The 41,328-nt window shown below is 63.5% G+C and carries 41 protein-coding genes and 1 pseudogene; 25 read left to right on the top strand and 17 right to left on the bottom strand.

The features are described 5' to 3' along the window. The coding region (locus ACQUSY_RS10660; protein ID WP_428903460.1) for an IS3 family transposase at positions 1–86 on the top strand (86 nt) is incomplete at its 5' end. Between the two features lie 74 nt (positions 87–160). Here the strand turns inward: ACQUSY_RS10660 and pgl are convergent. From pgl to tkt, 6 genes are read right to left on the bottom strand one after another with little or no spacing between them, the layout of a single operon-like run. Continuing rightward, a complete protein-coding gene (gene pgl, locus ACQUSY_RS10655) occupies positions 161–928 on the bottom strand; it encodes a 6-phosphogluconolactonase (RefSeq protein ID WP_428904462.1) in 768 nt (255 codons plus the stop codon). Next, positions 925–1,869, bottom strand: coding sequence for a glucose-6-phosphate dehydrogenase assembly protein OpcA (locus ACQUSY_RS10650; protein WP_428904461.1), 945 nt, complete (start codon positions 1,867–1,869; stop codon positions 925–927). Before ACQUSY_RS10650 ends, pgl begins: the two co-directional genes overlap by 4 nt. Beyond that, complete coding sequence (gene zwf, locus ACQUSY_RS10645) at positions 1,866–3,413, bottom strand: glucose-6-phosphate dehydrogenase (protein WP_428904460.1); 1,548 nt, start codon at positions 3,411–3,413, stop codon at positions 1,866–1,868. Before zwf ends, ACQUSY_RS10650 begins: the two co-directional genes overlap by 4 nt. A 28-nt stretch (positions 3,414–3,441) precedes the next feature. Then, on the bottom strand, positions 3,442–5,070 hold the full coding sequence (locus ACQUSY_RS10640) for a glucose-6-phosphate isomerase (RefSeq protein WP_428904459.1): 1,629 nt from the start codon (positions 5,068–5,070) through the stop codon (positions 3,442–3,444). Next, positions 5,067–6,176 carry a transaldolase gene (gene tal, locus ACQUSY_RS10635; protein WP_428904458.1) on the bottom strand — a complete coding sequence of 370 codons (1,110 nt, stop codon included), beginning with the start codon at positions 6,174–6,176 and terminating at the stop codon, positions 5,067–5,069. Before tal ends, ACQUSY_RS10640 begins: the two co-directional genes overlap by 4 nt. Beyond that, positions 6,173–8,269, bottom strand: coding sequence for a transketolase (gene tkt, locus ACQUSY_RS10630; protein WP_428904457.1), 2,097 nt, complete (start codon positions 8,267–8,269; stop codon positions 6,173–6,175). The genes tal and tkt overlap by 4 nt, the downstream gene beginning before the upstream one ends. Positions 8,270–8,507: 238 nt before the next feature. Between tkt and ACQUSY_RS10625 the strand changes: the two genes are divergently transcribed. Next, entirely contained in the window at positions 8,508–9,425 is a 918-nt protein-coding gene (locus ACQUSY_RS10625) for a heme o synthase (RefSeq protein ID WP_428904463.1), read from the top strand. Between the two features lie 363 nt (positions 9,426–9,788). On the opposite strand, the gene ACQUSY_RS10620 is transcribed toward ACQUSY_RS10625, so the two are convergent. After that, positions 9,789–10,916 (bottom strand): COX15/CtaA family protein, encoded by a 1,128-nt coding sequence (locus ACQUSY_RS10620; protein WP_428904456.1) that lies wholly within the window; start codon positions 10,914–10,916, stop codon positions 9,789–9,791. Between the two features lie 203 nt (positions 10,917–11,119). On the opposite strand from ACQUSY_RS10620, the gene sufB reads away from it, so the two are divergent. The 7 genes from sufB to ACQUSY_RS10585 are packed head-to-tail and all read left to right on the top strand — an operon-like array spanning position 11,120 to position 17,687. Then, the gene (sufB, locus tag ACQUSY_RS10615; RefSeq protein ID WP_428904455.1) at positions 11,120–12,538 is read left to right on the top strand and encodes a Fe-S cluster assembly protein SufB; all 1,419 of its coding nucleotides are present in this window, start codon (positions 11,120–11,122) and stop codon (positions 12,536–12,538) included. Further along, positions 12,539–13,717 (top strand): Fe-S cluster assembly protein SufD, encoded by a 1,179-nt coding sequence (gene sufD, locus ACQUSY_RS10610; RefSeq protein ID WP_428904454.1) that lies wholly within the window; start codon positions 12,539–12,541, stop codon positions 13,715–13,717. Next, positions 13,714–14,040 (top strand): non-heme iron oxygenase ferredoxin subunit, encoded by a 327-nt coding sequence (locus ACQUSY_RS10605; protein WP_428904453.1) that lies wholly within the window; start codon positions 13,714–13,716, stop codon positions 14,038–14,040. The genes sufD and ACQUSY_RS10605 overlap by 4 nt, the downstream gene beginning before the upstream one ends. Then, the gene (sufC, locus tag ACQUSY_RS10600; protein ID WP_428904452.1) at positions 14,040–14,822 is read left to right on the top strand and encodes a Fe-S cluster assembly ATPase SufC; all 783 of its coding nucleotides are present in this window, start codon (positions 14,040–14,042) and stop codon (positions 14,820–14,822) included. Before ACQUSY_RS10605 ends, sufC begins: the two co-directional genes overlap by 1 nt. Before the next feature lie 9 nt (positions 14,823–14,831). Then, a complete protein-coding gene (locus ACQUSY_RS10595; protein WP_428904451.1) occupies positions 14,832–15,158 on the top strand; it encodes a metal-sulfur cluster assembly factor in 327 nt (108 codons plus the stop codon). Between the two features lies 1 nt (position 15,159). Beyond that, complete coding sequence (locus ACQUSY_RS10590; protein WP_428904450.1) at positions 15,160–16,311, top strand: MalY/PatB family protein; 1,152 nt, start codon at positions 15,160–15,162, stop codon at positions 16,309–16,311. Continuing rightward, positions 16,308–17,687, top strand: coding sequence for an MFS transporter (locus tag ACQUSY_RS10585; protein WP_428904449.1), 1,380 nt, complete (start codon positions 16,308–16,310; stop codon positions 17,685–17,687). Before ACQUSY_RS10590 ends, ACQUSY_RS10585 begins: the two co-directional genes overlap by 4 nt. Before the next feature lie 64 nt (positions 17,688–17,751). Here ACQUSY_RS10585 and ACQUSY_RS10580 read toward each other — a convergent pair. Then, a pseudogene (locus tag ACQUSY_RS10580) lies at positions 17,752–17,970 on the bottom strand (biotin transporter BioY); the annotation flags it as partial. 165 nt (positions 17,971–18,135) lie between these two features. Here ACQUSY_RS10580 and ACQUSY_RS10575 point away from each other — a divergent pair. Then, the gene (locus tag ACQUSY_RS10575) at positions 18,136–19,734 is read left to right on the top strand and encodes an ABC-F family ATP-binding cassette domain-containing protein (RefSeq protein WP_428904448.1); all 1,599 of its coding nucleotides are present in this window, start codon (positions 18,136–18,138) and stop codon (positions 19,732–19,734) included. Positions 19,735–19,810: 76 nt separating this feature from the next. Here ACQUSY_RS10575 and ACQUSY_RS10570 read toward each other — a convergent pair whose 3' ends face one another. Next, entirely contained in the window at positions 19,811–20,629 is an 819-nt protein-coding gene (locus tag ACQUSY_RS10570; protein ID WP_428904447.1) for an SURF1 family cytochrome oxidase biogenesis protein, read from the bottom strand. Between the two features lie 213 nt (positions 20,630–20,842). Then, positions 20,843–21,217 carry a DUF3099 domain-containing protein gene (locus ACQUSY_RS10565; RefSeq protein ID WP_428904446.1) on the bottom strand — a complete coding sequence of 125 codons (375 nt, stop codon included), beginning with the start codon at positions 21,215–21,217 and terminating at the stop codon, positions 20,843–20,845. 88 nt (positions 21,218–21,305) lie between these two features. On the opposite strand from ACQUSY_RS10565, the gene ACQUSY_RS10560 reads away from it, so the two are divergent. Then, the gene (locus ACQUSY_RS10560; RefSeq protein WP_428904445.1) at positions 21,306–22,016 is read left to right on the top strand and encodes a beta-ketoacyl-ACP reductase; all 711 of its coding nucleotides are present in this window, start codon (positions 21,306–21,308) and stop codon (positions 22,014–22,016) included. A gap of 61 nt (positions 22,017–22,077) precedes the next feature. On the opposite strand, the gene serB is transcribed toward ACQUSY_RS10560, so the two are convergent. Continuing rightward, positions 22,078–22,701, bottom strand: coding sequence for a phosphoserine phosphatase SerB (serB, locus tag ACQUSY_RS10555; RefSeq protein ID WP_428904444.1), 624 nt, complete (start codon positions 22,699–22,701; stop codon positions 22,078–22,080). A 41-nt stretch (positions 22,702–22,742) separates the two neighbouring features. Continuing rightward, complete coding sequence (glgC, locus tag ACQUSY_RS10550; protein ID WP_428904443.1) at positions 22,743–23,987, bottom strand: glucose-1-phosphate adenylyltransferase; 1,245 nt, start codon at positions 23,985–23,987, stop codon at positions 22,743–22,745. Between the two features lie 46 nt (positions 23,988–24,033). Here glgC and glgA point away from each other — a divergent pair, with 46 nt between their 5' ends. From glgA to ACQUSY_RS10525, 5 genes are all read left to right on the top strand, one after another. After that, complete coding sequence (gene glgA, locus ACQUSY_RS10545) at positions 24,034–25,230, top strand: glycogen synthase (protein ID WP_428904442.1); 1,197 nt, start codon at positions 24,034–24,036, stop codon at positions 25,228–25,230. A gap of 9 nt (positions 25,231–25,239) precedes the next feature. After that, positions 25,240–26,022: an ABC transporter ATP-binding protein gene (locus tag ACQUSY_RS10540; RefSeq protein WP_428904441.1), complete on the top strand. Its 783-nt coding sequence runs from the start codon at positions 25,240–25,242 to the stop codon at positions 26,020–26,022. 84 nt (positions 26,023–26,106) lie between these two features. Further along, entirely contained in the window at positions 26,107–26,364 is a 258-nt protein-coding gene (locus ACQUSY_RS10535; RefSeq protein ID WP_428904440.1) for a type B 50S ribosomal protein L31, read from the top strand. 200 nt (positions 26,365–26,564) lie between these two features. Beyond that, positions 26,565–26,927: a MarR family transcriptional regulator gene (locus tag ACQUSY_RS10530; RefSeq protein ID WP_428904439.1), complete on the top strand. Its 363-nt coding sequence runs from the start codon at positions 26,565–26,567 to the stop codon at positions 26,925–26,927. A 235-nt stretch (positions 26,928–27,162) separates the two neighbouring features. Further along, the gene (locus tag ACQUSY_RS10525; protein ID WP_428904438.1) at positions 27,163–27,813 is read left to right on the top strand and encodes an MFS transporter; all 651 of its coding nucleotides are present in this window, start codon (positions 27,163–27,165) and stop codon (positions 27,811–27,813) included. Here the strand turns inward: ACQUSY_RS10525 and ACQUSY_RS10520 are convergent. Continuing rightward, complete coding sequence (locus ACQUSY_RS10520; RefSeq protein WP_428904437.1) at positions 27,709–28,440, bottom strand: 3'-5' exonuclease; 732 nt, start codon at positions 28,438–28,440, stop codon at positions 27,709–27,711. The two genes, ACQUSY_RS10525 and ACQUSY_RS10520, sit on opposite strands and share 105 nt — an antisense overlap. A 78-nt stretch (positions 28,441–28,518) precedes the next feature. Between ACQUSY_RS10520 and ACQUSY_RS10515 the strand changes: the two genes are divergently transcribed. After that, positions 28,519–29,394 carry an alpha/beta fold hydrolase gene (locus ACQUSY_RS10515; protein WP_428904436.1) on the top strand — a complete coding sequence of 292 codons (876 nt, stop codon included), beginning with the start codon at positions 28,519–28,521 and terminating at the stop codon, positions 29,392–29,394. Here ACQUSY_RS10515 and ACQUSY_RS10510 read toward each other — a convergent pair. Next, the gene (locus ACQUSY_RS10510; RefSeq protein ID WP_217337558.1) at positions 29,391–29,864 is read right to left on the bottom strand and encodes an Lrp/AsnC family transcriptional regulator; all 474 of its coding nucleotides are present in this window, start codon (positions 29,862–29,864) and stop codon (positions 29,391–29,393) included. The genes ACQUSY_RS10515 and ACQUSY_RS10510 overlap by 4 nt on opposite strands. A gap of 169 nt (positions 29,865–30,033) precedes the next feature. On the opposite strand from ACQUSY_RS10510, the gene pdhA reads away from it, so the two are divergent. Genes pdhA through ACQUSY_RS10495 form a run of 3 tightly spaced genes read left to right on the top strand, consistent with a single transcriptional unit; the run spans position 30,034 to position 33,505 of the window. Next, entirely contained in the window at positions 30,034–31,152 is a 1,119-nt protein-coding gene (pdhA, locus tag ACQUSY_RS10505; RefSeq protein WP_428904435.1) for a pyruvate dehydrogenase (acetyl-transferring) E1 component subunit alpha, read from the top strand. Then, positions 31,149–32,159: an alpha-ketoacid dehydrogenase subunit beta gene (locus tag ACQUSY_RS10500; RefSeq protein ID WP_428904434.1), complete on the top strand. Its 1,011-nt coding sequence runs from the start codon at positions 31,149–31,151 to the stop codon at positions 32,157–32,159. The genes pdhA and ACQUSY_RS10500 overlap by 4 nt, the downstream gene beginning before the upstream one ends. Beyond that, the gene (locus ACQUSY_RS10495; RefSeq protein WP_428904433.1) at positions 32,156–33,505 is read left to right on the top strand and encodes a dihydrolipoamide acetyltransferase family protein; all 1,350 of its coding nucleotides are present in this window, start codon (positions 32,156–32,158) and stop codon (positions 33,503–33,505) included. The genes ACQUSY_RS10500 and ACQUSY_RS10495 overlap by 4 nt, the downstream gene beginning before the upstream one ends. Before the next feature lie 3 nt (positions 33,506–33,508). On the opposite strand, the gene ACQUSY_RS10490 is transcribed toward ACQUSY_RS10495, so the two are convergent. Next, positions 33,509–34,138, bottom strand: a complete 630-nt coding sequence (locus ACQUSY_RS10490; protein WP_428904432.1) for a TetR/AcrR family transcriptional regulator — start codon at positions 34,136–34,138, stop codon at positions 33,509–33,511. A 105-nt stretch (positions 34,139–34,243) separates the two neighbouring features. Here ACQUSY_RS10490 and ACQUSY_RS10485 point away from each other — a divergent pair, with 105 nt between their 5' ends. The 5 genes from ACQUSY_RS10485 to ACQUSY_RS10465 are packed head-to-tail and all read left to right on the top strand — an operon-like array spanning position 34,244 to position 40,178. Then, the gene (locus ACQUSY_RS10485) at positions 34,244–35,848 is read left to right on the top strand and encodes a carboxyl transferase domain-containing protein (protein ID WP_428904431.1); all 1,605 of its coding nucleotides are present in this window, start codon (positions 34,244–34,246) and stop codon (positions 35,846–35,848) included. A gap of 5 nt (positions 35,849–35,853) precedes the next feature. After that, entirely contained in the window at positions 35,854–37,746 is a 1,893-nt protein-coding gene (locus ACQUSY_RS10480) for an acetyl/propionyl/methylcrotonyl-CoA carboxylase subunit alpha (RefSeq protein ID WP_428904430.1), read from the top strand. Then, the gene (locus tag ACQUSY_RS10475; protein ID WP_428904429.1) at positions 37,746–38,891 is read left to right on the top strand and encodes an acyl-CoA dehydrogenase family protein; all 1,146 of its coding nucleotides are present in this window, start codon (positions 37,746–37,748) and stop codon (positions 38,889–38,891) included. Before ACQUSY_RS10480 ends, ACQUSY_RS10475 begins: the two co-directional genes overlap by 1 nt. 4 nt (positions 38,892–38,895) lie before the next feature. Continuing rightward, the gene (locus tag ACQUSY_RS10470) at positions 38,896–39,372 is read left to right on the top strand and encodes a MaoC family dehydratase (RefSeq protein ID WP_428904428.1); all 477 of its coding nucleotides are present in this window, start codon (positions 38,896–38,898) and stop codon (positions 39,370–39,372) included. Continuing rightward, positions 39,369–40,178 carry an HpcH/HpaI aldolase/citrate lyase family protein gene (locus ACQUSY_RS10465; RefSeq protein ID WP_428904427.1) on the top strand — a complete coding sequence of 270 codons (810 nt, stop codon included), beginning with the start codon at positions 39,369–39,371 and terminating at the stop codon, positions 40,176–40,178. Before ACQUSY_RS10470 ends, ACQUSY_RS10465 begins: the two co-directional genes overlap by 4 nt. Before the next feature lie 10 nt (positions 40,179–40,188). Here the strand turns inward: ACQUSY_RS10465 and ACQUSY_RS10460 are convergent, their stop codons facing one another. Both ACQUSY_RS10460 and ACQUSY_RS10455 read right to left on the bottom strand, forming a co-directional pair. After that, positions 40,189–40,776 carry a histidine phosphatase family protein gene (locus ACQUSY_RS10460; RefSeq protein ID WP_428904426.1) on the bottom strand — a complete coding sequence of 196 codons (588 nt, stop codon included), beginning with the start codon at positions 40,774–40,776 and terminating at the stop codon, positions 40,189–40,191. After that, on the bottom strand, positions 40,773–41,213 hold the full coding sequence (locus tag ACQUSY_RS10455) for a Sir2 family NAD-dependent protein deacetylase (protein ID WP_428904425.1): 441 nt from the start codon (positions 41,211–41,213) through the stop codon (positions 40,773–40,775). The genes ACQUSY_RS10460 and ACQUSY_RS10455 overlap by 4 nt, the downstream gene beginning before the upstream one ends. Between the last annotated feature and the right edge of the window lie 115 nt (positions 41,214–41,328).

Genomic DNA, 41,328 nt, shown 5'->3' with positions numbered 1-41,328 from the left:
TCGCCTGGTACAACACCGAACGTGTCTCACTCACGCTCGAGGGCATGAGCCCAATGGAATATCGCGCTCATGCCCTCGCAGCGTAATGCTTTAATTAAGTTGTCCAACTTCCGGGGAGCAGTTCATTTAGCTCCCGCCCTTCTTTGTTGTCTCCGTGCGTTTAGAAGCTCGGGTCGATCAGTTCTGCCGGCACCTGACCGGCGGCGGCTTCGTCAACGATGATGATCGTGCGGCTCGTGCCCTTGGCACCGGCAGCCGGTACCTGCTCGTAGTTTGCGCCAGCAAGAATGAGTCCGAGGGCTCCCGCCTTCTCTTCACCCGCAACGACCATCCACACCCGACGCGACGAGTTGATGACCGGTCGGGTCAGCGAAATGCGCTCGGCTGGCGGCTTGGGGGAGTTGCGCACCGCGACGGCGGCCCGGTCGGTCACCGTGATTGCTGAACGGTCGGGGAAGAGCGACGCAATGTGACCGTCGGGGCCAACGCCAAGGAAGCAGACGTCAAACGTCGGCCACGCGTTCGCGCCGTCGGCAAAGCTCGCCAGCTCGGCCGCGTAGGCGTCGGCCGCTTCATCGAGCGTGAGCCCTTCGTCGGCCGCCGGCATTTCGTGGATGTTCGCGGCGGGCACGTCGAGCTGGTCAAGCAGCGCGTCGCGCGCCTGCAGCTCATTGCGGTCAGCATCGCCGCGAGCAACCCAACGCTCGTCACTCCACCAGAAGTGCACGGCCGACCAGTTCACCAGGTCACGCAATGGATTTTCGGCGACCGCGGCCAACACAGCGATTCCCATGGTTCCGCCGGTCAGTGACACGTGAACCGCGCGATCCTCCGACGCATCCATGGCGACCTTGCCGAGAAACCGCTTCGCGACGCTTTCGGCGAGCTCGGCGGGAGTCGGTACGACGACGACACGCTTTTCGGTCATGCTGGCTGCCCTTCCGAAGCGGGCCCGAGGCGGTCCCATCCTTCTGAGATGACTCGACCGTACAGCACGTCAGGGTCAAGGCGACGCAACTCTTCGGCCAGGCACTCGCGCAGGGTGCGGCGAGGAAGCGGGAGATCGTGATCCGGTTGCCCGGGTTGCGTCAGCAACGCGATACCTGGTTCCGGGCGCTCTAACAGGATGTCACCCGAAGCACGCGTCATGCGCACGCTCTTGATGCCTTCGCGCCAGTTCTCGTGCGATTCGTAAACCCACTTCACCGGCACATCGAGTTGCAAGCGCAACCACGCGGCGAGGAGGCCGGTGGAGGGGGATTCAGCGGAACCATGGACTTCGACCGCGGTGACTTGGTCGTACGGCGGCTGGTCAAGAACCGCGGCAAGCTGTTCACGCCAGTAGGTGAGGCGCGTCCACGCCAGGTCGGTGTCTCCCGGAGCGTAGCCCTCGCCGAGGTTCGACAAACGCTTGATCGTGTCGGGGTCGGTGGAGGCATCCGTGATGCGGCGCTGTGCGATGCGGCCCAGGGGGCTGGTGGCAGGGCGCAGGGGCGGCTGGTCGGGCCACCACACGACGACGGGCGCGTCGGGGAGGAGTAGACCAGTCACGAGGCTCTCCTCGTTAGACGCGGCAGCACCGAATGCGCGCAACACGATGACCTCGCTCGCGCCTGCGTCGCCGCCCACGCGAATCTGCGCGTCAAGGCGGGCGTCTTCCGACTTGCTCGTCATCAGCACGATGACGCGCATCGGGTGCTCACGCGAGGCGTCGTTAGCGGCGTCAATCGCCGGTTCAGCAGCCTCTTCGCGTGTCGCGATGACAAGCGTCAGAACACGGCCGAGTGCAACGGCGCCGCCCTCTTCGCGAACCTGCACGAGGCGCTTTGCCACCTGGCTAATCGTGGTGTCAGGAAGATCAACGATCATGGTCGCCTCCAGCTGCGTCCGTCGCGTGCCAGCATTTGGTCGGCACTCGCCGGACCCCACGAGCCGGGCGCGTACTGGTCAAGGGGGCCGCCGAGTGATGCCCAATACTCTTCGACCGGGTCAAGGATGCGCCACGACTCTTCGACCTCTTCGTGCCGCGGGAACAGCGGCGGGTCACCGAGCAACACGTCCAGAATGAGACGCTCGTATGCTTCGGGGCTGGCCTCGGTGAAGGCGTGACCGTAGCCGAAGTCCATCGTGACGTCACGAACGTGCGTGCCGGTTCCGGGAACCTTTGAACCAAACTTGAGCGTGACGCCCTCATCGGGCTGCACCCGGATCACGAGCGCGTTCTGGCCGAGGTCGGGCGTGCTACCGCGTGAGAATAGGTGCTCGGGCGCGCGCTTGAAGACGACGGCGATCTCGGTGACACGGCGGCCGAGGCGCTTGCCGGTGCGGAGGTAGAACGGCACACCTGCCCAACGGCGGGTGTTGATTTCGAGCTTCACGGCGGCGTACGTCTCGGTGGCGGAGTCTGGCGCCATTCCCTCTTCAGTGAGGAAGCTGCGCACTTCTTCGCCACCCTGCCAACCGCCCGCGTACTGGCCGCGTGCGGTCGCCGTGGAGAGGTCGTCGGGAAGGGTGACCGCGGCGAGAACCTTTTCTTTCTCGGCGCGGAGGTGGTCGGCGCTGAGACTGATGGGTTCTTCCATGGCGGTCAACGCCAGGAGCTGCAGAAGGTGGTTCTGGATGACGTCGCGCGCGGCACCGACACCGTCGTAGTAGCCAGCACGGCCACCGACACCGATGTCTTCTGCCATCGTGATCTGCACGTGGTCGACGTAGTTGCGGTTCCAGATCGGCTCGTACAGCTCGTTAGCGAAGCGCAGCGCCAAAATATTCTGCACCGTCTCTTTACCGAGATAGTGGTCGATGCGGAAGATGGCGTCGGGTGCGAACGTCGACTCGAGCGCTTCGTTGAGTTCGCGTGCCGACTCGAGGTTGTGCCCGAAGGGCTTCTCGATGACGACGCGGCGCCAGCGATCGGGGTCTTGCTCGCTGCTAACCAGACCAGACTCGCGGAGCTGGCGGGCCACCGTCGGGAAGTCCTTCGGCGGAATCGAGAGGTAGAACGCATGGTTGCCCATGGTTCCGCGTACGCGATCCAACTCCTCGACGGTGTCACGCAGGCTCTGGAAGCTCGCCGGGTCGTCAAACGTACCCTGCACGAAGCGAATTCCCTCGAGGAGCTGCTTCCACGTCTCTTCGCGGAATTCGGTGCGCGCGTGCGCCCGAACCGCGTCGTAGACCACCTGAGCGAAGTCTTGGTCTTCCCAATCGCGGCGCGCGAAGCCCACGAGGGCGAACCCCGGGGGCAACAGGCCGCGGTTGGCCAGGTCGTACACAGCGGGCATCAGCTTCTTGCGCGAGAGATCACCGGTGACACCAAAGATCACCAGGGCGCTGGGCCCGGCAATTCGGTTCAACCGGCGATCATCGGGGTCACGCAGCGGGTTATGCCCACGTGAGATGAATGCAGTCATCGGGGGAGTGCTCCAGTTGGGGTATTAATCAGTCGTCGACGGCCTGAAACAGGTCAAGCACATCGTCGCCGGAATCGCTCAGGGTCAGCGTCACGACCGGGCGGCCATGCTCTGCCAGTACCGCGGCGTCGCCAGCGGCCTGCGCCTGAATCAACTGACCAAACGTGAAGGGACGCTCCGGAATCTCCACGTCGACTTCGCTCGACTCCAGGATCTGCAGGAACACGCCCTGCGCCGGGCCACCCTTGTGGTACTGACCCGTCGAGTGCAGGAATCGCGGTGCCCAGCCGAAAGTGACGGGGCGACCGGTGTCGGCCGCGATCATGTCGCGGAGCCCTTCAAGCTGCGGGAACTCGAGACGGTTGACATATGCCTGAATCGAAATATAGCCGTCTGCGGGCAGCGCTGCGTAGAGCGCGTCCAGCGTTCCCTTCAGCGTGCCGCTGGCAACGAGGGCTGCGTCGCTCGCACGCACCTCAACGTCGCTCTCTACGAAAGCCGGAGCCGTTGGCTCTGGACGCGCATCCAGCAGTGAACGCGCGGCGACCTTGGCCGACTCAACGTCAGGCTGGTCAAACGGGTTGATACCGAGCAGGCGGCCGGCGATCACCGTGGCGTACTCCCACAGCACGAGCTGTGCACCCAGTGAACCAGAAACCAGAATCTCACCCTTGCGACGCTCGAAGAGGCGCAGGTGCTCAGCGTCTTCAACGAGGCGAACGATCTGCACATCGTGCGGAGTGTTGTCGACCTCGGGGGAGAGCGACGTCAGCACGACGGGCAGAATGCCGGTGCCTTCCTTGCCCGTCGACTCCGCGATGAGCTGCTCGATCCAGTCCGGCAGACCCACGATCGGGGTGCCGTCTGGAACCAGGGCGAGCTTGTCTTTGCGGGTGCCGTTGAGCGAACCGCCGATGGCGGCACCGAGGCGCAGAGCCGGGTTCTCAACCGAGTCGATCGAGACTTCGAGCAGCGCCGAGTCGGCCTCGCGAAGCAGCGTTTCGATGTCGGCGCCAGCAAGACCAGACGGAACCAGACCAAAGGCGGTGAGTGCCGAGTAGCGGCCACCGACGTTGGGATCTGCGTTGAAAACGGTGTAGCCGGCCTCTCGTGCCGAAACATCGAGCGGCGAGCCCGGGTCGGTCACGATGATGATTCGTTCGATCGGGTCGATACCGAGGTCACGGAACGCGGCCTCAAAGGCACGGCGCTGCGAATCGGTTTCGACCGTCGAGCCCGACTTCGACGAGACGACGAGAGCGGTCTGGGCGAGCGTGCCGTTTTCGTCGCCATCGAGGGCAGCGAGAATCTGGCCAGGCGCGGTCGAGTCAACGATCACGAGCGGCACACCGGCGGTACGCGTGATGACCTCAGGGGCGAGCGACGAACCGCCCATACCCGCGAGGACGATGCGCGTGACGCCAGCGGCCGTCAGCTTTGCGCGGAGAGCCTTGATCTCGGCGATGAGCGGGGTAGAGACGCTGACGGCTTCCACCCAACCCAAGCGAATCGAGGCTTCCGATACAGACTTTTCGCCCCACAGTTCTGCGTTCTGGGCCGTAATGCCCGACGCCACCATGTCGTTAACGAGAGCTGGAACCTCGGCGGCAACAACTTCAGCCGGATAGCCGGTGAGGTGAACCTCGGTGGCACTCACTTTGCTGCCTCCAGAGCGACGCGAACCGTCTCCTTCAGCTCCTGCCACGAAGCGATGAACTTCTCCACGCCCTCGTCTTCCAGCAGCTGCGTAACGTCGGTGAAATCGATGCCGACGTTCGCGAGCGACGCCATGAGGTCGTGTGCTGCGGCGTAGTTCGTTGTAATCGTGTCGCCCGCGATGACGCCGTGGTCGAACGTCGCCTCGAGCGTCTTCTCTGGCATCGTGTTGACGGTGCCAGGTGCAACGAGCTCGGTGACGTACAGGGTGTCGGGCAGAGCCGGGTCTTTCACACCGGTGGAAGCCCACAGCGGGCGCTGCGTGTTGGCGCCAGCGGCGATGAGCTCTGCAGCGTCGGCTGCGGCAAAACGCTGCTCGAAAAGCTCGTATGCGAGGCGTGCGTTAGCGAGGCCCGCCTTGCTCTTCAGCTCCAGCGCTTCCGTGGTTCCGATCGCCGCCAGGCGCTTGTCGACCTCGGTGTCAACGCGCGACACGAAGAACGATGCGACCGAGTGGATCTTCGAGAGGTCATGACCCGCTTCGCGTGCGGCCTGCAGGCCGGCAATGTAGGCCTCAATGACCTCGCTGTAACGCTCGAGGCTGAAGATCAGGGTGACGTTGACGCTGATGCCAGCTGCGATCGTTGCGGTGATGGCGGGCAGGCCGGCCTTCGTCGCGGGGATCTTGATGAGGGCGTTCTCGCGGCCCACGAGCTGCCACAGCAGACCCGCCTGTGCGATGGTTCCGTCGGTGTCGTGCGCGAGGTCAGGGGAGACCTCAATCGAGACGCGACCGTCAACGCCGTTTGTGGCCTCGTACACGCTACTGAAAATGTCAGCAGCAGCGCGCACATCGTCAGTGGTCGCGGCGATGATGGCGTCGTCGACCGACACGCCGTCAGCAGCAAGCTGGTGCAGCTGTGCGGCGTAGTCTTCGCCGCCGTTGCCGATGGCACCCGCGAAAATCGTCGGGTTCGTGGTGACGCCCGAAACGGTGCGGCTTTCGATCAACTCGGCGAGGTTGCCGGTGACAATGCGCGAGCGCGATAGGTCGTCAAGCCAAATGCTGACGCCTGCGGCTGCGAGGTCTTGGGTGGGAGTGCTCATGCGTTCTCCTTAACGGTTTCGCGTGCGGCGGAGACAACGGCTTCTGCCGTGATGCCGAACTTTTCAAAGAGGGTCTTGTAGTCAGCGCTGGCGCCGAAGTGCTCGAGCGATACCGAGCGGCCGGTGCTGCCGACGATGGCGTGCCACGGCATCGCAATGCCAGCCTCAACCGAAACGCGGGCCTTGATGGCGGCGGGGAGCACGCTTTCGCGGTACTCCGCGGACTGCTCGGCGAACCACTCCAGTGACGGAGCTGAAACGACGCGCGCGTTGATGCCTTCGCTAGCAAGAGTCTCGCGAGCGGAGACCGCGAGCTGGACCTCGGAACCAGTGGCAATGAGGATGACGTCGGGCGTGCCGTTCGGGGCTTCGGCCAGTACGTAGGCGCCGCGGGCGGCGTGTGCTGCCGAAGCGAACGTGTCGCCGCTGGCTTCGCCCTCTCCGCGCGCGAACGTCGGAACGTTCTGACGCGTCAGCGCGAGGCCCGTGGGGGCGCCGTCGCGGCTCAGCGTCTCGAGCCACACCACGGCGGTCTCGTTGGCGTCTGCTGGCCGCACGACGTTGAGGTTCGGAATCGCACGTAGCGAAGCCAACTGCTCAACCGGCTGGTGCGTCGGGCCGTCTTCACCGAGGGCGATGGAGTCGTGCGTCCACACGTAGATTGCAGCGACGTTCATGAGCGCGGCCAGGCGAACCGCCGGGCGCATGTAGTCGCTGAAGATCAGGAACGTGCCACCGAACGGGCGCGTCTTGCCGTGCAGGCGGATGCCGTTGAGGATCGAACCCATAGCGTGCTCGCGGATACCGAAGTGCATGACACGGCCGTAGGGGTTACCCGACCACTCGTGCGTCGACCACTCAGCGGGGACGAACGACTTTGCGCCCTTAATCGTGGTGAGGTTCGACTCAGCGAGGTCGGCGGAACCACCCCACAGCTCGGGGAGCTCGGCTGCCAGTGCGTTGAGCACGGTGCCGGACGCGGCACGCGTAGAGACGTCCTTGCCCGCTTCGAAGATGGGCAGTGCATCGGCGATGTTCTCGGGGAGTGCGCCTGCTTCGAGACGGTCGAGGAGCTGCTTGCGCTCCGGGTTTGCGGCAGCCCACGCGTCGAACGACTCTTGCCACGTAGCGCGGGCGGCGCTTGCGCGCTCCTGCAGCTGGCGGGTGTGCGCGATAACCTCGTCGGCAACCACGAAGGTCTGCTCGGGGTCGAAGCCCAGCACCTTCTTCGTGGCGGCGAGCTCATCGGCACCGAGCGCGGAACCGTGGATCTTGCCGGAGTTCTGCTTGCCGGGCGACGGCCAACCGATGATGGTCTTGAGGATGATGAGCGACGGCTTGTCGGTCTCACCCTTGGCTGCTTCGATGGCGGCGTTCAGCTCGGCGACGTCTTCGACGTACTGGCCGGTCTTCTTCCAGTCGACGGTGAGCACCTGCCAGCCGTACGACTCGTAGCGAGCCGCAACGTCTTCGGTGAAGGCGATGTTGGTGTCGTCTTCGATCGAAATCTGGTTCGAGTCGTAGATCGCGATGAGGTTACCGAGCTGCTGGTGGCCGGCGAGCGACGAAGCCTCGCTCGTGACACCCTCTTGCAGGTCGCCGTCGCCAGCGATGACGTAGACGAAGTGGTCGAACGGGCTGGTGCCTGCTGCCGCCTCCGGGTCAAACAGTCCACGCTCGTAGCGGGCAGCGTAGGCGAAGCCCACGGCCGAGGCGAGACCCTGGCCGAGCGGACCGGTGGTGATTTCGACGCCCTTGGTGTGACCGTACTCCGGGTGGCCCGGGGTCAGCGAGCCCCACGTGCGCAGCGCCTTGAGGTCATCGAGTTCGAGACCGAATCCGCCGAGGTAGAGCTGAACGTACTGCGTCAGCGACGAGTGGCCGACCGAAAGGATGAAACGGTCGCGGCCGAGCCAATCGGTGTCTGCCGGGTCGTGGCGCATCACGTGCTGATACAGGAGGTATGCCGCGGGGGCCAGGCTCATCGCCGTGCCAGGGTGGCCGTTACCGACCTTCTCCACAGCGTCTGCCGCCAGTACGCGAGCCGTGTCAACAGCGCGCTTATCGATCTCTTCCCAACGCAGTTCCGACACCCGGACCGCCCTCCCGAAAAGTTGTGGCACTCAGGTCAGACGTCTCCCTAATTGTGAGTCTTCAGGGGGTATTCGCCGAGCGCGTGTATGTCATTTCAGCATAGCGACTAGCGCTGGCAAGCGGCGCGGATTGTGTCTTTGTGACAAGTCCGGGCGCGTCTACGGAAGCGGTAGACTGTACGCGTGTGTGCTTTCTGCCGTGCGCACGAATCTCTACCGTCCTAAGGGGGCGATCCACCTGACTGCGACTTCTGCCGCTGAGGCGAATGCGAAGCTCAGCATCGGTAAGACGGTCCGCGCTTATGTCGAGTTGACGAAGCCGCGCGTCATGGAGCTTTTGCTGGTGACGACCGTCCCGGTGATGTTCCTCGCTCAGGGTGGTGTGCCCAACGGCTGGCTCATGATCGCAACCGTCATCGGCGGAGCCATGAGTGCTGGTTCCGCCGCGTCGTTCAATATGTACATTGACCGCGACATGGACGCGCAAATGCAGCGCACCGAAAATCGTCCGATTGTGACGGGCGAGGTTTCGCCGCGTAACGCCCTGATTTTCTCGTGGGTTCTTGCCGTGGTGTCGACGGTGTGGCTGTTGCTCACGACGAACTGGCTCGCGGCAACGCTGTCGGTCGTCGCGATCTTCTTCTACGTCGTCATTTACACGCTGATTCTGAAGCGCCGCACCGAGCAGAACATTATTTGGGGTGGCATCGCCGGTTGCTTCCCCGTGCTCATCGGCTGGACTGCCGTGACCGGTTCACTGTCGTGGACGCCGTTCATCCTCTTCATCGTTGTCTTCCTCTGGACGCCGCCGCACTACTGGCCGCTGTCGATGAAGTACAAGGAAGATTACGGCACGGTGCACGTCCCGATGCTCGGCGCAACGCGCCCGACGCACCAGGTCGGTCTGCAGATCATTCTCTACGCGTGGGCAACGATCGCCTGCTCGCTGATTCTGATCCCGGTCGCGGGCATGGGCGTTGTGTACACGGTTTCTGCGCTGGTGTTCGGCGGCTGGTTCTTGTACGAATCGCACCGCCTCTACAACCAGGCTGTGAAGGGCGGCAACGCCGCACCGATGCGTGTATTCCACGCCTCGATCACGTACCTCACGCTGCTGTTCGTCGCGATCGCCGTCGACCCGCTCCTCCCGTTCTAGCCCATTTTCAAACGGCCGCTCACTTCGGTGGGCGGCCGTTTTTCGTTACTGGGGATTCGCCGCCGCCCTGCTCGCCTCTGTATTTCCGCTCTCTCGCCGTCCGAGGTTCCGCGCCCTTGTTTCCACCGTTCTGCATCCTCCCTTCTCTGTTCTGCACGCCCGAATCCGCCTAGGCTCGCGAAACGCCGCGATTTGAGCCCCTCATCGGAAGCTCATCGTGCGTAACAGAAGGCGTTCCACAATATCTGGAGCGGGAGGACTGGCAGAGGGCTGACGGGGACAAGCCGAGCGGCGGAACCAGGGGTCGGGCAAAAAGTGTGCCGCCCGGAAAAACTCCGAGCGGCACACGAAAAAGGGTTGACGTTACGCGGGGGTGTCGGCCGCGACGGGGCGCTTGAGTTTGAGAACCATCGCAGTGTACGCGGCGGCGGCGAGGGCAGCGAGCACCATGTGGATGCCGACGAGCAGCGGCGGCAAGCCCTCACGCGCTTGCCAAACACCGACGAGAACCTGCACGCCGACGGCGATAACGAGCACGAGCGCCCAGTGGCGCACCGGGAGGCGAAGCGCCCACGCCGCGATCAACAGCACGACCAGCAACCCGGTCAGAATGTAGCCGGGCCACGAGTGCACGTGTGCCAAGACAGAGGCGTCAAAACCGTCGCGAGCCACGTTCTGGTCGCCCGAGTGTGGGCCGGAACCTGTGGTCAACACGCCGAAGAGAATCGTGACTGCGAGAGCGAGGCCCGTGACGTGCGTGACAATTGCAAACCACTTCGGCACGACGAGTTCGCGTGCTCCTGCCGGCGCATACATCCGCACCAGGTACGCCGCGGTCACGCAGGCCAACAGCAGCGACGCGACGTAGTGGAAGCCAACGATGAAGGGGTTGAGCTCGGTCAGTACCGTGATGCCGCCGACGAACGCTTGCACGATAACCCCGACGAGCACAATCCACGCCAGCACCGGAAGATCCTTGCGGCCGGGAATCGAACGAATCGACTGCACTGCACCAATGATCGCGACCAGCAGGAGGCCGGCGGAGAAGAACGGGAAGGCAGGAACACCTGCCAGCGAAGCCGCGGCGTACGCTGCAACGCCGGTCGCGATTCCGCCAAGCGCGAACCACAGCGTCTTCACAACCGAGCGGCGCCCGCCGACGATGTGGAGAGTAAACAGCAACACGACGAGTGCCAGAATGCCGACGACGCCAGTAATTGTGCGGTTACCGAACTCAATGATGCCGTGGATGCCCTGTTCCGGAGTGGGAACCAGTGATTCCGGCGTGCACAGTGGCCACTCGCTGCAGCCGAGGCCCGAGCCCGTAAGGCGAACCGCGCCACCGGTTCCGATGATGAAGACCTCGAAGACAAACGACAGCCACGCGAACACGCGCACCGGCTTACTGAAGGTGGTGGGTAGGCCGAGGAACGAGCGCTCTCGCCCTCCAGCGTGAACAGAAGCCGTCTCCGGGGTGACGATGTCAGTCATGAAGCCTCCGGTTCCGCCCAAACGGGTTAGCGGAACCTGTAGAATCGAAGGGTTGCAAGATCGCGAAAAGCGCGGCTCTTGCGTTCAAGTGTAGGCGTCTTCTTGACGCCGCAGATAAAGGCCCGACGGCAACTCCCACGTAAACGCGGGGGAGCGCGACCGGAGCGGATAACACCGCTAGGCCATGAGGAGAGTGTGACGCCATGTCTGATGTGCTCATTGACCGTCCCGAGCTCGAAGGGCTGGGGGTGTACGAGTTCGGCTGGCACGACCCTGATGCAGCTGGCGCTAGCGCGGCCCGCGGTATCAACGAGAACGTCGTACGCGACATCTCGGCGTTGAAGGCTGAGCCCGAATGGATGCTGAAGACCCGCCTCAAGGGGTACCAGCTCTTCGGCCGCAAGCCGATGCCGACGTGGGGTGCTGACCTCTCGGGTATTGACTTCGACAACATCAAGTACTTCGTGCGTTCGACGGAGAAGCAGGCCCAGTCGTGGGAAGACCTGCCCGAAGACATCCGCAACACCTACGAGCGTCTCGGTATCCCCGAGGCTGAGCGTCAGCGTCTCGTTGCCGGCGTTGCCGCACAGTACGAGTCCGAGGTGGTTTACCACCAGATCCGCGAAGACCTTGAGGCCCAGGGCGTCATCTTCATGGACACTGACACGGCACTGCGCGAGCACCCCGAGTTCTTCGAAGAGTACTTCGGAACCGTAATTCCGGCTGGCGACAACAAGTTCGCGGCTCTGAACACGGCCGTCTGGTCGGGTGGCTCGTTCGTGTACGTCCCGAAGGGCGTTCACGTGGAGATTCCGCTGCAGGCCTACTTCCGTATCAACACGGAAAACATGGGCCAGTTCGAGCGCACGCTCATCATCGCTGACGAAGACAGCTACGTGCACTACATCGAGGGTTGCACCGCGCCGATCTACAAGTCGGACTCGCTGCACTCGGCCGTCGTCGAGATTATCGTGAAGAAAAACGCTCGCGTTCGCTACACGACGATCCAGAACTGGTCGAACAACGTCTACAACCTGGTCACCAAGCGTGCAATTGCACATGAAGGCGCAACCATGGAGTGGGTCGACGGCAACATCGGCTCCAAGGTGACGATGAAGTACCCGTCGATCTTCCTCACGGGCGAGCACGCCAAGGGCGAGACTCTGTCGGTTGCCTTCGCTGGTCCCGGTCAGCACCAGGACGCTGGCGCGAAGATGATCCACATGGCTCCGTACACGCAGTCATCGATCACGTCGAAGTCGATCGCTCGTGGTGGCGGCCGTGCTGGCTACCGCGGTGAGGTTCGTATCGACGCGAACGCGCACCACTCGTCCAACTCGGTTGTGTGTGACGCATTGCTCGTCGACACGCAGTCGCGTTCTGACACGTACCCGGCGATTGACATTCGTGTCGACGACGTCATTCTCGGCCACGAGGCCACGGTCTCGAAGGTGAGTGAAGAGCAGCTCTTCTACATCATGAGCCGCGGCGTCGAAGAGACCGAAGCGATGGCCATGATCGTGCGCGGCTTTATTGAGCCCATTGCACGTGAACTGCCCATGGAGTACGCGCTGGAACTGAACAAGCTCATCGAGATGGGCATGGAAGGATCGGTCGGCTAAATGTCAACCGCAACCGAAACGCTGACATCAAACATTCTTAATCACGACGACTCTCAGGTTCCGATTCAGACCCGCTCTGAGCGCCCTACGTCGTTTGAACCCACCGACTTCCCGAACCCCACGGGTCAAGAGGTCAACTACAAGCACTCGCCGGTCAACCGCCTGCAGCCGCTGCTGAACGTCGACGCTGTGCAGTCTGACGCCGTCACCCACACCGTGGCGCCGGCATCGTTCGTGGTCGCATCGAGCGGCCACGACGCAGCAGTTCGCGGTGAGTTCTTCCGCCCGGAAGACCGCATGAGCGCACTGGCATGGCAGAAGGCAGAAAACGCGCTTCACGTTCGCATCCCCGCGAACGAGGAGGTCGCCGAGCCCATCACGATCGCTATCAACGGTGAGACCGCCGAAACCGCGGCGTTCGCACACATCGTGATCGAGGCCATGCCGAACGCACACGCAACGGTCATCCTTGACCACAAGGGTGCAGCCGCCTACGCGCAGAACGTCGAGATCATCGCTCGCGATGGTTCCGACCTCCGCGTCATCTCGGTGCAGCGCTGGGCTGAAGAGACCGTTCACGCATCGGCCCACCAGGCCCGCGTCGACAAGGACGCTACTCTCACGCACATTGTCGCGAGCCTGTCGGGCGGCGTCGTTCGCGTCAACCCGTCGGTCGAACTCGACGGTACTGGCTCTGAGGGCAAGCTTTTCGGTGTCTCGTTTGCTGACCCGGGCGAGCACCTGGAGAGCCAGGTGTACATGTTCCACAAGGGAGCCCACACCACCGGCGACGTGCTCTACAAGAGCGCGCTGCAGGGTGCGACGGCTCGCACTGTCTGGATCGGTGACGTTCTCATCGGGCCCGACGCTGTCGGAACCGACTCCTACGAAGCAAACCGCAACCTCGTGCTGACCACGGGCGCGCGCGCTGACTCGATCCCGAACCTTGAAATCAAGACGGGTGACATTCAGGGTGCCGGCCACGCATCGGCAACCGGTCGCTTCGACGACGAGCAGCTCTTCTACCTGCAGGCTCGCGGAATCTCCGAAGACGAGGCTCGTCGCCTCGTCGTCGTCGGCTTCCTCGGTGAGATCGTTCAGAAGATTGGCGTGGAGTCGCTTGAAGAAGAACTCTTCGCCGCGATCCAGGTTGAGCTCAACGACGGATTGTCGGCATGACCGCAACCCGCGCTTGTTCCTACAGCGAGCTTGAGCAAGACGCCGCCCTGCGCGTCGTCATTGACGATGTACCGATCTGTGTCGTGAAAGACGGCGAGGGCGTGGTTCACGCCATCGGCGACACCTGCACGCACGGCGAAATTTCACTTGCAGACGGCTTCGTTGAAGGTGACACGGTCGAATGCTGGGCCCATGGTTCCGCGTTCTCCCTCGTCACCGGCAAGCCCCTGAACCTCCCAGCTTTCGAGCCCGTCCCGGTTTATGTCGTCGAAATCGACGGTGACGACGTGCTCATTGACCCCTCCGTAACGAAGGAAATTTAATGTCTGTCCTCGAGATCCGCGACCTGCACGTAACGGTCGAGACCGATGAAGGAACCACGCCGATCCTGAACGGCGTTAACCTCACCATCCGTACCGGTGAGACCCACGCCATCATGGGCCCCAACGGCTCGGGCAAGTCGACGCTCGCGTACACGATCGCCGGCCACCCCAAGTACACCGTCACGGGCGGAACCATCACGTTTGATGGCGAAGACGTCCTGGAGATGTCGGTTGACGAGCGCGCACGCGCTGGTGTCTTCCTCGCCATGCAGTACCCGGTCGAGATTCCGGGTGTGACGGTCACGAACTTCCTGCGTACCGCTAAGACCGCAATCGACGGCGAAGCACCGTCGCTGCGCACCTGGACCAAGGACGTTCGCGAGTCGATGAAGGCTCTGCGCATGGATAATAAGTTCGCTGCGCGTAACGTCAACGAGGGCTTCTCGGGTGGCGAGAAGAAGCGCCACGAGATTCTCCAGCTCGAGCTGCTGAAGCCCAAGATGGCCGTTCTTGACGAGACCGACTCAGGTCTTGACGTCGACGCGCTCAAGATTGTTTCCGAGGGCGTTAACCGTGCGAAGGAAGCGACCGACCTCGGCGTTCTCCTCATCACGCACTACACGCGTATCCTTCGCTACATCAAGCCCGACTTCGTGCACGTCATGGTCAAGGGTCAGATCGTTGAAGAGGGTGGCCCGGAGCTGGCTGACCGTCTTGAGAACGAGGGCTACGAAGGCTACTTCCCGGCTGAGGCTCCTGCTGACGCTCCCGTTGAGGCGTAGGATCACAGCATGACTGCACTCGCTCCCGAGAAGTACGACGAGGTGACAGAAGCGCTCAAGGACGTTATGGACCCTGAGTTCAACGTCAACGTCGTCGACCTCGGCCTGATTTACGATCTCAGCTGGGATGACGAGAACGACGCTCTCGTCATTCACATGACGCTGACGAGCGCTGGGTGCCCGCTGACGGATGTTCTCGAAGCCCAGACAGGCGAAGCCCTGGATGGTGTCGTCGAGCAGTATCGCATCAACTGGGTGTGGATGCCGCCGTGGGGCCCGGAGCGGATCACCGACGATGGGCGCGACATGATGCGTGCCCTGGGCTTCGCGATCTGACATGGGAGTAACGCCACTGATTGCGCTACCCATCGAGCAGCTTCGCCGCCGCTCCAGCACAAAGTGGCGTTCCTACGCCGACGATGTCCTGCCGCTCTTTGTCGCGGAATCGGACTTTCCGCTAGCACCCGCCATTACGCGGGTGCTAGCGGAAGCCGTCGCCCTCGGCGACACCGGGTATACCCCGCCACGTCACGCCTACCAGGAGACCTTCGCCGCGTTCTGCGAGCGTCGCTTCGGCTGGCAGGTTGACCCAGCACAGGTGCGCACCACGGGTGACGTCGTGATGGGACTCGTCGAAATTCTTCGCGGCGTGATCGCACCGGGTGATGGCGTTGTGATTACGCCGCCGGTGTACCCGCCGTTCTACGACACGGTGACAGAGGCGGGCGGAATCGTACGCTCGGTTCCGCTGCAGGTCACCAATGTCGGGTGGTCGCTTGACCTCGACGGCATCGAACTGGCGTTCCAGCAGGGCGCGAAGGCGATGCTGCTGTGCAACCCGCATAACCCCACCGGCACCGTTCACTCACGCGAGTCGCTGACCGCGCTCGCGAGCCTGGCCGCCCAGTACGGCGCCTGGATCGTGAGCGATGAGATTCACGCTCCGCTCGTGCGCCCCAGCATTGACTTCACGCCGTTCTTGACGGCGTCCGATGAGGCCGCCGCCCGCGGTTTCACCGTCACCAGCGCGAGCAAGGCTTACAACCTCGCCGGCCTCAAGACGGCCTCGATGGTCACCGCATCTCGCGAACCCGCTCGCATCCTCGCATCGCTTCCGATGGAGGTGGAGTGGCGCACCGGCCTGTTTGGTGTGCTCGCCGGCATCGCCGCGTACGCGGAAGAGTCAGATGCCTGGCTCGACTCGTTGCTCGTGACGCTGGAGCAGAACCGTCAGATCGTTGCAGACGGTGTCGCCGCACTTCCCGGCGCCGAACACCGTGTGCCCGATGCGGGCTATCTCGCCTGGATCAACATGCAGCGCTCCACGATCGAGGGAGACCCCTCGAAGTACCTGTTACACCATGCGAAGGTCGCACTGAACTCGGGCCCGACGTTTGGCCCCGAGGGTGAGCGCCACGTGCGCATGAACTTTGCCACATCACCGGAGATTCTGCACGAAGCATTTGCTCGCATCGCAGCCGCGCTGTGAGCGCGGCGCGCAGCCTGTGGAGTGAAAACTACCGCTGGGTATCGCTTGGTGCTGTCGCACTCGTCTTTCTCGCGGCAATTCAGTCTCTGGCTGTAACAACGGTCATGCCCGTCGTGAGCGCCGACCTCGACGGCGAAGCGCTCTACGCGGTCGCGTTTGCCGGCACTCTCGCGACAAGCGTGATCGGTATGGTCGTGACGGGCTTCTGGAGCGACCGCTCCGGCCCGACCGCTCCGCTCTACGCGGCAGTCGCGCTGTTCGCGACCGGCCTGTTGATCGCAGGCTTCGCCGACACCATGGAAGTCCTGGTGCTCGGCCGCCTCATTCAGGGCCTCGGCATTGGCGGGCAGACGGTCGCGTTGTACGTCGTCGTCGCCCGCGTTTATCCGCCAGAGCTGCACGGCCGCGTCTTTGCCCTGTTCTCCGCCGCCTGGGTGGTGCCGAGCCTCATCGGCCCCTTCCTTGCGGGCGCAGTCGCTGAGTATCTGCACTGGCGCTGGGTTTTCCTTGGCGTCGCGGTGCTCACGGTGATCGCGTTCATCCTGGTGGCAACGCGACTGCGTGGTGTCGATCTCTCGCCGTCGGAGCAGAGCGGAACCAGTGGTTCCGTTGCACGCAGACTGGGGCTCGCGATCGTGGTGGCGGCTCTTGCCGTGGCGTTGAGTCTTACCGGCCGCATTACGGCCGACTACGGCGCCGTCATCGGTTGGGTCATTGCTGGGGCCACGCTCGTGATTTTGGCCATCGCGGTGCGCCCGTTGCTGCCACAGCGTACGCTGCTCGCCGGGCGGGGTCTTCCTGCCGTCATCGTGATGCGCGGCCTTGTCGCCGGCACGCTGTTCGGCGCCGAGGTTTACGTGCCACTACTGCTCACGACACAGTACGGCTTTGGCCCGACGATGGCCGGGCTCGCACTCACCGTCGCCGCGATTGCGTGGGCCGTTGCCGCTGAAGTGCAGGGCCGTTTCGGCGACCGCCTCGGCAACGAGCGCATTACCGTGACCGGGCTCACGCTGTTGTCGTTCGCGACGATCATGGGTGCCGTGACGGCACTCCTGCACCTGCCGGCGTGGGTGCTGATTGCATCGTGGATGTTTGCCGGCGGGGGAGTCGGACTCATCTACCCGCGCCTCACCGTGCTGACGCTCGCGTACTCGACGACTGAGAACCAGGGCTTCAACTCGGCGGCACTCTCGATCTCCGACTCGCTCGGCTCGTCGGCAGCCATCGCACTGATGGGACTCATCTTTATCTCGCTCGGTTCGGCCGGTCTCGCTTTCGGCATGGTCTTTATTGCCGCCACCCTCCTTGCGGCGCTGGCCCTGGTTCCGGGGCTGCGTATGACGCGAAGCGGAACCATGGCTGACGGCGCGTAGCACGTCGCACGAAACGAAAATGGCCGCTCCCGGTGAAACGGGGCGGCCATTCGCGTGTGAGTCGTTAGTCACGACGACGCTCGAGGGCAGAAACGCCGCGCCATGCCAGCGGGATCAGTGCTGCGGCAACGGCGGCCTTGATGACACCGCCGACGATAAACGGCGTGACGCCTGCGGCCATGATCTGCTCAAACGACAGGTCGGCACCCATAACGACGTTCAGGATGTCGGCCATGTAGGGCACGCCGACGAGGAACGGCACGATGCTTGCGGCGACGAACGCGGTGAAGTGCCTGGGCGAGAGGCCCTCGGGTTGAAACGGTGAGTGTGCTCACAGATATTCTCCTGTCACAGGTTTTGGTCAGAGGGGGAGTCACCGCGAACTAGACTAGGGGGCTGGGCTCCATCGCCCAGTTATCCCCTTCGTCAAAAGAATCGAGAATTCGCTGTGCTTGCCGTACAAGGTCTGGAGATTCGCGTCGGCGCCCGACTCCTCATGGAGGGCGTCACCTTTCGCGTCGGCCCTGGCGACAAGATCGGTCTGGTTGGCCGCAACGGTGCCGGTAAGACGACACTGACGAAGGTTCTCGCTGGTGACCTGATTCCTGCTGATGGTTCCGTGACCCGTTCTGGCGAACTCGGCTATCTGCCGCAGGACCCGCGTACCGGTGACCCGGAGATGCTCGCACGTACGCGCATTCTCGACGCTCGTGGCCTCGGATCGCTGCAGGTCAGCATGGCCGAGCACAGCGCGAAGATGGCATCGGACGACCCAGCGATCGCGGAGCGCGCGATGCGTAAGTATGCGAACGTCATGGAGCGCTTTGAGGCCCTCGGCGGTTATGCCGCCGAGGCGGAGGCCGCGTCGATCGCGCACAACCTTTCGCTGCCCGACCGCATTCTTGACCAGCCGCTGAAGACCCTGTCTGGTGGTCAGCGCCGCCGCATCGAGCTCGCGCGCATTCTGTTCAGCGACGCCGAGACGATGATTCTTGACGAGCCGACGAACCACCTCGACGCCGACTCCGTTGTGTGGCTGCGCGAATTCTTGAAGACCTACCGCGGTGGCCTCATCGTGATCAGTCACGATGTTGAGCTCGTAGGGGAGACGGTGAACCGTGTCTTCTACCTCGACGCAAACCGTCAGACCATCGACCTCTACAACATGAACTGGAAGAACTACCTTCGCCAGCGTGTTGCCGACGAAGATCGTCGCAAGAAGGAGCGCGCGAACGCCGAGAAGAAGGCGACCCAACTGCAGATGCAGGCTGCGCGCTTCGGTGCGAAGGCATCAAAGGCTGCCGCTGCTCACCAGATGGTCGCGCGCGCCGAGAAGCTGCTGCAGGGCCTTGACGAGGTTCGTCAGGTTGACCGCGTCGCGAAGCTGCGCTTCCCGAAGCCCTCGCCATGCGGCAAGACTCCGCTGATGGCGCAGGGCCTGTCCAAGTCGTACGGTTCGCTCGAGATCTTCACGGACGTTGATCTGGCGATTGACCGCGGCTCGCGCGTCGTCATCCTCGGCCTCAACGGTGCCGGTAAGACCACGATGCTGCGCATTCTTGCGGGCGTCGACAAGCCCGACACCGGAACTTTGGAACCAGGTCACGGCTTGAAGATCGGCTACTACGCGCAGGAGCACGAGAACCTCGACGTGAACCGCTCGGTGCTCGAAAACATGATGTCGGCGGCGCCCGACATTAACGAAACTGAGGCCCGTAAGGTGCTGGGTTCGTTCCTGTTCACCGGCGATGACGTGTTGAAGCCTGCCGGTGTGCTTTCGGGTGGTGAGAAGACGCGTCTGTCGCTCGCGACGCTCGTTGTCTCCAGCGCCAATATGCTGCTGCTTGACGAGCCCACAAACAACCTCGACCCGGCTTCGCGCGAAGAGATCCTCGGCGCGCTCGCACACTACGAGGGCGCGGTTGTGCTGGTCTCGCACGATGAGGGCGCTGTCGCCGCCCTCAACCCCGAGCGCGTGCTCATCCTGCCCGACGGTGTCGAAGACATCTGGAGCAAGGATTACCAAGACCTCATCGCCCTCGCGTAAGTTACGCGAGACGCAAAAGAGGCGGTTCCCCAGACTACCCGGGAACCGCCTCTTTCGTTGTGGCTGGGGGAACGCCCTAGGCGTCGAGGAGGGCGTCTTCCTGCTCCGCGTCTTTGTCGCGGCGGCGCTTGACCTTGACGGGTGCTTCGCCGGCGTCTTCGCGGCGCTGTGCGCGCTCGGTGCGAATGATGTAGATGATGAAGATCATGCCCATGATCGCGAACAGGATCCATTGGATCGCGTACGACAGGTGGGGGCCGGGATCTTCCGTCGGCGGATCCACCTTGCGGGGTACCTCCGCGACGGCCGGCTCTTCACTGACCATGAGACCGTAGACGGTCGTGATGGTCTCGTCGCCGGTGTATTCGGCGATCGTCGGCAGGTTGATCGACTTGAAGGTGAGGTATTCGCCCTCGTTCGCACCGATTCCGGTGCGGGGCACCCCTTCAGACGGGCGCAACCGCACCACGACGCTGACGCTCTCACCGCTCGGTGGTTCCGGAACGTAATCCGGCAACGTGCCTTCACCCGGCGCCACCCAACCGCGGTTGACGATCATGATGCGTCCGTCGGTGAGCTGGAACGGCACGAGAACTTCGAATGCGCTACTGCCGCCGTGCGGGCGGTTGCGGGCCAGGATCTGCTCGTCAGGCAAGTACTGGCCCTCGAGCGTCACCGGGCGCCACTCGGTGTCGGGGTCGAAAACGTCAGCGTTGGTGACGGCCTCATCGAACGGAACCGGCTCGCGGTCATAGTTCTGCTCAACGAGCGCGATTTCGCCGTTGCGCTCGTCGCTGCGGTTGAACTGCCAGTTGGCAAGGAAGCCGCAGACGATCGCGAAAATAATGGCAACGCCGACGTAGATCGTCCATCGAATGAACGGGTTCTTACTCATCGACGTTTCCTTTGGGAGTGTGCGGCGCGGCCGAAACGGGGAAGTTGCGGGCGCGGAGAAATTCTTCGAGGTAATCCGCGTGCTCGGGGCACGCAAGCCACGTCTTGGTGCGACCATCGCGATGGATGCGGGGGTTGCTCCACTCCAAGCGTACAGTGGCTTGCTGACGGCAACCCGCACGTGAACACGTATCGGCGGGCGGTGTGAATCCGATCACGCCGACTCCTGCGGCTTTGCCGGCGGCAGAGTCGGCTTCGTCGTCTCGGTGACGCGGATTACGGTGGGCGCGGCGGGGGTCTGCGTTGCCTCTGGAACAGGCGATGAGAGGGCGCGATCGGGAGATTCGATGCCAGCCGCGTCTTCGGGCGCGGGCGTGTTTGCGAAGACGACGGCGATGTAGGGCAAGAACGCAGCACCCAGAGCGAAGACCCAGGTCCACCAGCCGAGTGGTTGCACCGCAAAAACCAGAATGACGCAGATCGTGCGAATCGTCATCGTGATGACGTATTGGCGCACGCGGCCATCAGCTTCTGCGCGCGGGGCAACCGGAAGCGAGGTCGCGGACGGGGTGGTGGTGCGTTTCTTCACGGTGTCTCCAGGATACGCGTGATTGCCGAGGTGGGTGGCCCGCGCCCACTAGGCTGATCACGTTGTATCCCTATTCGGAGGCTGAATCATGTCCGCGTCTCGCGTTGTCTTGGTAACTGGAGGAAACCGCGGTATCGGCCGCGCGATTGCGGAGCGCTTCGTGCGTGACGGCTATCAGGTCGCCGTCACCGCGCGCTCAGGCGAAGGCCCCGAGGGCACGCTGACCGTGCGCGCCGATGTCACCGACTCGGTGACGCTTGATGCCGCGTTCACCGAGGTGGAAGCGAAGCTCGGCCCCGTTGAGGTTGTGGTTGCGAACGCGGGCATCACCCGCGACATGTTGCTGTTGCGTATGTCGGAAGAAGACTTTGACACGGTCGTCGACACGAACCTCGGCGGAACCTTCCGCGTCGTGAAGCGCGCGTCGAAGGGCATGCTGAAGGCCAAGTTTGGTCGCGTCATCCTGATCTCGTCTGTCGTGGGACTCTATGGTGGCGCTGGTCAGATCAACTACTCGTCCTCGAAGGCCGCTCTCGTTGGCTTTGCGCGTTCGCTCACGCGTGAGCTCGGATCACGTGGCATCACCGCGAACGTGGTGGCTCCCGGCTTCATCGAGACCGATATGACGGCGGAGCTGCCCGAGGCGACGCAGGCGGAGTACAAGAAGAGCATTCCGGCCGGTCGTTTCGCATCACCCGATGAGGTCGCGGGCGTTGTGACGTGGCTCGCATCAGATGACGCCGCGTACATTTCGGGTGCCGTCATTCCGGTCGACGGTGGCCTCGGTATGGGGCACTAGCCCCAGAGACATGTCGAAGGCCCGCACATCGTTGTGCGGGCCTTCGTGATTGTTCAGGGCGTTACGGGATGAGCGGCAGAATCTCGCGCAGGTCAACGCGACCGATAACGAGGCTCGCCTGCTCGCGCACCTTGGGCTTTGCGTTGAAGGCGAGGCCGAGGTCGGCAACGCCCATCATCTGCAAATCGTTCGCGCCGTCGCCCACCGCGAATGTCGCCGTGGCGTCGTACTCTTTCGCCCAGGTCTGCAGCCAGGACGCTTTCGCGGCGCCGTCGACGATGTCACCGTCGACTTCACCGGTGAGAACGCCGTTTTCGACGGCGAGGCGGTTTGCGCGCCACACGTCGACACCGAGGTCAGGAGCGACGACATCGAGAATCTCGTGAAAGCCTCCGGAGACAACACCGACGATGCCGCCCCTGGCGTGAACTTCGGCAATCATCTCGCGCACGCCCGGCGTCGGCACGATGCGAGTAAGAACGCGTTCGAACGCGGCAACCTCAACGCCTGCGAGGGCCTTGACGCGGTTGCGCAGGCTCGTGGCGAAGTCGATCTCGCCGCGCATTGCGGCTTCGGTTGCGGCAGCAACTTCGGCGCCACGGCCGGCTTCGTCAGCGAGAAGTTCAATGACTTCGTTCTGGATGAGCGTGGAATCAGCGTCAAGCACAACAAGAGAGCGGGGCACGGTGCGAGCATACTCGCCACGCGCCCCGCTCTCAGAATCCGTTACGGCTCGACGATGGTTCCCTTGCCCACCACGGTGATGCCAGACGGTGTCACCGTGAACCCGCGGGCAATGTCGCGCTCGCGATCGATACCGACGGTGGCCCCAGGGAGCAGGCGAACATTCTTGTCGAGGATGGCCTTTTCGACGCGCGCGTTGCTGCCAATATTGACGTTGTCGAACAAAACGGACGAGTGAATGATCGAACCGCCGTCGGCCAGTGTCCACGGCCCCACGACGCTACTTTCGAGGTGCGTGCCGCTCATGACGGAGCCGAGGGAAACGATGGAGTCGACGGCGTTGCCCATACGCCCGGTACCGTCACGCACGAACTTCGCGGGTGGTGAGTTGACGGCCTGCGAGTAGATCGGCCACTCCATGTTGTAGAGGTTGAAAACCGGGAGCGTCGAAATCAGATCCATGTGCGCGTCGTAGAACGAATCAATGGTTCCGACGTCCCGCCAGTACCAGCGATCACGCGGCGTCGAACCCGGAACTTCGTTGCGCACCATGTCGTAGACACCGGCTTCACCGCGTCCGACGAAGTAGGGCACGATGTCGCCTCCCATGTCGTGATTGGAGGTGGGGAACTCGCCGTCGGCCTCCACGGCTTCAATGAGCGCGTCAGTGTTGAAAATGTAGTTGCCCATCGACGCCAGAACCTCGTGCGGCGCGTCGGGGAGTCCGGTCGCGTCGGACGGCTTCTCCAAGAAGTCACGAATCATCGTCGGGTTTTCGGGGTCGATGTCGATGACACCGAACTGATCGGCCATACTGATGGGTTGACGAATGCCGGCGACGGTGGCCCGCGCACCCGACTCGATGTGCGCGTCAAGCATTTGCTGGAAGTCCATGCGATACACGTGGTCCGCACCGATCACGACAACGTAGTCGGGCTTCTCATCGTTGATGAGGTTCATGCTCTGCAAAATGGCGTCAGCGGAGCCCATGTACCAGCGCTTGCCGAGACGCTGCTGCGCTGGCACCGACGCGACATATGAGTTCAGCAGAGCCGACATGCGCCACGTTTGTGAAATGTGTCGGTCCAGGCTGTGCGATTTATACTGCGTCAGCACCACGATCTGGCGAAGCCCGGAGTTGATGAGGTTCGAAATCGCGAAATCGATGAGGCGGTACTGCCCGCCAAACGGAACCGCGGGTTTCGCGCGGTCGGCCGTCAAAGGCATCAAACGCTTGCCCTCGCCGCCAGCGAGGACGATTCCCAGGATTTTCGGTGCAGCTGGCATGTAACCAATCTAGGGGGAGAGGCGCAGATGTACTAGCGTTCGAGACATGCGCGTTGACATTGTCACGAAAGAGTACCCGCCGGCCATCTACGGAGGGGCTGGCGTTCATGCCGCGGAGCTCGTCCGTTCACTTCGAGACGTCGGCACTGACGTGCGGGTGCGCGCGTTTGGCACGCCGCGGAACGAAGACGGAACCACGGGTTACGTCGTGCCTGCAGAGCTTGCGGACGCCAACGCCGCGATTCAAACGCTGGGCGTCGACCTCAGCATGGTGACCGACATGGCCGGAACCGACGTCATGCATTCGCACACGTGGTACGCCAACTTCGCTGGACACGTGGCTTCTCTGCTGCACGGCGTGCCACACGTTGTCACCGCGCACAGCTTGGAACCAATGCGTCCGTGGAAGGCTGAACAGCTCGGTGGGGGATACGCGGTATCGAGCTATATCGAAAAGACCGCCTATGAGGGTGCCGCCGCTGTCATCGCGGTCAGTGCTGGCATGCGCGCCGATATTTTGCGCAGCTACCCGACGCTCGATCCCGACAAGGTGCACGTCATTTACAACGGCATCGACGTCGAACAGTGGCAACCCGTGCACGATGATGCTGTGCTGGAGAAGTTCGGCATTGCGGCTGACCGCCCCTCCGTCGTCTTCGTTGGGCGAATCACGCGCCAAAAAGGATTGCCGTACCTGCTGCGCGCCGTGGCCTCGCTGCCCGCAAATGTGCAGATCGTGCTGTGCGCCGGGGCACCAGACACTCCAGAAATCATGGACGAGGTGCGCGGACTCGTTGACGACCTCCGCGCAACGCGTGATGGCGTCGTATGGATTGAAGAAATGCTGCCGCGCCGCGAACTCTCCGCCATTCTCACGTCGGCAACCACCTTCGTATGCCCGTCGATCTACGAACCGCTGGGCATCGTGAACCTCGAAGCCATGGCGTGCGGAGCAGCCGTGGTGGGAACTGCCACCGGAGGAATCCCAGAAGTCGTCGTTGACGGCGTCACCGGCCGGTTGGTTCCGATCGAGCAGGTGGCGGACGGAACCGGTACTCCCGTTGACCCGGAAGCGTACGTTGCTGATTTGGCGCGGGTGCTCGACGAAGTGCTGGCCGATGAAGAACAGGCTGCCGCTTACGGTGCCGCCGGGCGCAAGCGCGCGACCGAAGACTTCAGCTGGGAGCAGATCGCCGCGCAAACACGCGCGTTGTACGAGAGCGTGGCGGCGGCGAGCCGGTAGGCTGAACGCATGTCCTTGGTTCTTGAATTCACCGATACCAGCGTGCGCCGAGACGGCAAAAACATTGTCGACTCATTGTCCTGGAGCGTTGAAGACGACCAACGGTGGGTTGTGCTCGGCCCGAACGGTGCTGGTAAGACCACGATTCTGCGTCTGGCTTCGGCCATGATGCACCCCACGAGTGGTCAGGTGAACGTGCTCGATGAGCAGCTCGGCCGCACCGACGTGTTTGAACTTCGCCCGCGCATCGGTATCGCGTCGAGCGCGATGGCGAAGCAGATTCCTGGTGACGAGACCGTTCGCGACGTCATTCTGACGGCCGCGTACTCGGTGCTGGGCCGCTGGAACGAGGAGTACGAGCGTATCGACGAGCGCCGTGCTGAGCGCGTGCTGTCAGACTGGCGCATCGACGACCTCGCTGACCGCCTGTTTGGCACGCTGAGCGACGGTGAGCAGAAGCGTGTGCAGATTGCTCGCGCCGTCATGACTGACCCTGAAATGCTGCTGCTTGACGAGCCGACGGCGAGCCTCGACCTGGGTGCTCGCGAGGGTCTGTTGCAGCTGCTGTCGGCCTACGCGCAGTCGCCGGCAACGCCCGCCATGGTCATGGTGACGCACCACGTGGAAGAAATTCCGGTGGGCTTCACGCACGTCTTGTTGTTGCGCGACGGTGGTGTTGTAGCCCAGGGGCCGCTGGAATCGACGCTCACCGATGAGGCGCTGACGGCCACGTTCGGCCTCCCGATTCGACTCACGAAGGAAGAAGGACGTTTCGCTGCCCGTGCAGTGTGACTCCATCTGATAGACTCGATCCTTGGTGCCACGCACCCTCCGATCTTTTTTCCAAACTCTGTAAACCTCATCAAGGGATTCCCCATGAAGACTGACATCCACCCCGAGTACAACGCCGTCGTTTTCCGCGACCTCGGTTCGGGCGAAACGTTCCTTACCCGTTCCACTGTTTCGAGCGACAAGACGATTGAGCTCGAAGGCGTGGAATACCCGGTCATCGACGTTGAAATCTCCTCCGCTTCGCACCCGTTCTACACGGGCAAGCAGCGCATCATGGACTCGGCGGGTCGTATCGACAAGTTCAACCAGCGCTTCAAGGGCTTCGGCGGCGCAACCAAGTAAGCTTCGCGTTTCGTACGAAGGGCTCCAGGGAAACCTGGGGCCCTTCGTCGTTTCGTTGTGATGCGTGGTCGCCGTCGCGCAACGCAATCGCGAAAGCAACTTGTACAAGTTGGTTGTAGAGTTCAAGAATGGCGACACCGACGGAACCAGCAACCGACGCTCAGGATCTCTTTAACGCCCTGGTTCCGCTTCTGTAGCTCATGCACCAATCGCGCACGATGTCGACGGGCAAAGTCGGCATTCTGCGCACGCTCACTGCTGAAGGTGAGGCCAGCGCGCACATTCTCAGCGAGTCGCTGGGTGTGAGCCAGCAGGGGATTTCGTTGGCAGCGAAGGAGCTCGAATCGCTCGGCTACATTGAGCGGCGTCGTGATGAAGATGACCGCCGCAAGGTATGGTTTGGCATCACTCCGGCTGGCGTCGAAAGGTTTAACGAAGAAGTAACCCGGGGGTGGGCGGCGCTCCTGGGTGCAATTGAGTCATCACTTTCGACCGACGATCGCGACCTCCTTCGGGCCGCAATCCCCGCGTTGACGAAGATGAGCGTCGGGGTCAGCGCGTGACGCGCGGAGAGCGTCGTCTTGTACCCGCGCTCGTCTTTGCGGCGCTCTCGACCGCAATCGTTAGTTCGCTGGGCATGCTCCTCGTGCCCTCCATTTCGCGCGAGTTTCATGTTGAGATCAGCACCGCACAGTGGATGCTCACGGTCAACCTCCTGGCCGGGGCCGTTGCCACGCCGATTCTGGGCCGGTTGAGTGACGGGCCGCACTGTACATCGGCATGTCGGTCGGAAGCCTCGTGGCGCAAGCCCCACCTGAGACCGGCTATGGCCTCGGGCTCCCGGTGTTGTGGGCCGGCTTCGTGATCTTTCCGCTTTCGGTCGGGAGCTTCGTTGCCAACCGCATCGTGCGCGCCGTCGGTCACCGCACCGGCATGAGCGCCCTCCTTCCGATCGGCGCCGTCGTGATGGCTGTCGCCGGAACCATGCTGTGGTTGCTGCACACCGAGCTCTGGGAGATTCTGCTCAGCATGCTTGTGTTTGGCCTCGGTATGGGTGCGAGTTACGCGGCGATGCCCGCGCTGATCTCCCGCAGCGTCGCCGTCGACGAGTTGGGAAGTTCGGCGAGCTTCAACCAGGTTTTGCGAACGATCGGAAGCTCGTTCGGCACCGCGATATCGGCCGCAATCATTGCCGCATATGCGGGCCCGGGTGGCAGTGCGACAGTCGAGAGCATCACGATGACGTTCGGCGTCGGCGCGTTTCTGTGCCTCGGCTTGGGCGTGGCACTCCTCGCGCACTCGAATGTACGGCGCAAGCGCGACTGCCCCCGCCGGCTTTTGTCATTAGCCGGTGACGGCGGTGCGGACGGGCCAGGAGCCGTCGAGGGCTTCGTCGGCGTCGAGGCGGCCGATGCGAATGAAGTAGTCGGTGAGGCTCGCGGCCTGTGAGCGCGCCCAGCCGATCTGTCGGTCGTGGAGCTCGTGCATCGTCTCAGGCATGAGGTGCGCGTACGTGCGGGCGATCGCCTGAGCTACGCGGCCGGCGGCACGCGCGTCGGCGGAGGCATCGTGCGCATTCTCGAGCACCACCCCATAGTGTTCGGCGACGTCGGTGAGGCGTCGCTTGCCGCGACGGTAGCGGTCGAGAGCCTTGTCCATCACGAGCGGGTCGAGCACCGGCGTTGGGTTTTCGATCGGCTCAATGCCGTGGCGGCTGCACTCAGCGAGCAAGAGCGAAAAGTCATAGTTGGCATTGAACGCGACCACCGGAATGCCCTGCGCAAACAGTGATCGCAGCGCGGCAGTCACGTCGGCCACCACGGCCGAAGCCAAGTGACCGTGCAAGCGCGCACGCTCGGTGCTGATGCCGTGCACGGCGGTTGCCTGCTCGGGAATCGGAATGCCCGGGTCGGCCAGCCAGTTTTGCGAATCAAGCACAGCGCCGTTCGCGTCGAGCACACCGACGTGTGCGGTCACGATGCGGTCGGTGGCGACATCAATGCCGGTTGTCTCGAGGTCGAACACGCCAATGGGTGAAGCCCACGAGATCGCGGGGATGGCGGCGTTCTCTGACATGTCACCACCGTACGGCGACCCGCCGACACTGACGTCGCGGCGCGCGGGGGAGTGCCGCGCTCCTCGTAGACTCGAAGGGTGTACTCTCCCTACGCTTCGCTGCTCGCCGATATCCCCGTCGTCCGGGAGACCGTGGTTGTCGCGGGTGTCGAGACTGCGTACTGGGTGTACGGCGACGACGATGCGCCGACGATCGTCGCGGTGCATGGTTTTCGTGGTGAGCACCACGGATTGGAACCAGTGGTCGCCTACCTGCCCGATTACCGCATCATCATGCCGGATCTGCCGGGCTTCGGTGAGACCGGGCCGATTCCTGGCCGCGAACACAACCTGCAGGCGTACGTCGACTGGCTGAACGAGTTCGGCGCAGCCGTCGCACCCGGAGCCATCATTCTCGGACACTCGTTCGGCTCGATCGTGACGTCGGCAGCCGTGGCGGGCGGTCTCAAAACCCCGCGACTCATCCTGGTGAATCCGATCGGCGCCCCCGCGCTGGCCGGGCCCCGCGGCATCATGACCCGCCTCGCCGTGTTCTATTACTGGGTGGGTGCGCGCCTGCCGAAGCCGATCGGTGACGCCCTCCTGCGCTCTAAACTCATCGTTCGCGTCATGAGTAACACGATGGTCAAGACGAAAGACAAGACGCTGCGTGCGTTCGTGCACGACCAGCACGACCAGTATTTCTCGCGCTTCGCCGACCGCGACGTGCTGCACGACGCGTTCGTCACGAGTGTTTCTCATGACGTGAGCCAAGTCGCCACGCAGCTCACGGTTCCGACGCTGTTGATCGCCGCCGAAAAAGACGACATCACGCCGGTCGAGGCGGAGCGCGTGCTGGCACAGCGCATTCCGAACGCAACGCTCGTGGAGATCCCGAACGTCGGGCACCTCATCCACTACGAAACGCCGAAGCAAGCGGCCGCAGCGATCGATGAGTTTCTGACGGGGCTTTAAGCCTCGCGGCGCGCCAGTTCCATCAGGCCGCCCAAACGGAACGGAATGACTTCGCCCATAACGAGCGACGTTTCGGTGCGCTCGACGCCCTCAATGGCAAGAATGCGCGCGTCAGTGTCGAACAGGTGACGCGCGTCGCGGCACGATACGCGCACCAGCAGGTCGATCTGACCGGAGAGGCCGTGAGCCTGCACAACCTCCGGAATACGCGAAATTTCCGCGATGATGCGGGGGAGGTCACTCTGTCGCACGCCGACGCTGACGAAGGCTTCCAGCGGGAAGCCTAGAGCGCCTGACGACACGGAACGCTCGAAGGAGAGGAACACGCCTGCCTTCTCCAAGCGAGCCATGCGGGCCTGCACAGTGTTGCGTGAAAGTCCGAGGCGTTCGGCGAGGGCGACGACCGTCGCACGGTGATCCGCCGCGAGGGCGTTCAACAGTTCGAGATCGGTGCGGTCAAGAGCGGTCATACTGCGAAAGATTAGCAGGATCGATGCCCAGGTTCATACGCAACATGCTCAGGTTGCGTCGAAATGCTTGAGCGAGGTGCTGGATCGGCCTACGCTCGAGGCATCCGGCGGAGCTGCCGGTAACGCGAGGGGAGCCCCACAAGGGCTTCCGGAACGGAAGGTCGAGACAATGGTGTACGCCCTGAATCCGAGTGCAGAGCCGGCAACAGCCTGCACGGACATATCCCAAGTGCTCACGCCTGACGGTGTGCGCGTTGAGAATGGTGAGCTCGATGCTCACCTCACGTCACTGACGAATGACGACGTGTTGGCGCTGTATCGCGACATGGTGATCGTGCGCCGCATAGACAAAGAAGGCTTCTCTCTGCAACGCCAGGGCCAGTTGGGTTTGTGGGCGCCGTGCCTGGGGCAGGAAGCAGCACAGATCGGCACCGCCCGCGCCCTGCGCGACAGCGACTTTGTGTTTCCGAGCTACCGCGAGACCGGCGTGATCTACGCGCGTGGCGCCGAAGATCGCGACTACGTCGGCACGTGGCGAGGCGAGACGAACTCCACGTACGACCCGTACCGCATCAACACCGCGACGATGCAAATCATCATTGGTGCGCAGACACTTCACGCGGTCGGCTACGCCATGGGCATCACGGCCGATGGCGCTGACGATGTTGCTGTGACCTACTTTGGTGATGGCGCTTCAAGCCAGGGCGACGTGAATGAGGCGATGGTCTTCGCTTCGTCGTTTAAGGCGCCCGTCGTGTTTGTCTGCCAGAACAACCAGTGGGCGATCTCTGAGCCTGTTCGCGTGCAATCCGAGTTTCCGATCGCGGGCCGCGCGCCCGCATTCGGCATCCCCAGCATGCGCGTCGATGGCAATGACGTGCTGGCATGCCTCGCAGCGATGCGTTGGGCGACGGAACATGCCCGCAGTGGCCACGGACCAGCATTTATCGAGGCGGTCACCTACCGCATGGGACCGCACACCACGAGCGACGACCCCACGCGCTACCGCGAAGACGCCGAGCTCGAGACGTGGCGCCAGCGCGACCCACTCGATCGCGTCGAAAAGTACCTTCGCGCCGCTGGCGCTCTGACCGATGATGTTGCCGCCGAGATTGCCGCTGAGGCCGACCGCGTCGGCGCAGCCGTGCGCGAAGCCGCGCTGACGATGCCGAACCGGGCACCGCTTGAGGTATTCGACCACGCCTACGCCACGCCGCACACCGGCATCGAGGCCGAGCGTCGTGCCTATGCGGCGTATCTAGCGCAGTTCGAAGGCGGTGCATCGTGACCACGATGACGATGGGCAAGGCCCTCAACCAGGCGCTCCGTCAGGCGATGACCGACGACGACAAGGTCGTGCTGATGGGCGAAGACATTGGTGCCCTTGGTGGTGTTTTCCGCATTACCGACGCCCTGCAGAGCGAGTTTGGCGAGCGTCGCGTCATTGACACGCCGCTCGCTGAGTCCGGAATCGTCGGAACCGCGGTGGGGCTTGCGATGCGCGGCTACCGTCCGGTGGTGGAGATTCAGTTCGACGGTTTCGTATACCCGGCATTCGACCAGATTGTCTGCCAGGTCGCGAAGCTGCACTACCGCACCCTCGGCCGCGTGAAGATGCCCATCACGATCCGCATTCCGTGGGCCGGCGGCGTCGGCGCTGCCGAACACCACTCGGAGTCGCCCGAAGCGTACTTCGTGCACACCGCAGGTTTGCGAGTTATCGCGGTCTCAAACCCGCAAGATGCGTACAGCATGTTGCAACAGGCCATTGCATGTGACGACCCGGTCATCTTCCTCGAGCCGAAGCGGCTCTACCACACCAAGGGCGAGGTCAATCTTGACACGCACCACACTGACGTTGCCCCGATGGGCATCGCCCGCGTGGCGCGCGCGGGTACCGACGTCACGCTCGTGACGTACGGCGCGCAGGTCAAGACGGCACTCGATGCCGCTGAGGCTGCGGCCGACGAGGGCGTATCGATCGAGGTCATCGACCTGCGCTCGATCTCGCCGATCGACTACGAGACGATTGACGCGTCGGTGCGCAAGACCGGTCGCGTTGTCGTGACGCACGAAGCCTCACGCGAAGCCGGTGTCGCCGCCGAAGTGATCGCCAGCATCACCGAGCGGTGCTTCGACTGGCTTGAGACGGCTCCGGTGCGCATCACCGGCCATGACATCCCGTACCCGCCGTCGAAGCTCGAGAAGCAGCACATCCCTGACCTCGATCGCATTCTCGACGGTGTTGACCGCGCACTCGGACGCCAGAACAGTATGACGGGAGTCGAGCTATGAGCACGTCCTTCCTGTTGCCCGACCTCGGTGAAGGATTGCCGGAGGCAGAGATCGTCGCGTGGCACGTCGCTGTTGGTGACGAGGTCGCGTTGAACCAGACGATCGCCGAAGTCGAGACCGCGAAGGCCATCGTCGAGCTGCCATCGCCGTATGCCGGAACCATCGCTGAGTTGTTTGCGAACGCTGGTGATGTCGTGGAGGTGGGTAAGCCACTCCTCGCCTTCAATCTGGCGGGGGAGAGCGCGCCGACGCCGTCGGCCCCGGCCGCCGACGCTGAGGATGACGACGTCGTGCCGCCCAACCTCGTGGGTTACGGTGCAGCGCCAGCAGCAAAGGGGCGGCCTGCTCGTCGGGCCCGCGGCGGTGCTCCCGCTGCGCCCGCGCCCGGCCACACCGTCACCGCACCCTCCGCACCCGCCGCTGTCGAGGTTCCGCAACCCGCAGCACCCGCAGCGCCCGAGACGACAGAACGTCCCCGCTCAACTCCGCCGGTACGTAAGTTCGCGCGCGACAATGGTGTTGAACTGACCGACATCTCAGGCACCGGTGAGTTCGGCCGCATCACGCGTGCCGACGTGGAGGCATTCATCGCCGGCGAAGTCGCTCGGGTGAGCGATACCCCGGTCGCGCAGATCGAGTCGGTCAGCGCGCGTGAAACGCGCACCCCTATTAAGGGCGTGCGTAAGTTCACCGCGGCAGCGATGGTGCAGAGTGCGTTCACGGCGCCGCACGTCACGTGCTTCCACACGGTTGACGTGACAGCGTCGATGGAACTGATCGCCCGGCTGAAAGACGATCGCGCACTCGCGGGTAGTCGCATCGGCGTGATGGCCGTGATCGCTAAGGCCGTCTGCCTCGCGTTGCGCGCGACGCCTTCGCTCAATGCTCGGTGGGATGAGGCGGCGGGGGAGATCGTCGAGTACCACTACGTGAACCTCGGCATCGCTGCCGCAACACCCCGTGGCCTGGTCGTGCCGAACATTGTCGATGCTGACCGGCTAACACTCGCCGGGATGGCTGCGCAGATTGGCGAACTGACGACCACGGCGCGTGAGGGCAAGTCGACGCCCGCGGCGTTGAGCGGCGGAACCTTCAGCATCAGCAACATCGGAACGTTCGGAATCGAGGCGGGAACGCCGATTCTGAACCCCGGTGAGGCGGGGATTCTAGCCGTTGGGGCCGTGCAGCGCCGCCCCTGGGAGTATCAGGGCGAGATTGCGCTGCGCGACATTATGACGCTGAGCCTGTCGTTTGACCACCGCCTGGTGGATGGCCAGCAGGGCGCAGAGTTCTTGCGCAACGTGGGCAATCTGCTGAACGACCCCGGACGGGCGCTGCTGTTCTAGCGCTTACATGATGGCGGGTGCGGCAACGTACTCGCCATCACTCAGTTCGGCGAGAAGTGCGGCTGTCGTCATCGCGACGAGGGTTGCCGCTGTGAACGACGCGTGAGCGCTGGATCCGACGCTGTGCGGGGTGGAGTTGATGAGACCGAACCCTGCCTGCACGCGCAGGCGGCGTTCAGCAACATCCAGATCGGGCAGAAGCTCGCCCAGCACCTGCATCCAGCCCTGAATGTAGGCGCGTTGGAGGCTACGCACCTTTTCATGGTCTGCCGTCGCGAGCTGCGAAAGATCACGATCTTGCACGCGAATGACGTCGCTCTCCGAGAGGGCGAACGTGACGTGAAACACGATGAGGTCATGAAGCTTGGTGCGCGGATCAGTGTCGCGAGCAACAACAGCGGAACCACCGTCGTGGAGCCGCTGGCTCACGTCGATGAGGAGGGCGCCGAGGAGTGCCTGTTTGCCGCTGAAGTGACGGTAGACAGCGGGGCCAGAAACGCCCACCGCGGCCCCCAGATCCTCGAGCGACACCGCGCTGAATCCGCGCGTGGCAAAGAGTCGGGCGGACTCTCGCAACAATGCCTCGCGACGCAGTGCCTTCGCTCGATCGCGATCAGTGACCTCTATTGCCATTTCAGTTAATCCTCGCTAACCTGAAATCCCAGTTAGTGAACACTAACCAATGAAGATTATCCCAGACAACGGGAGTGATCGGATTGTGACGTCGACGGAGACTCCATGATCAGGCTTACCAGCACGGCAAACCGAGACGACGCCTTCACCACGAATGAACAGGCGCAACTCGCACTACGAGACGAACTTCGCGAACGCATCGCTACGGTAGCGCTCGGCGGACCCGAGGCCTCGCGTCAGCGTCACGTCAAGCGCGGCAAAATGCTTGCGCGCGATCGCATCACTCGTCTCCTCGATGAGGGCAGTCCCTTTCTCGAGATTGGTGCCCTCGCAGCCTTTGGCCTGTATGACGGCGACGCACCCTGCGCTGGCGTTGTCGCCGGCATCGGATTGGTGCATGACCGGCTCGTCATGATCGTGGCAAACGATGCGACCGTTAAGGGCGGCACGTACTACCCGATGACGGTCAAAAAGCACTTGCGGGCGCAGGAGATTGCCCGCGAAAACCGTCTGCCCTGCATTTACCTCGTCGACTCGGGCGGCGCCTACTTGCCGCGCCAAGACCAGGTGTTCCCCGACCGTGAGCACTTCGGACGCATCTTCTTCAATCAGGCCAACCTTTCTGCTGCGGGCATCCCGCAGATCGCCGCCGTCATGGGGTCGAGCACTGCGGGCGGTGCATACGTGCCTGCGATGAGTGATGAGACCGTGATCGTTCGCCGCCAGGGCACGATCTTCCTCGGCGGGCCACCGCTCGTGAAAGCGGCGATCGGCGAAGACATTTCAGCCGAAGAATTGGGTGGCGGTGACGTACACGCCAAGCAGAGCGGTGTCGTCGACCACCTCGCCGAGAACGACGAGCACGCGCTCGAGATCGTGCGCGACATCGTCAGCACCTTGCCACCGACGGCTGCACCGGTGTGGCCGGTCGCTGAAGTGCGCGAGCCCACCGTCGCCGAAGACGAGCTCTACGGCGTCGTGCCCGTCGACGTCAACCAGCCCTACGACCCCCGCGAGGTGATTGCGCGCCTTGTTGATGGTTCCGAGTTCCGCGAATTCAAGCGTGAGTACGGCGACACCGTCGTCACCGGCTTTGCCCACATCCACGGGCACCAGGTGGGCGTCGTCGCGAACCAGGGTGTGCTGTTCCGGGAGTCCGCGCTAAAGGCCGCGCACTTCGTTGAGCTGTGTGACCAGCGCGGGATTCCGCTGGTTTTTCTGCAGAACATCTCCGGTTTCATGGTCGGGCGCGACGCCGAATCTGGCGGTATCGCGAAAGACGGCGCCAAAATGGTCACCGCTGTCGCCACGACGCGCGTACCGAAAATCACGATCATCGTGGGCGGATCCTTCGGCGCCGGCAACTATGCCATGAACGGCCGCGGTTACGACCCGCGGTTCTTGTTCACGTGGCCCAGCTCCCGCATCTCCGTCATGGGCGGTGCTCAGGCGGCACGCGTGCTGTCGACCGTGAAGGGGGATCAGCTGGAGGCTGCCGGAACCCCGTGGTCGGCAGCAGATGAAGCAGAGTTTCAAGCACCGATTCTTGCGCAGTACGAAGAGCAGGGTAATCCGTACTATGCGACGGCCCGGCTGTGGGATGACGGCATCATCGAGCCCACCGACACACGTCGCGTGTTGGGTCTCGCCCTCGACATTGTTTCCCGTGTACCCCTCGCCGAGCCCCGCTTCGGCCTGTTTCGGATGTGAGCGCCATGTTCCGTACCGTTTTGGTCGCCAACCGCGGCGAGATCGCCCGCCGTGTGCTCCGCACGCTGCGTCAAGAAGGCATCCGGTCGGTCGCCGTCTACAGCGACGCTGACGCCGACGCCCCGTTCGTCCGCGAAGCTGATGTCGCCGTACGCATCGGCCCGGCCGCAGCGCGCGACAGCTACCTCAAGATCGACGCGGTAATCGCGGCCGCACAGCAGACGGGCGCCGAAGCCATCCACCCCGGCTACGGGTTTCTCTCCGAGAACGTCGCCTTCGCCGAAGCATGCGAACGCGCCGGCATCGTCTTCATCGGGCCCAGTGTCGAGGCCCTCACCGTGATGGCCGACAAGATCACCGCGAAAACGCACGTTGCCGCGCACGACGTGCCCGTGGTTCCGGGTTTCAGCGCCGTCGGAATGACGGACGACGCCATCATCGCGAAGTGCGCCCACGTCGGGTTTCCGCTGCTCATCAAGCCGTCCGCCGGCGGCGGCGGTAAGGGCATGCAGGTCGTTGAATCTGCCGCCGACGTGAGCGAAGCGCTCGCCACCGCCCGACGCATCGCGAGCGCGTCGTTCGGCGACGATTCGATGCTCATCGAACGCCTTGTCGTGCGTCCGCGCCACATCGAGGTGCAGGTGCTGGGCGACAGTCACGGCAACGTCGTGCACCTCGGCGAGCGCGAGTGCACCCTCCAGCGCCGTCACCAAAAGGTCATCGAAGAGGCACCGTCTGCCGTCATCACCGCGGAGACCCGGGAACGCCTCGGCCAGGCCGCCGTCGCCGCTGCGCAAAGCGTCAACTACCGCGGCGCCGGAACGGTCGAGTTTCTCGCGTCCGGCGATGATGTGTCTGAGTTCTTCTTCATCGAGATGAACACCCGACTGCAGGTCGAACACCCCGTGACCGAGCTCGTGACGGGCATCGACCTGGTGCGTGAACAACTGAATATCGCCGCGGGGGAGCCGCTCGGGTTTGCACAGCAAGACATCACGCTCGCCGGCCATGCGATGGAAGCGCGCGTGTACGCCGAGTCGCCCGAGCGCGGATTCTTGCCGGCAACCGGAACCATTCTGCGCTTCACGCCGTCGGCTCGGGTACGCAACGACAGCGCCATTGAGACAGGCTCCGAGATTTCGAGCGACTACGACCCGATGATCGCGAAGGTCATCGCCTACGGCCGCACTCGCGACGAAGCACTCGCCACGCTCACCACCGCCCTCGAAGAAACCGTCGTGCTCGGTGTTGAAACGAACATTGAGTTTCTCACCGGGCTGTTGCGACGCGACGAAGTTCGCGAGGCCATGTTCGATACCGAGCTCCTCGACCGCCTGGGTACTCCTGAGCGCACGCCAACCGCACCCGCTCTCGTCGCCGCAGCGGCCGCACAAACGCAAACCACACCTGGCGCTGGCGTCTGGCACCAGCGTGACGGTTGGCGTGCGGGTGGCCAGGCAATTGCCACTGTGCAGCACTTCCTCGACGACGGCGAACTCCTCACGAGCACGGGAGAGGCACCAGCACCTGCCGCGAGCGCCGCGGTCGACGCTGATGGCGCGCTGTGGATCCATGCCGCAGGCCATACCCGCCGCCTTGAGCCCCTCACACGACGCGACGTCTTGGAACGCCATCTCGCAACGCTCGAAGAAGCCGAGCACCCGTCTGACCCGCAGGCGCGCGCGCCCATGCCCGGCAATGTCGTCGCCGTACACGTCGCCACGGGCGACACCGTTGCTGTGGGCGACCGCCTCATCACGATCGAGGCGATGAAGATGGAACACCCCGTCGTCGCCACCGCCGCAGGCACCGTCACGATCGACGTCACTGTTGGCGAACACGTTCGCCGCGACCAACCCCTCGCGCACATCACCATGACTGAATCAGGAGACAACTGATGCGTGATCTCACCCCAGACGAGCGCGAGTTTGCCGGTCTCGTCCGCGACTTTGCCGAGCAGGTCGTCGCACCGCAGGCCTACGAAGCTGACCGCACCCACACCCTCAACCTCGACGTTGTCGCGCAAATGGGGGAGATGGGTCTGTTCGGCCTTCCCTTCCCCGAAGAGTACGGCGGTCAGGGCGGCGACTACATGGCCCTCGGTCTCGCGATCGAAGCGCTCGGCCGCGTCGACCAGTCGATCGCGATCACCCTCGAAGCGGGCGTCAGCCTCGGTGCCATGCCCATCTTCCTTTTCGGCACCGAAGAGCAGAAGCGGCGCTACCTTCCCGACCTCCTTTCGGGTACCGCTCTCGCCGGTTTCGGGTTGACGGAACCAGAGGCTGGGTCTGACGCCGGAGCCACCCGCACCACCGCACGGCTTGACGGCGACGAATGGGTGATCAATGGTTCCAAGCAGTTCATTACGAACTCCGGAACCGACATCACCCGTTTTGTGACCGTTACCGCGGTGACCGGCGAGCGGGACGGCAAGAAAGAGATCTCCACGATCCTGGTGCCAAACGGTACACCCGGCTTCACGGTTGAACCGGCGTACGACAAGGTCGGTTGGCACGCCTCTGACACGCACCCACTGACGTTCACAGACGCCCGCGTGCCCGCCGAGAACCTGATCGGTGAGCGTGGTCGAGGCTTCTCGAACTTCCTCAAGATTCTCGATGAGGGGCGCATTGCCATCGCCGCCCTCGCTACCGGTGCTGCCGAAGCGTGCCTCGAGGCCGCAGTCGACTACGCGAAGAAGCGCAACGTGTTTGGTACGCCACTGTCGACGCGCCAGAACGCACAGTTCACACTCGCGCGCATGGAGTCGCGCGTACATATGTCGCGCCTCGCGTGGCATCACGCCGCGCGGTTGCGTGACGCCGGCGAAGAGTTTGCCGTCGAGGCCGCGCACGCCAAGCTCGTCTCGAGTGAAGCCGCGATGGACAACGCCCGCGACGCCACCCAGATCTTCGGCGGCAACGGCTTCATGAACGAGTATCCCGTCGCGCGTCACTACCGCGACTCGAAGATTCTCGAAATCGGTGAGGGCACGACCGAGGTGCAGTTGCTCGTCATCGCGCGTGCGCTCGGGGTAGCGTGATCGCATGACCGACACCCCACGCGAAATTGTGCAGCGCGGACTCTATTTCGATGAGTTTGAGACCGATGCGGTCTATCGGCACACCCCGGGTCGCACCGCCACCGAGGCCGACAACGTGCTGTTCACGACGCTCACGATGAACGCGCAGGCCCTTCACCTCGACGAGGCCTACGCCATCACGCAGCCGTTCGGTCGGCGCCTGATGAACTCGATGTGGACGCTCTCCACACTCGTCGGCCTCTCGGTCACGCAGCTCACGCAGGGCACGCTCGTGGCGCAGCTCGGGCTGAGCGACATTTCGTTTCCGCATCCGCTGTTCGCCGGCGACACCCTCACATGCGAAACCGTCGTCGTCGATAAGCGTCTGTCGAAGTCGAGGCCCGGGGAGGGCATCGTGACGCTGAAGCACACGGGCCGCAACCAAGACGGAACCATTGTGGCGCTGGCAACACGGGTGGCGCTCATGCAGGTGAAAGCATGACGTTCACGCTCGGCCCCGCACTGCTGTTCTGCCCGGCTGATCGCCCCGAACGGTACGCCAAGGCCGTCGCCGCGGCCGACACCGTCATCATCGACCTGGAAGACGCGGTCACACCCGATGCGAAGGCGAGCGCCCGCGCGGCACTGCAGGCGGCAGATCTCGACGCGACGCGCGTCATGGTGCGCGTGAACCCCGCAAGCACTCCTGACTTCGCCCTTGATCTTGCGGCGCTGGCGTCGACGTCGATCACGACCGTCATGCTCGCTAAAGCGGAGTCCGTCGACGACGTTGCCATGGTTCCGTCGCACCTCAGCGTCGTCGCACTCTGCGAGACTGCGGCCGGTGTTGTGAACTCCGCCGCGATCGCCGCACACCCTCAGGTGATCGGGCTGATGTGGGGTGCCGAAGACCTCATCGCTTCGCTGGGCGGAACCAGCAGTCGCCGTGGTGACGGAACGTACCGCGATGTGGTGCGCACGTCGCGATCAACAGTTCTGCTCGCAGCCGGAGCCCACGGCAAGGCCGCGATTGACGCCGTGTACATGGCTATCGCCGACCACGAGGGGCTCGCGGCCGAGTGCGAAGACGCGGTGGCGAGCGGGTTTACCGCGACGGCGTGCATTCACCCAGGCCAGGTTGAGGTCATTCACGCCGCGTACCGGCCGAGCGATGACCAGATCGGGCACGCGACGGCGCTCCTCGCCGCCGCCGATGGCGCGCGGGGTGCGTTTCAGTTCGAAGGCGCGATGATCGACGAAGTCATGTTGCGCCACGCACGCCGCGTGCTCGAACGCGCTGAACGCTAGCGGAGGCACGCTATTCGGCGCCTACGGGTGCCAGCCAACGAATGTCGTCATCGGTGACGTGGAAGTCGTGCGCGGCACCATTAGCAATACCGACGCCCGGCGCCGGGTGCTTGCCATCGGTGAGCGCGCGCAGCAGCTCGGCGATCATCGCACCGTGGCTCACCGCCACGAGACGCGTATCAGCCGAAATGCCATTCGCACGAGCGTGCGCCACCACTTCACGCAGCGCGGTAACGATCCGTACGCGAATATCGGCCTTGGACTCAGCGCCCGGAACCTCGGCCGTTGGCCACGGCCCGAACCGGTCCAGAAACTCCGACGTCAGAATGCCCTCGGCCTCGCCGTAGAATCGCTCGCGGAGCGGCGGGATAACGTGCGGGTGATTCCAGCCGTGTGCGTCTGCGATGATGCGCGCCGTCTCGTTCGCACGGCTTAAGTCGCTCGAATACATCACGGTCGCCGCTGATCCGTCGAGCGCCCGAGCGGCTTCGCGAGCCTGCTCACGCCCGGTGTCGTTCAACGGAATGTCCGTCGAGCCCTGAATGCGTCCGGCCAGATTCCAATCGGTCTGTCCGTGGCGAATCAGCGTGACAATCATGCAATCTCCATAGCGTCAGCCAGCGCCCGCAACGTGGCACTGGTTCCGTCGTCAATCTTCACCGCGGCCTGGGTGTCCCACTTCGTGGGGCCGCGGTTGATGATGACGATCGGCAGGTTTCGACGGCGTGCGCGGTCGAGTAGTCGAATCGGGGTGTTGACCGTGAGTGACGTGCCAGCGACGACGATCGCGTCGGCGGCGGCGACCATGCCCTCGGCAGAGCTGAAACGTTCACGCGGAATGAACTCGCCGAAGAAGACCACATCGGGGCGCAAGATACCGCCGCAAATGGTGCACTCCGGAACCACGAACTGGTCAACGTTCTCCGGGATCGAGTCCCCGTCGGGGCCGAGTTCGGCGGCCGGAGCCGACAGGAGCCACGGGTTGGCGGACTCGATGCGGTCGCTGATGTCGCGGCGGTCAAAGAGGCTCTTCACGAACGAGGGTGTAGTGGGTTGAGCGCGTCGCTGGCTGGGTAGGGGTCGAGGTCTCCCGGAGGATGGAAGTTCTTCACGCTCACCATCCCGAAAGACCTCGACGTGCTCCACCCTA

The organism is Microbacterium daqui (genome assembly GCF_050408675.1).
Classification (GTDB): domain Bacteria; phylum Actinomycetota; class Actinomycetes; order Actinomycetales; family Microbacteriaceae; genus Microbacterium.
The sequence above is the reverse complement of the archived record's forward strand: the minus strand, read 5'-3'. Positions and strand labels throughout refer to the sequence as shown.

Coding starts and splice junctions, on each gene's coding strand:
- pgl (WP_428904462.1), bottom strand. CDS start 928: ATGACCGAAAAGCGTGTCGTCGTCGTACCGACTCCCGCCGAGCTCGCC.
- ACQUSY_RS10650 (WP_428904461.1), bottom strand. CDS start 1,869: ATGATCGTTGATCTTCCTGACACCACGATTAGCCAGGTGGCAAAGCGC.
- zwf (WP_428904460.1), bottom strand. CDS start 3,413: ATGACTGCATTCATCTCACGTGGGCATAACCCGCTGCGTGACCCCGAT.
- tal (WP_428904458.1), bottom strand. CDS start 6,176: ATGAGCACTCCCACCCAAGACCTCGCAGCCGCAGGCGTCAGCATTTGG.
- ACQUSY_RS10620 (WP_428904456.1), bottom strand. CDS start 10,916: ATGACTGACATCGTCACCCCGGAGACGGCTTCTGTTCACGCTGGAGGG.
- sufB (WP_428904455.1), top strand. CDS start 11,120: ATGTCTGATGTGCTCATTGACCGTCCCGAGCTCGAAGGGCTGGGGGTG.
- sufD (WP_428904454.1), top strand. CDS start 12,539: ATGTCAACCGCAACCGAAACGCTGACATCAAACATTCTTAATCACGAC.
- ACQUSY_RS10605 (WP_428904453.1), top strand. CDS start 13,714: ATGACCGCAACCCGCGCTTGTTCCTACAGCGAGCTTGAGCAAGACGCC.
- sufC (WP_428904452.1), top strand. CDS start 14,040: ATGTCTGTCCTCGAGATCCGCGACCTGCACGTAACGGTCGAGACCGAT.
- ACQUSY_RS10595 (WP_428904451.1), top strand. CDS start 14,832: ATGACTGCACTCGCTCCCGAGAAGTACGACGAGGTGACAGAAGCGCTC.
- ACQUSY_RS10590 (WP_428904450.1), top strand. CDS start 15,160: ATGGGAGTAACGCCACTGATTGCGCTACCCATCGAGCAGCTTCGCCGC.
- ACQUSY_RS10570 (WP_428904447.1), bottom strand. CDS start 20,629: ATGAGTAAGAACCCGTTCATTCGATGGACGATCTACGTCGGCGTTGCC.
- ACQUSY_RS10560 (WP_428904445.1), top strand. CDS start 21,306: ATGTCCGCGTCTCGCGTTGTCTTGGTAACTGGAGGAAACCGCGGTATC.
- glgC (WP_428904443.1), bottom strand. CDS start 23,987: ATGCCAGCTGCACCGAAAATCCTGGGAATCGTCCTCGCTGGCGGCGAG.
- glgA (WP_428904442.1), top strand. CDS start 24,034: ATGCGCGTTGACATTGTCACGAAAGAGTACCCGCCGGCCATCTACGGA.
- ACQUSY_RS10540 (WP_428904441.1), top strand. CDS start 25,240: ATGTCCTTGGTTCTTGAATTCACCGATACCAGCGTGCGCCGAGACGGC.
- ACQUSY_RS10535 (WP_428904440.1), top strand. CDS start 26,107: ATGAAGACTGACATCCACCCCGAGTACAACGCCGTCGTTTTCCGCGAC.
- ACQUSY_RS10530 (WP_428904439.1), top strand. CDS start 26,565: ATGCACCAATCGCGCACGATGTCGACGGGCAAAGTCGGCATTCTGCGC.
- ACQUSY_RS10520 (WP_428904437.1), bottom strand. CDS start 28,440: ATGTCAGAGAACGCCGCCATCCCCGCGATCTCGTGGGCTTCACCCATT.
- ACQUSY_RS10510 (WP_217337558.1), bottom strand. CDS start 29,864: ATGACCGCTCTTGACCGCACCGATCTCGAACTGTTGAACGCCCTCGCG.
- pdhA (WP_428904435.1), top strand. CDS start 30,034: ATGGTGTACGCCCTGAATCCGAGTGCAGAGCCGGCAACAGCCTGCACG.
- ACQUSY_RS10495 (WP_428904433.1), top strand. CDS start 32,156: ATGAGCACGTCCTTCCTGTTGCCCGACCTCGGTGAAGGATTGCCGGAG.
- ACQUSY_RS10490 (WP_428904432.1), bottom strand. CDS start 34,138: ATGGCAATAGAGGTCACTGATCGCGATCGAGCGAAGGCACTGCGTCGC.
- ACQUSY_RS10485 (WP_428904431.1), top strand. CDS start 34,244: ATGATCAGGCTTACCAGCACGGCAAACCGAGACGACGCCTTCACCACG.
- ACQUSY_RS10480 (WP_428904430.1), top strand. CDS start 35,854: ATGTTCCGTACCGTTTTGGTCGCCAACCGCGGCGAGATCGCCCGCCGT.
- ACQUSY_RS10475 (WP_428904429.1), top strand. CDS start 37,746: ATGCGTGATCTCACCCCAGACGAGCGCGAGTTTGCCGGTCTCGTCCGC.
- ACQUSY_RS10470 (WP_428904428.1), top strand. CDS start 38,896: ATGACCGACACCCCACGCGAAATTGTGCAGCGCGGACTCTATTTCGAT.
- ACQUSY_RS10465 (WP_428904427.1), top strand. CDS start 39,369: ATGACGTTCACGCTCGGCCCCGCACTGCTGTTCTGCCCGGCTGATCGC.
- ACQUSY_RS10460 (WP_428904426.1), bottom strand. CDS start 40,776: ATGATTGTCACGCTGATTCGCCACGGACAGACCGATTGGAATCTGGCC.